The organism is Streptococcus sp. SS-4456, assembly GCF_036680365.1.
Classification (GTDB): domain Bacteria; phylum Bacillota; class Bacilli; order Lactobacillales; family Streptococcaceae; genus Streptococcus.
In genome coordinates, this window is the sequence record NZ_JAVIHI010000004.1 from 1 (window position 1) to 56,961 (window position 56,961).

61 protein-coding genes and 1 riboswitch (1 of these 62 only partly in view) are annotated in these 56,961 nt (G+C 41.5%); of the genes, 22 read left to right on the forward strand and 39 right to left on the reverse strand.

The window, feature by feature from the left end; translation table 11 throughout:
• The 7 genes from RFK25_RS01845 to RFK25_RS01875 form a co-directional block, all read right to left on the reverse strand.
• A partial coding sequence (locus RFK25_RS01845; protein WP_332411036.1) for an SH3 domain-containing protein occupies positions 1-682 on the reverse strand: 682 nt, incomplete at its 3' end.
• A gap of 250 nt (positions 683-932) precedes the next feature.
• A complete protein-coding gene (locus tag RFK25_RS01850) occupies positions 933-1,919 on the reverse strand; it encodes an anti sigma factor C-terminal domain-containing protein (protein WP_332411038.1) in 987 nt (328 codons plus the stop codon).
• The gene (locus RFK25_RS01855) at positions 1,900-2,403 is read right to left on the reverse strand and encodes an RNA polymerase sigma factor (protein ID WP_332411040.1); all 504 of its coding nucleotides are present in this window, start codon (positions 2,401-2,403) and stop codon (positions 1,900-1,902) included. The genes RFK25_RS01850 and RFK25_RS01855 overlap by 20 nt, the downstream gene beginning before the upstream one ends.
• 115 nt (positions 2,404-2,518) lie before the next feature.
• Positions 2,519-5,215, reverse strand: a complete 2,697-nt coding sequence (gene ppc / locus RFK25_RS01860) for a phosphoenolpyruvate carboxylase (RefSeq protein ID WP_332411042.1) — start codon at positions 5,213-5,215, stop codon at positions 2,519-2,521.
• Positions 5,216-5,235: 20 nt separating this feature from the next.
• Positions 5,236-6,450, reverse strand: a complete 1,215-nt coding sequence (ftsW, locus tag RFK25_RS01865) for a cell division peptidoglycan polymerase FtsW (RefSeq protein WP_332411044.1) — start codon at positions 6,448-6,450, stop codon at positions 5,236-5,238.
• 139 nt (positions 6,451-6,589) lie between these two features.
• A complete protein-coding gene (locus tag RFK25_RS01870; protein ID WP_318824346.1) occupies positions 6,590-6,955 on the reverse strand; it encodes a DUF4430 domain-containing protein in 366 nt (121 codons plus the stop codon).
• Positions 6,952-7,455 carry a hypothetical protein gene (locus RFK25_RS01875; RefSeq protein WP_318824345.1) on the reverse strand — a complete coding sequence of 168 codons (504 nt, stop codon included), beginning with the start codon at positions 7,453-7,455 and terminating at the stop codon, positions 6,952-6,954. The genes RFK25_RS01870 and RFK25_RS01875 overlap by 4 nt, the downstream gene beginning before the upstream one ends.
• A gap of 111 nt (positions 7,456-7,566) precedes the next feature.
• Between RFK25_RS01875 and RFK25_RS01880 the strand changes: the two genes are divergently transcribed.
• The 6 genes from RFK25_RS01880 (at position 7,567) to lysS (ending at position 12,738) form a co-directional block, all read left to right on the forward strand.
• Entirely contained in the window at positions 7,567-8,412 is an 846-nt protein-coding gene (locus tag RFK25_RS01880) for a glycoside hydrolase family 25 protein (protein ID WP_105124675.1), read from the forward strand.
• A gap of 26 nt (positions 8,413-8,438) precedes the next feature.
• Positions 8,439-8,534, forward strand: a riboswitch (TPP riboswitch).
• 55 nt (positions 8,535-8,589) lie between these two features.
• Positions 8,590-9,138, forward strand: coding sequence for an energy-coupled thiamine transporter ThiT (gene thiT / locus RFK25_RS01885; RefSeq protein ID WP_332411048.1), 549 nt, complete (start codon positions 8,590-8,592; stop codon positions 9,136-9,138).
• 69 nt (positions 9,139-9,207) lie between these two features.
• Complete coding sequence (locus RFK25_RS01890; protein ID WP_332411049.1) at positions 9,208-10,050, forward strand: DUF368 domain-containing protein; 843 nt, start codon at positions 9,208-9,210, stop codon at positions 10,048-10,050.
• Complete coding sequence (locus RFK25_RS01895) at positions 10,050-10,532, forward strand: aminoacyl-tRNA deacylase (RefSeq protein ID WP_332411051.1); 483 nt, start codon at positions 10,050-10,052, stop codon at positions 10,530-10,532. Before RFK25_RS01890 ends, RFK25_RS01895 begins: the two co-directional genes overlap by 1 nt.
• Before the next feature lie 2 nt (positions 10,533-10,534).
• Entirely contained in the window at positions 10,535-11,158 is a 624-nt protein-coding gene (locus RFK25_RS01900; protein WP_332411052.1) for a histidine phosphatase family protein, read from the forward strand.
• An 89-nt stretch (positions 11,159-11,247) separates the two neighbouring features.
• Positions 11,248-12,738, forward strand: coding sequence for a lysine--tRNA ligase (lysS, locus tag RFK25_RS01905; RefSeq protein ID WP_332411054.1), 1,491 nt, complete (start codon positions 11,248-11,250; stop codon positions 12,736-12,738).
• A 166-nt stretch (positions 12,739-12,904) separates the two neighbouring features.
• Here the strand turns inward: lysS and RFK25_RS01910 are convergent, their stop codons facing one another.
• The 4 genes from RFK25_RS01910 to RFK25_RS01925 all read right to left on the reverse strand — a co-directional run bounded on the left by RFK25_RS01910 (position 12,905) and on the right by RFK25_RS01925 (position 17,184).
• A complete protein-coding gene (locus RFK25_RS01910) occupies positions 12,905-13,969 on the reverse strand; it encodes an LLM class flavin-dependent oxidoreductase (protein WP_332411055.1) in 1,065 nt (354 codons plus the stop codon).
• Between the two features lie 124 nt (positions 13,970-14,093).
• The gene (locus tag RFK25_RS01915) at positions 14,094-15,341 is read right to left on the reverse strand and encodes an ABC transporter permease (RefSeq protein ID WP_332411057.1); all 1,248 of its coding nucleotides are present in this window, start codon (positions 15,339-15,341) and stop codon (positions 14,094-14,096) included.
• Positions 15,342-16,037: an ABC transporter ATP-binding protein gene (locus RFK25_RS01920; RefSeq protein ID WP_256778933.1), complete on the reverse strand. Its 696-nt coding sequence runs from the start codon at positions 16,035-16,037 to the stop codon at positions 15,342-15,344.
• Positions 16,018-17,184, reverse strand: a complete 1,167-nt coding sequence (locus RFK25_RS01925) for an efflux RND transporter periplasmic adaptor subunit (protein WP_332411063.1) — start codon at positions 17,182-17,184, stop codon at positions 16,018-16,020. Before RFK25_RS01925 ends, RFK25_RS01920 begins: the two co-directional genes overlap by 20 nt.
• A 281-nt stretch (positions 17,185-17,465) precedes the next feature.
• Between RFK25_RS01925 and gorA the strand changes: the two genes are divergently transcribed.
• Positions 17,466-18,815: a glutathione-disulfide reductase gene (gene gorA / locus RFK25_RS01930; RefSeq protein WP_332411064.1), complete on the forward strand. Its 1,350-nt coding sequence runs from the start codon at positions 17,466-17,468 to the stop codon at positions 18,813-18,815.
• Between the two features lie 52 nt (positions 18,816-18,867).
• On the opposite strand, the gene RFK25_RS01935 is transcribed toward gorA, so the two are convergent.
• Complete coding sequence (locus tag RFK25_RS01935; protein ID WP_332411066.1) at positions 18,868-19,605, reverse strand: cyclase family protein; 738 nt, start codon at positions 19,603-19,605, stop codon at positions 18,868-18,870.
• A 185-nt stretch (positions 19,606-19,790) separates the two neighbouring features.
• On the opposite strand from RFK25_RS01935, the gene RFK25_RS01940 reads away from it, so the two are divergent.
• Positions 19,791-20,330: a biotin transporter BioY gene (locus tag RFK25_RS01940; protein WP_332411068.1), complete on the forward strand. Its 540-nt coding sequence runs from the start codon at positions 19,791-19,793 to the stop codon at positions 20,328-20,330.
• Between the two features lie 7 nt (positions 20,331-20,337).
• Here RFK25_RS01940 and RFK25_RS01945 read toward each other — a convergent pair whose 3' ends face one another.
• Complete coding sequence (locus RFK25_RS01945) at positions 20,338-20,553, reverse strand: YdbC family protein (RefSeq protein ID WP_004194749.1); 216 nt, start codon at positions 20,551-20,553, stop codon at positions 20,338-20,340.
• 92 nt (positions 20,554-20,645) lie between these two features.
• On the opposite strand from RFK25_RS01945, the gene RFK25_RS01950 reads away from it, so the two are divergent.
• A complete protein-coding gene (locus RFK25_RS01950; protein ID WP_332411070.1) occupies positions 20,646-20,969 on the forward strand; it encodes a hypothetical protein in 324 nt (107 codons plus the stop codon).
• Positions 20,970-20,985: 16 nt separating this feature from the next.
• Here RFK25_RS01950 and RFK25_RS01955 read toward each other — a convergent pair whose 3' ends face one another.
• The gene (locus RFK25_RS01955; protein WP_332411071.1) at positions 20,986-22,272 is read right to left on the reverse strand and encodes a peptidase U32 family protein; all 1,287 of its coding nucleotides are present in this window, start codon (positions 22,270-22,272) and stop codon (positions 20,986-20,988) included.
• 263 nt (positions 22,273-22,535) lie between these two features.
• Positions 22,536-23,465, reverse strand: coding sequence for a peptidase U32 family protein (locus RFK25_RS01960; protein WP_332411074.1), 930 nt, complete (start codon positions 23,463-23,465; stop codon positions 22,536-22,538).
• Positions 23,466-23,623: 158 nt separating this feature from the next.
• Here RFK25_RS01960 and RFK25_RS01965 point away from each other — a divergent pair, with 158 nt between their 5' ends.
• On the forward strand, positions 23,624-23,926 hold the full coding sequence (locus RFK25_RS01965; protein ID WP_332411076.1) for a DUF3270 domain-containing protein: 303 nt from the start codon (positions 23,624-23,626) through the stop codon (positions 23,924-23,926).
• A gap of 53 nt (positions 23,927-23,979) precedes the next feature.
• Here the strand turns inward: RFK25_RS01965 and RFK25_RS01970 are convergent, their stop codons facing one another.
• The 4 genes from RFK25_RS01970 to RFK25_RS01985 all read right to left on the reverse strand — a co-directional run bounded on the left by RFK25_RS01970 (position 23,980) and on the right by RFK25_RS01985 (position 28,042).
• Complete coding sequence (locus tag RFK25_RS01970) at positions 23,980-24,444, reverse strand: phage tail protein (protein ID WP_332411077.1); 465 nt, start codon at positions 24,442-24,444, stop codon at positions 23,980-23,982.
• A 42-nt stretch (positions 24,445-24,486) separates the two neighbouring features.
• On the reverse strand, positions 24,487-25,422 hold the full coding sequence (locus tag RFK25_RS01975; RefSeq protein ID WP_332411078.1) for a manganese-dependent inorganic pyrophosphatase: 936 nt from the start codon (positions 25,420-25,422) through the stop codon (positions 24,487-24,489).
• Positions 25,423-25,677: 255 nt separating this feature from the next.
• Positions 25,678-27,666, reverse strand: a complete 1,989-nt coding sequence (locus tag RFK25_RS01980) for a helicase-related protein (RefSeq protein WP_332411228.1) — start codon at positions 27,664-27,666, stop codon at positions 25,678-25,680.
• Positions 27,626-28,042: a hypothetical protein gene (locus RFK25_RS01985; RefSeq protein ID WP_332411079.1), complete on the reverse strand. Its 417-nt coding sequence runs from the start codon at positions 28,040-28,042 to the stop codon at positions 27,626-27,628. Before RFK25_RS01985 ends, RFK25_RS01980 begins: the two co-directional genes overlap by 41 nt.
• Before the next feature lie 237 nt (positions 28,043-28,279).
• On the opposite strand from RFK25_RS01985, the gene RFK25_RS01990 reads away from it, so the two are divergent.
• Positions 28,280-29,977: a M3 family oligoendopeptidase gene (locus tag RFK25_RS01990; RefSeq protein WP_332411081.1), complete on the forward strand. Its 1,698-nt coding sequence runs from the start codon at positions 28,280-28,282 to the stop codon at positions 29,975-29,977.
• A gap of 28 nt (positions 29,978-30,005) precedes the next feature.
• On the opposite strand, the gene RFK25_RS01995 is transcribed toward RFK25_RS01990, so the two are convergent.
• Positions 30,006-30,353: a winged helix-turn-helix transcriptional regulator gene (locus RFK25_RS01995; protein ID WP_332411084.1), complete on the reverse strand. Its 348-nt coding sequence runs from the start codon at positions 30,351-30,353 to the stop codon at positions 30,006-30,008.
• A 247-nt stretch (positions 30,354-30,600) separates the two neighbouring features.
• Between RFK25_RS01995 and RFK25_RS02000 the strand changes: the two genes are divergently transcribed.
• The 6 genes from RFK25_RS02000 (at position 30,601) to RFK25_RS02025 (ending at position 34,883) form a co-directional block, all read left to right on the forward strand.
• Positions 30,601-31,140: an NADPH-dependent FMN reductase gene (locus RFK25_RS02000; RefSeq protein ID WP_332411086.1), complete on the forward strand. Its 540-nt coding sequence runs from the start codon at positions 30,601-30,603 to the stop codon at positions 31,138-31,140.
• Positions 31,141-31,307: 167 nt separating this feature from the next.
• Complete coding sequence (locus tag RFK25_RS02005; RefSeq protein WP_332411088.1) at positions 31,308-31,928, forward strand: thioredoxin; 621 nt, start codon at positions 31,308-31,310, stop codon at positions 31,926-31,928.
• A 15-nt stretch (positions 31,929-31,943) separates the two neighbouring features.
• Positions 31,944-32,762 (forward strand): cytoplasmic protein, encoded by an 819-nt coding sequence (locus RFK25_RS02010; protein ID WP_105127699.1) that lies wholly within the window; start codon positions 31,944-31,946, stop codon positions 32,760-32,762.
• A 3-nt stretch (positions 32,763-32,765) separates the two neighbouring features.
• Entirely contained in the window at positions 32,766-33,167 is a 402-nt protein-coding gene (locus RFK25_RS02015) for a nuclear transport factor 2 family protein (RefSeq protein WP_332411090.1), read from the forward strand.
• Between the two features lie 100 nt (positions 33,168-33,267).
• A complete protein-coding gene (locus RFK25_RS02020; protein ID WP_332411091.1) occupies positions 33,268-34,110 on the forward strand; it encodes a VOC family protein in 843 nt (280 codons plus the stop codon).
• 26 nt (positions 34,111-34,136) lie between these two features.
• Entirely contained in the window at positions 34,137-34,883 is a 747-nt protein-coding gene (locus tag RFK25_RS02025; RefSeq protein ID WP_332411092.1) for a class A sortase, read from the forward strand.
• A gap of 188 nt (positions 34,884-35,071) precedes the next feature.
• On the opposite strand, the gene RFK25_RS02030 is transcribed toward RFK25_RS02025, so the two are convergent.
• The 3 genes from RFK25_RS02030 to RFK25_RS02040 all read right to left on the reverse strand — a co-directional run bounded on the left by RFK25_RS02030 (position 35,072) and on the right by RFK25_RS02040 (position 38,491).
• Positions 35,072-36,136, reverse strand: coding sequence for a glycoside hydrolase family 3 protein (locus RFK25_RS02030; protein WP_332411094.1), 1,065 nt, complete (start codon positions 36,134-36,136; stop codon positions 35,072-35,074).
• 95 nt (positions 36,137-36,231) lie between these two features.
• Positions 36,232-37,023: a pyruvate formate-lyase-activating protein gene (gene pflA, locus RFK25_RS02035; RefSeq protein ID WP_024380338.1), complete on the reverse strand. Its 792-nt coding sequence runs from the start codon at positions 37,021-37,023 to the stop codon at positions 36,232-36,234.
• A gap of 133 nt (positions 37,024-37,156) precedes the next feature.
• Positions 37,157-38,491: a hemolysin family protein gene (locus RFK25_RS02040; RefSeq protein WP_105118685.1), complete on the reverse strand. Its 1,335-nt coding sequence runs from the start codon at positions 38,489-38,491 to the stop codon at positions 37,157-37,159.
• A gap of 143 nt (positions 38,492-38,634) precedes the next feature.
• On the opposite strand from RFK25_RS02040, the gene RFK25_RS02045 reads away from it, so the two are divergent.
• Positions 38,635-39,414: an ABC transporter ATP-binding protein gene (locus RFK25_RS02045; RefSeq protein ID WP_332411098.1), complete on the forward strand. Its 780-nt coding sequence runs from the start codon at positions 38,635-38,637 to the stop codon at positions 39,412-39,414.
• Positions 39,415-39,522: 108 nt separating this feature from the next.
• Here RFK25_RS02045 and RFK25_RS02050 read toward each other — a convergent pair whose 3' ends face one another.
• From RFK25_RS02050 to RFK25_RS02065, 4 genes are all read right to left on the reverse strand, one after another.
• Positions 39,523-41,778 carry a DEAD/DEAH box helicase gene (locus RFK25_RS02050; RefSeq protein ID WP_332411229.1) on the reverse strand — a complete coding sequence of 752 codons (2,256 nt, stop codon included), beginning with the start codon at positions 41,776-41,778 and terminating at the stop codon, positions 39,523-39,525.
• Positions 41,778-43,529, reverse strand: a complete 1,752-nt coding sequence (locus RFK25_RS02055; RefSeq protein WP_332411100.1) for a site-specific DNA-methyltransferase — start codon at positions 43,527-43,529, stop codon at positions 41,778-41,780. The genes RFK25_RS02050 and RFK25_RS02055 overlap by 1 nt, the downstream gene beginning before the upstream one ends.
• Before the next feature lie 188 nt (positions 43,530-43,717).
• Positions 43,718-44,263 (reverse strand): tRNA (mnm(5)s(2)U34)-methyltransferase, encoded by a 546-nt coding sequence (locus RFK25_RS02060; protein ID WP_332411103.1) that lies wholly within the window; start codon positions 44,261-44,263, stop codon positions 43,718-43,720.
• Positions 44,264-44,272: 9 nt separating this feature from the next.
• Positions 44,273-44,791, reverse strand: a complete 519-nt coding sequence (locus RFK25_RS02065; protein ID WP_172050682.1) for a TetR/AcrR family transcriptional regulator — start codon at positions 44,789-44,791, stop codon at positions 44,273-44,275.
• A 121-nt stretch (positions 44,792-44,912) separates the two neighbouring features.
• Between RFK25_RS02065 and RFK25_RS02070 the strand changes: the two genes are divergently transcribed.
• From RFK25_RS02070 to nadE, 4 genes are read left to right on the forward strand one after another with little or no spacing between them, the layout of a single operon-like run.
• Positions 44,913-45,731, forward strand: a complete 819-nt coding sequence (locus tag RFK25_RS02070; RefSeq protein ID WP_332411108.1) for a cation diffusion facilitator family transporter — start codon at positions 44,913-44,915, stop codon at positions 45,729-45,731.
• Between the two features lie 53 nt (positions 45,732-45,784).
• Entirely contained in the window at positions 45,785-46,429 is a 645-nt protein-coding gene (locus tag RFK25_RS02075; protein WP_332411110.1) for a prepilin peptidase, read from the forward strand.
• Positions 46,430-46,482: 53 nt separating this feature from the next.
• Entirely contained in the window at positions 46,483-47,943 is a 1,461-nt protein-coding gene (locus RFK25_RS02080; RefSeq protein WP_332411111.1) for a nicotinate phosphoribosyltransferase, read from the forward strand.
• Between the two features lie 12 nt (positions 47,944-47,955).
• Complete coding sequence (gene nadE, locus RFK25_RS02085; RefSeq protein WP_332411113.1) at positions 47,956-48,780, forward strand: ammonia-dependent NAD(+) synthetase; 825 nt, start codon at positions 47,956-47,958, stop codon at positions 48,778-48,780.
• A 1,004-nt stretch (positions 48,781-49,784) separates the two neighbouring features.
• Here nadE and RFK25_RS02090 read toward each other — a convergent pair.
• From RFK25_RS02090 to RFK25_RS02145, 12 genes are all read right to left on the reverse strand, one after another.
• Positions 49,785-50,303, reverse strand: coding sequence for a VanZ family protein (locus tag RFK25_RS02090; protein WP_332411114.1), 519 nt, complete (start codon positions 50,301-50,303; stop codon positions 49,785-49,787).
• Complete coding sequence (rlmN, locus tag RFK25_RS02095; protein ID WP_332411116.1) at positions 50,300-51,412, reverse strand: 23S rRNA (adenine(2503)-C(2))-methyltransferase RlmN; 1,113 nt, start codon at positions 51,410-51,412, stop codon at positions 50,300-50,302. The genes RFK25_RS02090 and rlmN overlap by 4 nt, the downstream gene beginning before the upstream one ends.
• 8 nt (positions 51,413-51,420) lie before the next feature.
• Positions 51,421-52,062, reverse strand: coding sequence for a YutD family protein (locus RFK25_RS02100; protein WP_332411118.1), 642 nt, complete (start codon positions 52,060-52,062; stop codon positions 51,421-51,423).
• 142 nt (positions 52,063-52,204) lie between these two features.
• The gene (locus tag RFK25_RS02105) at positions 52,205-53,254 is read right to left on the reverse strand and encodes a SepM family pheromone-processing serine protease (RefSeq protein WP_332411119.1); all 1,050 of its coding nucleotides are present in this window, start codon (positions 53,252-53,254) and stop codon (positions 52,205-52,207) included.
• Positions 53,241-53,729 carry a pantetheine-phosphate adenylyltransferase gene (gene coaD, locus RFK25_RS02110; RefSeq protein WP_332411122.1) on the reverse strand — a complete coding sequence of 163 codons (489 nt, stop codon included), beginning with the start codon at positions 53,727-53,729 and terminating at the stop codon, positions 53,241-53,243. Before coaD ends, RFK25_RS02105 begins: the two co-directional genes overlap by 14 nt.
• The gene (rsmD, locus tag RFK25_RS02115) at positions 53,719-54,258 is read right to left on the reverse strand and encodes a 16S rRNA (guanine(966)-N(2))-methyltransferase RsmD (protein ID WP_332411125.1); all 540 of its coding nucleotides are present in this window, start codon (positions 54,256-54,258) and stop codon (positions 53,719-53,721) included. The genes coaD and rsmD overlap by 11 nt, the downstream gene beginning before the upstream one ends.
• Positions 54,259-54,329: 71 nt before the next feature.
• On the reverse strand, positions 54,330-55,091 hold the full coding sequence (locus tag RFK25_RS02120) for a serine protease (protein WP_332411127.1): 762 nt from the start codon (positions 55,089-55,091) through the stop codon (positions 54,330-54,332).
• Positions 55,092-55,162: 71 nt separating this feature from the next.
• Positions 55,163-55,498, reverse strand: coding sequence for a rhodanese-like domain-containing protein (locus RFK25_RS02125; protein WP_332411231.1), 336 nt, complete (start codon positions 55,496-55,498; stop codon positions 55,163-55,165).
• A gap of 50 nt (positions 55,499-55,548) precedes the next feature.
• The gene (locus tag RFK25_RS02130; RefSeq protein WP_332411129.1) at positions 55,549-55,767 is read right to left on the reverse strand and encodes a YqgQ family protein; all 219 of its coding nucleotides are present in this window, start codon (positions 55,765-55,767) and stop codon (positions 55,549-55,551) included.
• Positions 55,768-55,872: 105 nt separating this feature from the next.
• Positions 55,873-56,475 carry a response regulator transcription factor gene (locus tag RFK25_RS02135; protein ID WP_332411131.1) on the reverse strand — a complete coding sequence of 201 codons (603 nt, stop codon included), beginning with the start codon at positions 56,473-56,475 and terminating at the stop codon, positions 55,873-55,875.
• Positions 56,472-56,729, reverse strand: coding sequence for a hypothetical protein (locus RFK25_RS02140; protein WP_332411133.1), 258 nt, complete (start codon positions 56,727-56,729; stop codon positions 56,472-56,474). The genes RFK25_RS02135 and RFK25_RS02140 overlap by 4 nt, the downstream gene beginning before the upstream one ends.
• Positions 56,707-56,961: the 3' portion of a sensor histidine kinase gene (locus RFK25_RS02145; RefSeq protein WP_332411135.1), read on the reverse strand. Its footprint extends 591 nt past the window's final position; only the last 255 of its 846 coding nucleotides appear in the window; the start codon falls outside the window, past its right edge; the stop codon is at positions 56,707-56,709. The genes RFK25_RS02140 and RFK25_RS02145 overlap by 23 nt, the downstream gene beginning before the upstream one ends.

Genomic DNA, 56,961 nt, shown 5'->3' on the forward strand with positions numbered 1-56,961 from the left:
GACTAGGGGCTGTCGCAGGTGAACTTGCGACCTGACCCAAATCTACATAGCGACGGGTACCACTATAAGATAGATAAGAAATCCACTGATGACCATCTACCTCTAGTTTTTTATCATAATTAACTTTGTCACCCACCTGTGCATAAAAGGCTACTGGAGCAGTTTTACTTGGTTGATTTCTGACAGCTGTTTCTTTTTCGTAGACATATTGTCCTTGAGGTGCTAAATTGACAGCTGGTTCCTCTACAACTACTACTGTAGTTTGCGGAATCTCCATTGCAGGACTTAACTGAACAGCTACTTCCTGTTTAGTAGGAGTTACTACTTGTTCTGTACGCGCTTCTTTTGAAGATGATTGACTGTTCGAAGATTGTTCTTCACCCATCTGACTTGTGAGAACCTCCGGAACCTGCTCGCTCTCCACCTTACTTGTCTGAGCGATCACTTCCTGTGTTTCTACGGCGACTTGATTTGAAAGAGAGTTTATCTTATCAACCAGACTACTCTCTTGGACTTGTACCAATGGTAGGTTACTTGACGCAACCGCCCCTGCCTGTTCATCCGCTTTCACTTCCTGCAAACCGAAGACCAGACTAGTTCCAATCAGTACTGAAGCAGCACCTAGAGAGTACTTACGAATAGAAAAATTTTGTTTTTCCTGACCAAATCTTGTGCGACGCATAAATCATATCCTACCTTTCTGTTATCCTTTTCACTTATATTATATACTTATCCATGTCATAAAACAAGTGAAAATTGTAACATTTGTAATATTTTTGTAACATTTGTATCTAGAAAGAAATATTCATCTCTCCTATCTATACTATTCGCAAAAAATACAAAAAAATGATGAAAAATAAGATATTTTTAAAATTTTTTCAAAATATAAAAACCTTGTCTGAATACACTTCAAACAAGGTACTAGCCATCTGCTATTCGAAATCTAATCGATAGTAGGGTTGATTTGGAGTTGAGGCACCAATACTTGACGCATAAATCCAGTCCTTGCCTTCTAGCTGTGCAAAGTCTTCCGCCCGCCCAGTTAGGATAATCCCAGCGAACTCCAAGGTATCAATCTCTTCTTGTTTAGAAAAGTCCGTGTCACCAAATTTTTCCAAGAAAGTTTTCACATCTGTGACGAGTGCGTACTCTCCTAAATAATGATTATACTGTTCCGCCATTTTTTTCATAGGTGTTAAAGGATTCCATGCAGCTGCCTCTGCTGGTAATTCCGAATCTGGTTCATAAACCTTTAGAGCCTCTCCTTGAAGACCAAATAACTGATCGATACGAAAATCAGCTGTGTTCTTCTTAGAAGCTGTTCCGATCCAGTACCAATTCTTTTTTAAATTTTGAGGAAGCATGGTCCGCAAGTCTCCAAAACTATATTTTTTATCAAAAGTGATGGCTACTTCTACTAGCTGATTAGACATGTCTTTTACTAAAGAAAGTTCTTGACTGGGAACCCTTGCAAAGTCATCTGTGTCAACTTTCTCCGTATTATAGAAGAGAGGGAGTTTTGACCAGGTTTGGCGATCATAGGCAATCTCTCCTTTATAAGAAGGACCATCCTGAGAAAAATTCAAATACGTTCCCAACCAATCATATTGGTATTCATAGTCACCAAAGGCAACTGGAACTCCTGCCAAATCTTTGTGGCGATCTGCATGGACAGCTCCAGCAAATAGAGAGGTCGCTTTATAATAGTAGGTTGAGTATTCAATGTTTGGATAGGCAACTTGTGACAATAATTCATGTTCTTGATAGATTTTTTCACCATTATTAGCAGTCAAGATCTGCAAGGTCTTCAAGGTCGCTCCAGTAATCAATAAGAGCCCTAATGTAGATAGACCGACTGTTTTCAATAATTGTTTTTTCTTGCTTTTCTTTGTTGCAATTTCAAAAGTTTTCATATTCATACCCTCTCTCTTTTAACAATTTCCCTAGAAGTTTTCGACCTCGGTAAAGATTGATTTTCACTAAACTCTGACTATATCCTAAGATATGGGCAATCTCTTTGACACTCATATCCTGAAAATAATACAGGTCAATGACATGCTGATACTTGGCTGGCAGGTCTGCTACTGCCTGATAGAGTTCTTCATAACCTTCTTTGTCATAAACCAAAACCTTTTCGCTGGCAAAAAATTCCCTTTGTAGAATTTCATGATAGTGCTTGTCCCTCCTGTATTTGTCGATGTAGGCTCTAACTGCCGAACGATAAAGCCAGGCTCGTAATTTGTCAAAAGGAAGGACAAGTTCTGCTTCTAAGATTTTCACCAGTACATCCTGGGCTATATCCTGGCTGTCTGCAAATGTGGCGCCTGATTTTTGCAGGTAGTAGGAAATCTCCTCGGCAATGCCGATGACTTCTTTTTCATATTCATCCAATTTGATGCTCATCTCCTCCTTTCACTAATATAACGAATGGAATTCTATTTGGTTACACATTTTTTAAAAATATTATATCCTTTACCGTATTAAAAAAGCAACCTCCGAAGAAGTTGCTTAAATAAGATTAACCAGAATTTCGCAAACCTGTCGCCACACCGTTGATGGTGATGTGGATGAGGTTTTCTTGTTCCTTGCTGAGTTCTCCACGACGAAGGCGGTTAATCAGTTCAATCTGAATATAGTTGAGGACGTTGAAATACGGCATACGATAGTCCAGACTGGCTTTGAGGAAAGGAAGTTCTGCTAGTAAGGCATCATTTTGCTCAATAGATAAGATCACATCTTTAGTCAACTGCCATTCATCTAAGATAATATGGAAGATATTGCGCACCTCTTCACTCTCACACATTTTTGCATACTCAAAGGCAATGTTCATGTTGGATTTGGACAGAACCATGTCCACATTGGATAGAAGTGAACGGAAGAATGGCCAGCTTTCATACATTTTCTGTAATTTTGCTAAGTTGGCTGGATTTTTATCAATAAAGCGTTTGAAACTGGAACCTACACCGTACCAACCTGGAAGCATGACACGGTTTTGCGACCATGAAAATACCCAAGGAATGGCACGAAGTCCACTGATTTCCGTGATAGTCTTACGAGCAGCTGGTCTAGAACCAATATTGAGACTTGATACCTCACGAATTGGGCTTGCTGCAAAGAAATAATCGTAGAAATGAGGATTGTTAAAAACTAAATCACGATAAATAGAATAACTATCTGCTACGATTTCGTCCATGGTCTCACGATACCCATCAATCTCGTTTGCATCTGTAATCATTTGTGTCGTCATTCGGTCTAGCGTAGCCGAAACAAGCATTTCCAAGTTATAGTAGGCAGCATCTTTATTTCCGTATTTATTACCAATTACCTCACCTTGCTCAGTCAAACGAATTCTATCTTTGATGGAGCCAAAAGGCTGTGAGGTAATGGCATCATAAGATGGTCCACCACCACGACCGACTGTGCCGCCACGACCATGGAAGAAGGTGATATTAACACCGAATTCTTGACCAATTTGAGTCAATTCATTCTGAGCCTTATAGAGTGTCCAACCTGATGAAAGATAGCCGCCATCCTTGTTGGAATCAGAATACCCAAGCATGATTTCTTGGTAATATTTGTTGCCAGCAATCCAACGTTTAGCCAAGTCAAGTTGCAAGTATTGACGCATGGTTGCTGAAGCATTATCTAAGTCCTCGATGGTTTCAAAGAGTGGCACAATCTGCACACGCGCCTTGTCCATATCGACCAAACCAACTTCTTTCAAGAGCACGGCGAGTTCTAACAAGTCAGAAACACTTTCAGAATGTGAGATAATGTGTTGTTTGATGATTTCCTCACCCAGCTTATCCTTCAATTCACGAGCAGCAGCAAAGATTGCCAGTTCTTTTTGCAATTGTTCTGATTTTGGAACATGAGTAGCTGAGAGAATGCGTGGATCTGTTTCTAATTGTTTTAAAAGAACGTGACATTTCGCTTCTTCTGACAAGCTAGAGTAATTCTCAACAATACGAGCAGATGCCAAAAGCTCTGCAACACTTGCTTCATGAATAGACGAATCTTGACGCATATCGATGCTGGCTAGGTAGAAACCAAAGGCCTCAACTGCTTCCAGCAATTCTGTAAAATCACCCTTGATCAAGGCGTTTGCCTTATTGTCAATCAAGGACTGTTTAATCGCAAGCAAGTCTTCTTTAAATTCAGTGACATTGGCGTAGCGGACATCAGAAAGCTTATTATCCACCAAGTAAGCGCGCGTATTGGCCAATTTCATCTGAATATAATGAAAGGCACGACGGTAAGGTTCATTTTCTCGATAGACTGAACTATCCTCTGATTTTTCAGCCAATAGTTTGACAGCTGTTGAAACCTTCACGATGGAAGTTGAGAGAGAGAAATTACGGTAGAGTTTATGGAGTTGCTCATCGTAGTAGTTCATGATGACTTGGCACTGGGTTAAGGCTGACAATTTCAGTGTTTCTGCCGTTACAAATGGATTGCCATCTCGGTCACCACCGATCCACATTCCCATGGTAATAGGACGAGGATTGTTAAGCTCAATACCTTTTTCTGCAGCCAAGCGCTTGTACTCACCTTGTAACTTGGTCACAGCCTTGATAAAGGAAGAATTATAGTATTCCATAACATTGGTGATTTCGTTGGTTACCTTCAACTTCTTCTCGCGAATCATATCCGTTTGCATGATGATTTCAATGTAGCAACGAAGTTGGTCTTCCCACTTAGTTTTGTTCAGCAAGCCCATTTTCACATCACGGTAGCGACGAAGCAACTCATGAATATGCTTGGTCAAGTCCAACATAGATTGACGTTGCACCTGGGTTGGATGTGCTGTCAAAACGGGAACAACATTGAGTTTTTCCAAAATTTCTGCCGCATTTTCCTGCTTGGCCACCATGTCAATCGTCGTTGAGATTTTCCCTAGATAATCTTGGTCGATATTATTTTGGTGGTTGATTTCATAGGCCAAATCCACATCTTCTGAAATGTTAATCAGCAAAGGAAGGACAGCGAAGTAACGAGAAATGACTGCTAATTCTTCGTTATTTAATTGACCAATAATCGCAAGCAAGGACTGGTAATCATCCTCACGAGAAAGCTGGGATAATTCAATAATCTTCTTGAAGGTTTCCTGGGGCATCATCTGGGCCGCTACTTCTTCAAGGATAGTCGTTAAAATCGCAATTTCTTCTTGAATGGTTTCTTTGTTGTTATAGTTTTCTAGTTTTTGGATAGACATTTCTACTCTCTTTCCTTTATTTAGCCGATTGTCCGTTCAATCTCTTCTTCAATCAATTTACGCTTCTCGTTGGCATCGATATTGAGGACAAAGGCAATGCCAATCGAAATAATGAGTAGGCTAGACCCTCCTTGCGATAGGAAGGGGAAGGTCACTCCCGTCGCAGGGATAATACCTGCAATTCCACCAATGTTGACAAAGGTCTGAATGAGGAGCATTCCTGCCACACCCAAGGCCATCATGGAATTAAATGGACTGCGGGCACGAACACCTACAATGATAATGCGAATGATGAGGAAGAAAAGCAAGGCCAAAATCAAGCTAGCACCCACAAATCCCAACTCTTCAATCACAATGGAAAACACAAAGTCTGTCTGCGCTTCTGGTAGATATCCCTTTTTCTCAATGGAGTTACCCAAACCGCGACCCAACCAGCCACCATTACTCATGGCATAGAAGGAATGGGTCAACTGCAACCCTGCCCCCGTGGCATTGCCAAAAGGGTCAAAAAAGGCTGCGAAACGACGGGCGATATAGCCAAACAGAGGAATTTTCTCAACTGTTTCAACACCAAGAACAAAGATTGTTCCTAGAACAAAGCCTGACACTGCAACGATACTCAAAACCGCTGTCAAAAACCACCGATAAGCAATACCACTGACACTAATCATAATCACCATAATCAAGACGACAATGGTTGCATTTCCCAGATCAGGTAAGGTTGCCACCATAGCTAACAAGAGAAGGCTGACCACACGCCAATCAGTGAATTCTCTAGGAATCCAGCTTCCCTGTATTAAAGCCTGGTAGTCATAGGTCCGAATATCAGCCTGCTGTTTGGCAAATTCGTGAGCCAAATACCAGATGATAATCAACTTGAGGTATTCGGCAGGCTGCAAATTACCAGCTCCAGGCAAGGGAATCCAACCGTGGGCCCCATTGATAGGCGGGAACAAACGAGAAATGGCTAAGAGAAGCACCTCGAATAAAATAACTGAGTAAATGACTGCCTTCCTTCTCAAAAAGCTTAATTTCATACGGTAAATCGTGTAAATTGCAAAGAGGCTGACACCCCAGAAAAGCGACTGGTTAATGACTGTTCTAAAAGGGTTCCCTCCATTGATAATTTGCGTGGCACTGGTTGTTGAATAGACGATTATCAATCCTATCACAGATAAAATTAGATAGGGAATGAGAATGGAATAGTTCAATAACTGCCGTTTGTCAATCTTCATTTCTAATCCAACCTTCTTTCGAGTACTGGGTTCTATTATAGCATACTTTACTATAAATTACCCAGTAGGGTCTATAAAGTAAAGACATCTTTCGGAAATCTACCTTAGCACAAAAAAGAGGGGACCTCCCCTCCTTCCATTATTCAAATGTTTCAAGATAAAATTCAATCTTATCGCCAGCAGCTAGTTTCAGCTCTTCTGCCCCCTTGTCTGCCATCTGATCATTGATTTTATACATCCAGTAGGTATTGGTACTTGGATTTTGACTAACACCATCAATAGCTGTTACCATGCCATTATCTTTTTCTACTTGATGGTAGTCCTCTAAAACATCCATGACACTATCGCCCTGCTCTGCCTCTACTTCCTGACTAGTAGTTTTACCGTCTTTGGTAATTTGCAAAGTGACTGTCATCTTGGTTTCAGCTTGTTCGACAGGATTTGCTTGACAAGCAGCTAGAACTATTGTCATAAGAAGTGTAACAATAAAAAGTATTCGTTTCATTTATAAAATCTCCTAAAAATGTAGTCAATAATGGGATAGAACAAGAAAGTTGAAATCGCATGAAGGCTATCAAAGAATAAACCATTGAACCAGAAGATAAGAGGTGACAGACCAAATTGCCAAGCAGACAAGATACTAATAAGCATGCCATAAACATAGACCAATAGAGCAGCAAGCAATGACTGTAGCCAAATAGACAATCGCTCCGTGTTCACCAAAGGCCTCACCAAGCACCACCATAGCAGCTGGACTAGACCGAAGCTAAGCACTTGCCACAGGACTACCGGTCCAAAACCAAAGAGAAGACCACTTCCAACCATGGTTAAGGTCATAACCAGCCAAGCATCCATCAATCCCATAAAAGAAAGACTGACAAGGAATATTGCTGTCAAAGGTTTAATATTTGGAAAAGCACCAAAAACAATCCGTAACACGATGGTTAAGGAAGTTAATAGTACTATTCTACTCAAGCGTTTCACTGTATCATGATATTTACCCATATAACTTTAGAATACCCTATTATAGCTCATTTGTCAATAGTATCTACCTCACATCCTCTTTTCAATATTATTTTTTTGATTTTTTTTGCTATTTGAGATAAAATAATAGGGATGAGAAAGAAAATAAATCCAATGGTTGTTATTGGTTTTTTCCTATCTTTTTTTATTCTAATTTCCATAACTGGTGTTCTGGGAAATACTGCCAATAAGAAAGAAACCGTAACAGCCCAATCAAGTACAACTGCTAGCTCCAGCTCGAAAAAATCAGGAACAAAGCCTAGCTATCATATCACCAATGCCCTTGAAATGAAACCAATCATTGACGTTTCAGCCTGGCAAAGACCATCCGAGATTGATTACGACACACTAAGCCAAAATATTTCTGGTGCTATCGTCCGTATTCAGAGTGGCTCACATACCAAGAGTGAAAATACAGCCACTGACAAGAATGGACTAGATAAGTCTTTTGCAACCCATATCAAAGAGTTTCAAGCTCGCAATATCCCAGTTGCAGTCTATGCCTATGTAACAGGTAACAGCATTGAAAATATGAAGGAAGAGGCCCGTAGTTTCTATAAGGCTGCCAACCAATACAATCCTACATTTTACTGGTTAGATGTAGAAGAATACACCATGAATGATATGAATGCTGGGGTAGAAGCCTTCCGCAAGGAGTTGGAAACCCTAGGTGCTAAGAATATCGGTATCTATATCGGGACCTATTTCATGGAGGACCACAGTATTAATGTGGACAAGTTTGATGCCATCTGGATACCAACTTATGGGGACGACTCGGGCTACTACAATGCTGCTCCAAATACTGATCTCGACTACGACTTACATCAATATACATCTCGAGGTTATGTCAATGGCTTTGCCCATCATCTAGACCTCAATCTTATCACAACCCTAAAAGATCCTAATGAAGTTTATCAAAAACTATTTACAACCCCATAATAAAATGATAGACTGTTAGTAATTTCATATACACAAAGGAGTGCTTCGGCTGAGATCGCTTTTGCGAAATCCTCGAACCTGATCTAGTTAGAACTAGCGTAGGGATTGTGTGCTTTATAGACGGTTACTCTGTCCACTATAAACACTCCTTTGTCCACTAAACAAAGGAGTATTTTTATGTTTCCATCCAAAATGCGTGTGTTAGCTGAAGTAGCTATTTTCTCTGCCATTGCTCTGGTCTTTGACAAGTTCCCACTCTTTACCATGCCCCAAGGTGGTTCAGTTTCTCTGGTCATGTTACCCATCCTACTCCTTTCTCTTCGCCACGGTTGGCAAATTGGTTTACTAACTGGTGGAATTGTGGGAACCATCCAACTCTTCTATGGCGGTTACTTTTTGAATATCTTCCAAGTTTTTCTGGACTATGCACTCTCCTATGCTGGAATTGGTTTAGCAGGATTAGTGGCACCACTCCTAACCAAACAAAAAGACCTCAGACAAGCTGCCCTCATCATTAGTCTTTCTGGTTTACTTGGTGGTAGCATTCGCTTACTTGCCACTTTCCTATCTGGAATAATCTTCTATGCAGACTATGCCCCTGCTGGTACACCTGTCTGGTTCTATTCCTTTACCTATAATATCAGCTATATTCTTCCCTCAACTGTCATCGCTTGTATCTTACTCATTCTACTCTATAAAGCAAGACCAAATTTTTACAAGAAATAAGCCCTCCTTTTAAGGGCCTTTTTCATTTTTGTGTTATAATGAAGCGTTAAAAAAATTTTTGGAGGTCTTATGTCATCTTGGATTTCTCGTATCATCAAAGGGATGATTATTGCTCTAGGTTTCATTCTGCCAGGTGTCTCTGGCGGGGTTTTGGCTGCTATTTTGGGAATTTACGAACGACTGATTGGATTTTTGGCAAATGTTCGCAAGGATTTTAAGGAAAACTTTCTTTATTTTGTTCCTGTAGGAATTGGTGGAATTTTGGGAATCGCACTTTTCTCTTTCCCTGTAGAATTTTTATTGCAACATTTCCAAGTCCCAGTTTTGTGGGCATTTGCGGGAGCAATCGTTGGTACCATTCCTAGCTTAGTCAAGGAATCGACACTAAAAAGCCAACGCGATACCATCGACTGGGCTTGGTTGATCGGAACCTTTGTCATCTCAGGACTTTTACTTTATAATCTTAATAGTCTAGTTGGAACATTACCAACAAACTTCGCGAGTTTTGTATTGGCAGGAGCTCTGATTGCATTGGGTATACTCGTCCCTGGACTCAGCCCTTCAAACTTGCTCTTGATTTTAGGTATCTACTCGCCCATGCTTAATGGTTTCAAATCACTTGATTTGTTGGGAACCTTCTTACCAATTGCTATTGGTGGAGCCTTAGCAATGGTCGCATTCTCAAAAGCCATGGATCATGCTTTGAAGGTTTACCATTCGCGCGTTTATCACTTCATCATCGGAATTGTTTTATCATCTACCCTCTTGATTTTAATTCCACAAGTGGGGAATGACGAAGCAATTTCCTATGCTGGCGCTGGCTTTGGTACCTGGATTTCCGCAGTAATTCTCTTTATTTTGGGAATTTGGTTAGGGCTTTGGATGAGTAAACTTGAGGAAAAATATAAATAATGGCAAAAAAGGTTAAAATCAAAAAAACCTTGGTGGACCAAATATTAGACAAGGCTAAGATCGATCATGATAGCCTTGTTTTAAATGCCCTTGACGGCCAGTTGCCACCAGGAATTGAAGAACACGAAATTTACAAAACGCTAGCATTAACAGGTGATAAGACAGGACCTGTCATTGGTATTGTGCCTATTACTGAGCACCTGTCTGAGAAAAAATTAGCTAAAATTTCTGGCAATAAAAAAGTCAGCATGATTCCACAAAAGGACTTGGAAAAGACAACTGGCTATGTTCACGGTGCCAACAATCCAGTCGGAATACGGCAAAAACACAACTTCCCTATCTACATTGACCAGTCTGCACTCGAAAAAGGCCAGATGATTGTGTCTGCTGGAGAAATTGGGCGTTCTATCCGCATTGACAGTCAGGTATTAGCTGATTTTGTAAAAGCTGACTTTGCCGATTTGATTGAGGGGAGGGACTAGACTTGAAAATCTATTTTGTCCGTCATGGAAAAACCGAGTGGAATTTAGAGGGACGCTTTCAGGGCTATTCTGGTGATTCAGCACTTTTGCCTGAATCTTATCAGGATTTAGAAAAACTAGGCAAACACCTTGCTGAAATCCCGTTCGACGCTATCTACTCAAGCGATCTTCAACGTGCTCAAGTAACTGCCCAAGAAATTGCTAAAGTCAATCACCATTGCCAAACTGTCCAGACCACCCCTCAGCTACGGGAATGGAATTTTGGAAAATTGGAAGGAAGCAAGATGGCAATTTTTCGTTCCATCTATCCCAAACAAGCACGCGCTCTCAAACATAATCTAGCCCTTTTTGACAATGACCTATTTGAAGCAGAAAGTGTCCATCAAGTTACTCAACGGATGGTGGATTTTGTCCAATCACTAAAAGGACAGGACATGGATAGGGTCCTAATTGTCAGCCACGGAGCTATCCTAACCGCTTCCATCCACCGGCTGCTCGGATTTACACCTGCCCAGCTCCGTCACCGCGGTGGCTTGGATAATGCTTCCATAAGCATTTTGGAAACAACTGACTTTGAACACTTTACTGAACTAGCTTGGAATGACACCAGCTATAAATCTCACTAAGAAAGCAGTTACCTGCTTTCTTTTTTGCTGATTTTTTCCCTATTCTATGATAAAATAGAAGGAACAGACTTTGGAGGAATGAAAATTTTATGTCAACTGAACATTTTGAAGAATTAAATGACCAACAGATTGTCCGTCGTGAAAAAATGATGGCTCTTGCTGAACAGGGCATTGACCCATTTGGGAAACGCTTTGAGAGTTCTGCTAACTCAGCTGAATTGAAGACCCAGTACGAAGACAAATCGAAAGAAGACTTAGAAGAATTGGGACAAACGGCGATCATCGCTGGCCGCATCATGACCAAGCGTGGTAAAGGTAAGGCTGGATTCGCCCACATTCAAGACCGCGAAGGCCAAATTCAGATTTACGTTCGTAAGGATGATGTTGGCGATGAAAACTATGAAATCTTCAAAAAAGCAGACCTAGGTGACTTTATCGGTGTCGAGGGTGATGTTTTCAAGACCAACGTTGGTGAGCTGTCTATCCATGCTCGCAAGTTAACTCACCTGTCTAAAGCGCTCCGCCCATTGCCAGAAAAATTCCACGGTTTGACAGACATCGAAACCCGCTACCGCAAGCGTTATTTGGACTTGATTACCAACCGTGAAAGCTTTGACCGCTTTGTAACTCGCTCAAAAATCATCTCAGAAATCCGCCGTTACCTTGACGGACTTGGTTTTTTGGAAGTGGAAACACCAGTCCTTCACAACGAAGCTGGTGGTGCGGCAGCCCGTCCATTCATCACCCACCACAATGCCCAAAACATTGACATGGTGCTTCGTATCGCGACAGAACTCCACCTCAAACGCCTCATTGTCGGCGGTATGGAACGCGTTTATGAAATCGGCCGTATCTTCCGTAACGAAGGCATGGATGCGACCCACAACCCTGAGTTCACATCAATCGAGGTCTACCAAGCTTATGCGGATTACTTGGACATCATGGACTTGACAGAAGGCATTATCCAACACACTGCCAAGGCGGTTGTCGGCGACGGCCCTGTGACTTACCAGGATACTGTCATCAATATCCACGAGCCATTCAAGCGTATCCACATGGTCGATGCCATTAAGGAACAAACTGGTGTGGACTTCTGGCAAGATATGAGCTTCGAGGAAGCAAAAGCCCTAGCAGCTGAGCACAAGGTCCCTGTGGAAAAACACCATACAGAAGTTGGCCAAATCATCAACAGCTTCTTTGAAGAGTACGTTGAAGCAACTCTTATCCAACCAACCTTCGTCTATGGTCACCCAGTAGCCGTGTCACCACTGGCTAAGAAAAACGATGAAGACCCACGCTTCACAGACCGCTTTGAGCTCTTCATCATGACCAAGGAATACGGAAATGCCTTTACCGAATTGAACGACCCAATTGATCAATTGGAACGCTTTGAAGCCCAAGCCAAAGCCAAGGAGTTGGGTGATGATGAAGCAACAGGCGTGGACTACGACTACATCGAAGCCCTCGAATACGGTATGCCACCAACAGGTGGACTTGGAATCGGTATCGACCGCCTCTGCATGCTTCTGACAGATACTACTACTATTCGGGATGTGTTGCTATTTCCGACCATGAAGTAAATGTAATTCTTGTAACAACTGATTATCTGTTAAGTAAATATGCTCCTAGAAATTTCTGGGAGCATTTTTGAATGCAAAAAATCCCGACCAAATGGTCAGGATTTTCAGGAGATTATGAAAATATTTAGGATTGACTATAGTATAACTCATCCAATCAACTATCTCATCAGCCTTGGGACTGTTTCTCCTCTTTTTTTGCAAAACAATCTCGGACAATTGGCGCGACTTCTGTTCCGTAGAGTTCGATAGCACGGAGGACATCCTCGTGTGGCATGGAGCCGATTGGGAGATGGAGGAAGAATCGGTCCAAGTCAAGCGTTTCAATGGTCTTAATAATTTTTTCAGCTACACGTTTTGGATCTCCAACGATGGTCGCTCCCTCTTCTGTTAGAGAGTAGAGATACTGCGCCTTGGTCATCTCGCTCCAATGTGGGCGGTCTTTGGCAATGTTATCTGTAATCACCTTGGTCGGATGGTAATATTCTTCCACAGCCTTGTCATGATCGTCTGCAATCCAACCCCAAGAATGGGCTGCAACTTTCGTTTTCTTTGGATCATGACCTGAGTTGCGAGCAACCTTGCGATAGGCATCGACTAAAGGTTTAAAGCGATGGGCACCAGCACCAATAACAGCATAAACGATTGGCAAACCCTTCTTAGCAATCTTAATGGTGGACTCTACATTGCCCCCAGTTGCAACCCAGATGGGAAAATCTTCCTGAACAGGACGTGGATAGACTGGCTTATTATCGACAGACTGGGTAAAATGCCCATCCCACTTGAGGTTGGTTTCCTTGTCGATTTCCAGAAGCATATCCAACTTTTCATCGAAGAGTTCTTCATAGTCATGGAGGTCATAGCCAAACAAGGGGAAAGACTCGGTAAAGGAACCCCGACCAGCCATGATTTCCGCTCTGCCATTTGACAAAGCATCAATGGTGGTATACTGCTGATAGAGCCTTACTGGGTCCATGGAGGAAAGGATTGAAACTGCTGATGTTAGTTTGATATGCTTGGTATTGACGGCACCAGCTGCCAGCACAATCTCAGGTGCAGAAACCGCAAAATCTTCGCGGTGATGCTCCCCAATCCCATAAACATCAAGTCCCACCGCATCAGCTAGTTCGATTTCTTTGACTAGCTGGCGAATCCGCTCGTCGTGGCTGTAAGTTTCGCCTGTCTTTTCAAGAGGGGTTGTTTCTCCAAATGTTGAAATACCTAATTCTACCATGATGTGTTCTCCTTTGAAATCACTATTTCTTAATTGATGCGTTTATTTTATCTCTAATTAGTGATAAAGTCAATCAATTTGCTCACAAAATAAAACGACTAGGAAAACCTAATCGTTTTACATCTTATTCGTAACGTAAGGCCTCAATCGGATCCAACTTAGAAGCCTTGTTGGCTGGTAGGACACCAAAGACAATACCGACCACTGCTGAAAATGCCAGACTTCCCAGAACAACTGGAATTGAAATTTCAGCCGTCATTTCTCCCATTACCTTTGTGGCGTTGAGAGTAAACACAATGGCTTGAGCGATAGCTAAGCCGATTGCTCCACCTAAAGTAGTCAATACCATGGCTTCAATCAAGAACTGCATAAGGATATTTCCACGGGTTGCACCCAAGGCTTTTCGAAGACCGATCTCGCGAGTTCGCTCAGTTACCGATACCAACATGATGTTCATAACACCGATACCACCTACAAGAAGTGAAATCCCTGCAACAGCACCGATAAACGTAGTGACACCTGACATTTGGTTCTTAAAATCATCTAACATAGCTGACATATCATAGATATCATAGCGGGCTTCTTTTAGACCTGTTATGTTGGTCAAGTATGCTGCGGCAGCCTGACCAACCTCGGCAGCTCTACTCACATCTTCTACATGGACATAAAGGCCACTATTTTCCTTGGTACCCATTTCAGCAGCCAGCTGCGTATTGGTCATAATGGCATTTCCACCTGAGTTGAAACCATAGAGGGAAGTACCTGCTTTGGGATCTTTGTAAACACCAACTACAAGATAAGAATTAGCATTGACACTGACGATTTGGTTGAGGGCTGCATCGATTGAACCGAAGAGTTTCTCTGCCAGGGCTACATCCAACATAATGATGCGCGAAAAACGGCTATAGTCATTGACTGTAAAGCGACGACCAGCCAAGATTTCTAATGCCTTTATGTCAAAATAGGATTGACTAACACCAGTAATAAAGACATTATCAGCTTGCGCATTGCCCGCTGCTACAGTAGAGGTACTTGAAGCACTAATGTAGTAGCCACTGAGCCCATCGATTTCCAAAAGCCCCTTTAACATTGTGTCCGTTACATCTGGCTCCTGTTCTTCAGAAGCCTCGCCAGGAACTGTGTACGTAAATGCACCCTGGGTTCGTTCTTCAGTTCCAACAAAAGGCGTAAAATAGACCTGAACATTATTCTGATCACCAGCCAAGGACTTTTCAATACTACGGGACATCCCCGTTCCCATAGCAACGATAATCACAACAGCTGCCACACCGATGATAATACCTAACATAGTCAAAAGAGAACGCATCTTATGGGCTAGGATAGATTTTAGGGCAAATTTCCAGTTTTCCATCTAGACTTCCTCCCTTCTACTATCTTCTGTAATGATACCGTCACGCAAAACGATTTTACGTTTGGCATAGGCAGCAATTTCAGGTTCATGGGTGACCATGATAATGGTCTTTCCTTCATTATTCAACTCTGTCAGAAGTTGCATAATCTGCTCGCCTGTCTTGGTATCCAAGGCACCTGTTGGCTCATCTGCCAAGATAATAGCTGGTGTATTGACCAAGGCACGCGCAATAGCCACCCGTTGTTTCTGACCACCTGACAATTCTGACGGTAGGTGAGTCATCCGTTCTGCCAATTCGACTTTTTCTAAGTATCGCTTGGCTAATTTTTTCCGTTGATTGGCTGGAACCCCTGCATAAATCAAAGGTAACTCGACATTTTGAAGAGCATTGAGTTTAGAGAGTAAGAAGAATTGTTGAAAGACGAAACCAATCTGGTCATTACGAACGGAAGCTAATTTCTTCTCAGACAGTTGACTGACTTCTTCACCTTCCAACCAATAATTGCCTGTTGTAGACCGGTCCAATAGCCCGATAATATTCATCAAGGTTGATTTCCCTGAGCCAGATGGTCCCATAATAGCCAAAAATTCTCCCTCTTCCACCTCTAAATCGATATCTTTGAGGACACGAAGTTCTTGGTCACCGTTTTTATAGGATTTGTTGATATTGGTTAATCTAATTAGCTGGTTCTTCATAGGCTTCAACCTCTTTTCCTTCTTCAAGGTCTGGAGTTGGAATGGTGAGGACCTGATCTCCTACTGCAATACCAGCTGTCACCTCTTGGTTGAGAGCATCAGCATTTCCCAACGTTACTTCCACTTTTTTAGCTTTTCCTTCAACAATGGTCCATACAAAGTTTTTATCGCCTTCTGGCACAACTGCTGTTACTGGAATTAAAATATGGTTGGTAGTATTGACCACTTCAATATTCACAGTAAAACCTTGTTTCAATTCGCCCAATTCACTAGTTAAGGCTGCTTTGAAAGGATACTTGGCACCTGAACCACCACCTGCACCTGCTACCGCACTTGTAGCTTGTTCTGTCGATGGATAGTTGGAAATATAGGTGATTTTACCTGTCCATGACTTATCTGGATATACTTTGCTGGTTAATTTCACTTCTTGATCAACTGCAATGTTAGCCAAATCATACTCCGTTAAATTACCTGTCACCTGTAAGCTACCTTGGTTAACGATATGAACAACGGTCTGGCTAGTTGTCGAGCTTTTGGCAACCGATTTATTGACCTCAACTACTGTACCTGCGACAGTACTGTAAATAGTTGCTTCTGTCAATGCTGTATAGGCCTTATCCACAGCAGCTTGAGCATCCGCATAAGAATCATTTAAGTCAGCTAATTGGGAATCAACTGAACGTTGAGCTGCTGCTGTTGCAGCCTCATCAGTAGCAGTATCCCCAGTATCTTGAACAGTTTGACCATTAGTCTGCAATTCATAAATTTGACGTCCAATCTTATCACGTCCCCGCACAGCTGTATCAAGTGCTGCTTGTAACTCTGTAGCATCATAGCGAATCAAGGGGGTTCCCACCTCAACTTGAGTTCCTTGCTCAACTAATACCTCGCTCAAATCTCCTTTTGAAGGATCGTAGTAAACGTATTGTTCATCAGCAGCAGAAATTGTTCCTGTCAATAAGGTTGATGAAGCAATCGAACCCTCTTTAGCAACTGTATAGGTCAAGCTCGTTGCAACTTGCTCTGTAGAAGTTGGTGAAGATCCACCCAATACCCCACCAAATGCTAAGGCCCCGCCAATCAAGGCAACAGCCGCAACACCAAGACCACTAAACAAAGCAATTTTAGCTTTCTTTGTCTTTAACATACTTTTCTCCTTTATTTTAAAACATACTTATTTTGTGTTGTCTATATAATACACAAATACAAAAATATTTGCAAGTGTTTTCCTAATTATTTTATAAAAAGTTCGTCAATTTTCCTACTTACAGTTTTGTAAGAAACTAGCATTGAATGACTAAATTACTAACCTATATCTGAAAGTTCAAGCTATGACTAGAGGTTCTCAGGGAGCCGTAGCGGATTTTTGATTGAAAAATAAAAAAAGGGTAGAATGGAGATAGTAAATCAATGAAGAGGAGAAAACAAATGAAAGAATTTGATATCATTGCCATTGGTGGAGGTAGCGGAGGTATTGCTACCATGAACCGTGCGGCTATGTATGGGGCAAAAGCTGCTGTTATCGAGGGGAGCAATCTAGGCGGTACCTGTGTCAATCTTGGCTGTGTTCCTAAAAAAATCATGTGGTATGGTTCTCAAGTTTCAGAAGCCATTCATCACTATGGTCCAGAGTATGGATTTACCAGCCAGGAAGTGACTTTTGATTTTGCTACCTTGCGGAAAAACCGTGAAGCCTACATTGAACGGTCCCGTACATCCTATGGGAATACCTTTAAAAATAACGGAGTTGAAGTCATCAAGGGATTTGCCCGCTTTGTTGATTCCCAAACGGTGGAAGTCAATGGCCAACTCATTCGTGCCAAGCACATTGTCATTGCAACTGGAGCCCAGCCTGCTGTTCCAAATATTCCAGGAAGTGAGCTTGGCATCGTATCGGATGATGTCTTTGCTTGGGAAAAATTGCCTACATCTGTAGCAGTCATCGGGGCTGGCTATATCGCTGTCGAAATGGCTGGACTCCTCCATGGACTTGGTGTCCAAACTGATCTCTTTGTCCGTGGCAATCGCCCCCTTCGTAATTTTGATGGCTACATCATCCAAGCATTGATGGAAGAAATGGAGCGTACTAACCTCCCACTCCATACTGGGAAAACACCTGTCAGCCTAGAAAAAACTGAGGATGGCTTCATTCAAATCAACTTTGAGGACGGAAGCAGCCATACTGCTCAACAGGTTCTCTGGGCAATTGGTCGTAAACCAAATGTGGGGCAGCTCAATCTTGAAGCAGCTGGTGTGCAACTAACACCGTCTGGGCATATCGCTGTGGATGAATACCAAGAAACCGGCGTCCCTGGCATCTATGCCCTTGGTGATGTGACAGGTGAAAAAGAGTTGACACCCGTAGCCATCAAGGCTGGTCGCTTATTGGCAGAACGCCTCTTCAACAATAAACCGACTGCTAAAATGGATTATACGAATATCCCGACTGTTGTTTTTTCTCATCCTGCTATCGGAACAGTTGGCTTAACCGAGGAAGAAGCCATCGCCCAATACGGTCAAGAAGAGGTAAAAGTCTATACTTCAGCCTTTACTTCCATGTACACAGCTCTAGCAAACAATCGCCAAATGGCTAAGTTTAAGTTAGTCACAGTTGGCGAAAATGAAAAGGTCGTCGGTTTACACGGCATTGGCTATGGTGTCGATGAAATGATTCAAGGTTTCTCAGTTGCCATTAAGATGGGAGCAACCAAGGAAGAATTTGATGCCGTTGTGGCCATCCACCCAACAGGGGCGGAAGAATTTGTCACCATGCGTTAAAAGAAATAAAAAGGCCAGACAAGTGTAGGTAAGCACGCTGTCTGGCTTTTTCTTATGGTAAAATAGCTATGGCACGCACTGGCGAACCCGAAGCCTTTTCCCAATGTGGAAAGGCAATGGAAATCAGGGCTCCTGTTGCTGGCACCTGATCCAAATTATTCAACACTTCCAACTGATAAATGTCTTTGGACAAGAGATAGTATTCTTCTGGCAAGCTGCCACCATGCTTGGCAGCCGATACTCCTGAATCCGTATCCAGAGTTTCATGTCCAACCGCTTTTACCTTACGCTCTTCAATCAAGTATTGCAAGGCCTCGTGGCTCCAACCTGGTGTATGTTGTACCCCTTGGTCATCCAAGTTTCGCACAGCATCCTGACTTGGCCAACGTTTTGACCAATCCGAGCGAAAAGCAACAAAAGATTCAGGTGCAATTGGACCATGCTCAACCTCAAAATCCAGAATATCTTGCTTGCTAATCTCGTAGTCATTATTGGCTACAACTGCCTCCGACTTATCAATCACATAGAGAGGTAAGAGCAAGTCTTTCAAGTCAATTTCATCTAGATAGCGAGCCCCTTCTACAAAGTGGATAGGCGGATCGATATGGGTACCGTATTGGCCGACAACCGTAAATTGTTCAACAAAAAATCCGTCCTTGTGAGTAAACAAGGCCTTTTTCTCCAAGGCTGGGAGAGCTGGAAAATGCGGGCTATTCTCATTGATTTGATGGGTCAAGTCCACCCAGGTTTTAGATTTAAGGGTCTGGTAAATTTCAAGTAGTTCTGACATGGCAATTCTCGCTTTCTTTTTTTTATTATTCTAACATGAAAGAAGTAAGTCTACTAATATATATTTTCTATCTACTCCCATAAATAAAAACTATAACCCTGTTACATCCGATGGCAGAAGCATTGACTTTCACGACTAGAATGTCTATAATTTTGTTAACCTAGAAAAATAAAAAGGATAACAAAATGACAAACCATTCTACGAAATCTCTTGTTTACATCGCTATCGGAACAGCTATCATTGCTGCCCTGTCACAAGTCAGCCTTTCTATTGGCCCTGTTCCCTTTACTCTACAAACCTTGGCTATCGGCTTAGTAGCTTGTTTATACAAGCCGAAAGAAGCCATTGCAAGTTTAGCCCTTTATCTAACTCTAGGCGCTATCGGCCTTCCCGTCTTTGCTGGATTCTCAGGTGGATTTGCTGCTCTCGTGGGACCAACTGCAGGCTTTTTATGGGGCTTCCTAGTCTATGCTGCTATTACTTCTGTCCTCACCAAGTCAACTTCCTCACCTGTGACTGTTTTCTCAGCCTGCCTTCTCGGAACAGCAAGTTGCTTCCTCTTAGGCTGTTTGGTCTTTAAGTTTGTTTCAGGAGCGAGCTGGTCAGATACATTGGCATGGACGGTTCTACCCTTTATCCTTCCAGACTTGGTCAAAATTAGCTTAGTCACCCTTTGCCACCGCCTATTGCAACCTATCACCAAAAAAGAAGCCTTTTTCGCTTAGGCTTCTTTTATTTATTAGCAAAGGCATCCAAGAGAACTTGGAATTCTTCATTGCTGAGCGTGATCCCCTTGCCCATCTTAGTGTGGTCAGGGCTCCAGGTACGGATATCATACTTGGCTGGTGCGCCATTAAATGATACACGATTGAGTTCCTTGGTCCAGCCCTTATCATTTTCAGATAGGACCAAGAGTTTTTCTTCGATTTCAAATGTAAATTCTGCCATTTGTTACCTCCTTCACTTATTTGTTCGAAAAAACTTGTCATTTTTGCGAAAATTGGATACTATAATTATAACAAGTTTGAAAGGATAATGCCATGAAGAGATTTTTTGAAGTTATTTTAGAGCAGGTCAATATCTTTTTGGGCAATAGCAAAGCTCCTAAGACCATTGAGCCTGACAGCAAGGAAGATATTAAAAATAATCTGGAGTTAGCCCTTTACAAGAAAGCTGCTATTCATGTTATCTACAACGACCGCAGTTTTACAGGCGATATTGTCAAATACGATAAGGAACGCCAACGGATCATCATGAAAAATTTCAAACGTCGGGTAACCAGTATTATCAATATCCAAGATATTAAGAAAATCACCCTAGTTCCAGAAAGTGTAAAAAACTCCCAAAAACAAACAAAAGGCTGAACTTCAGCCTTTTATTTTATGCTCTAATAGTCAATGATTGACCATCTTCTTGGTAGAGATTGATAAGACCTGACTTGCAGGCACGAATCATATCACCAGGATAGATTTCACGGTCTAGTTTGATGGTCAGGAGTTCCATCGGCTTGTTTGCACGTTCAATCTTTTCTCCATTTGAATCGCGAAGTTCCTGAATAGTGGTTTCAAAGTGGCGGAAGCCTGGTCCGTAAAACTCTACTTGGTCACCTTCGTTGATAACATTGCGTTGGCGGATAGTGGCAGTCATAGTATCCTTGTCAAAGGCCACTACTTCGGCGATGAATTTGTATTCTGGAATTTTACGGCGGGCACCGAAAAGCTGTTCGTTTTCGCTCGGTGGGCTGTAGTAGAAACCTGTCGCCAATTCCCGTTGAGCAACCTTCCACATTTCGTCAATCAGGTCTTGTTTGATCGCTTCAAACTTTTCTGGACTTTCTAGATAGGCATCGACCGCCGCCTTATAGCAGTTGGTCACGGTTGATACGTAGTGGACAGATTTCATTCGGCCTTCGATTTTCAGGCTATCGACCCCGTTTTCAATCATATCTGGGATATGGTCAATCATACACATATCCACCGCAGACATGGAGAACTCCTCTGGGATTTCCCCTTTAATGGAACGACGTTCTTCGCCGAAAGGTAGGTCGTAGAGGTTGTACTTCCAACGGCAAGACTGGGAGCAACCGCCGCGGTTGGCATCGCGCTTGCTCATGTGGTTGGAGAGGACGCAGCGGCCTGAGTAGGAGATACACATGGCACCGTGGACAAAGGCTTCGATTTCAACATCTGTTCGTTTGCGGATTTCAGCCACCTCTTCCATGGTCACTTCACGGGCCAAGACGACACGGGTCAGGCCCAATTCCTTCCAGAACTCAAAGGTTTCATAGTTGGTCGATGAAACCTGGGTAGACAGGTGAATTTCAAGTCCCGGCGCCTCTGTCGCACAGATGACGATGAGGGCTGGGTCAGACACGATAACGGCATCCAAGCCCATATCCCTCAATTCACGGAACCAGGCTCCTGCCCCTTCTTCATTTCCTTCATGGGTGACCATGTTGGCCGCTACATAGACCTTGGCACCACGGGCATGGGCATATTCAATCCCTTCCCGCATCTCGTCCATGGTAAAGTTCCCAGCCCGGCTACGCAGACCGTAGGCCTGACCGCCGACAAAGACAGCATCAGCACCATAGTCAATGGCAACCTTTAATTTTTCCAAAGTCCCGGCAGGTGACAATACCTCGGGACGCTTTAATGTTTTTGACATAATATACTTCTTTCTATTTGCAGGATAGAATACTGTAAACGATGTTGTTTCACTCGGAAACCTAGTGCAGAGTTTAGAAAATCGCCCAAAGGCGTTTTCGTGCTCTGACCTTACATAGTAAGTGACAGAGCTAACTCTGCCAGGATAGAATGTAGATTAACTATAATTAAGACATGTTCCGAGTGAAAACGACAATTTTTCATTCGGCAACCTAGGACAGGGCTAACTCTGTCAGGTTAAAATAAATTCTGCTATAAATATTGTTATTTAACCTTATTACGGTCAAATTCGTAGAAGCCTGTATCCAAGCCACGTTCAGCTGGATGGAGCTTGCGAACCTGTTCATCCAAAAGGAAGGCCTGATCATAAGTGAAGTCGCCTTTTTCAATCAAATCTCTTGCTTGAACAAAAAGCTTAGCAATTGCTACAAAGTTTTGACCTGGGCAATAGATACCATCTAACTTCCAGTTACGATAGCCATGCTCATCTAATTCTGACAGCTTGGTCATCATATCAATGTCATTGTTGATAAAGATATGGGTACCATGCTTGTCTTCAAAGATAGAATAGTGGCTATCTGGGTCGCTCGGCTCAGCTAAGAAAAGTCCGCGTCCACGTGACAAGTCTGTTTCATCCGCCTTGGTAAAATTGTAGTAATTCCGTAACAGGGTTCTCTTGGAATGGTGAATAACCGAAGCACCGTAAACCAGGATTTCCGCTGGAATTTCCAAATTTTTGGCAATGTCAAATAGTTCTTCCGACGGAATTTCCCGTGCCAATACGGCTTCGACAGCCCCATGGTCTTTCCAGAAGTTAATTTGGCGACTTGAAGTCACAAAGACAGAGGTATCGTAAATCAGCTTAAAATTGTAACCATCTCGCTTGTTGACATAAAAAATACCTGTATCGCCTACAACCAGATAATCTACCTTGATTTCCTTCATCAAGTCCATAAATGGCTTGATATTGTCCATCATGTCTTGGTGCATAAGGGCGTTTGCGGCAACCGTCAATTCCTTACCTGCATCATGGACCAGCACTGCTATTTCCCGAAGCTCATCATAAGTAAAGTTTGTCGGAATGCGGAGGGCATGGTCGGCTTCTCCAACATAGATGCGATCAACCCCTGCCGCAAGCAGTTCCTTGACCTGTTCAATACTTTCAGCTGTTGCTGTAATGATAATTTTTCCCATAAAGTTAATTATATCACAAAGTTTTTAGCGAAATATAGAATACCATAAAATTTAATGTTCAGACTTTTCTCATTTTCTCTTGTAACCATATTGTAATATTGCTGACATAAAATTTCATAAATGTTATGTTATTCTTAAAAGGCAGAAAAGGAGACGATATGGCATCAAGACACTATCAGTCCCAAGAATACCAGTACGAAGAGTATATCCCGAAAGAGAAAAGCACAACTGTTCAAGCCTATCAGGTAAAAAATGCAAAAAAAGAACGCATCAATGAACTCTTATTCTTTGTGAATATTGTTCTATTTAGCCTAATCACAGTTATCTCTAGCTACATCTACCTAGCTTTAGATATCCCTGTTTTTCTTGCCCTCGCATTAGCAAGTGCTACAGGCCTCATCGGTTTTCGTTTGGTTCAAGTTGGACTTAAAAAAAGAATATTGTACAAAGTAAAAAAATAGGCAGAGAAGTCATTCTCAGCCTTTTTTATTTTCCTAAACTTTCTATGACCACCTTATAGATAGTTACCCTTGACCACAAAGAAGGTTCCACGGATTTCGCCTGCCAGTTTGGAGCGTTGGCGGGCAAACTTGAATTTTCCTTCAAATTCTTTGGGAATGTCAATCCCGTCTGACAATTTGAATCCGACAGCTCGTTTGCCCCCTTCTTCTAGCGTATAGAGGACATTGACAGCCAAGCCATTGTCATAAAAGACAAATGACCAGAGAATGCCATCTACTTCAAGCTGGGCTACGTTAAGCGGGGTATATGGAAAGTTCATGTCCCGCTCTGCCAAGACCTTCTCGATGAAGGGCAAGATTTCAGGCTTCTCCTCTGGGCTATAGACCACGAACTCCTGCTTGTACTTGTTCCAGAAATAGCGGGCTTCATTGGCACGTAGACCTGCCAAGACAGCTGCGACAGGGCTGGTTTCCAAGCCTGTCGTTTCGACTTCTTTGAAATTAACTGTATAGGACATTGTTTCTCCTTTAGTAAAAAAGCACCCGAAGGTGCTAGGTATTTACGCGTTAAATGCTTCTGTTAATTGTGGCACCACTTGTTTCTTACGGGAAACGGCACCAGCAAGGAAGGCATGGTTGTTTTCCAACTTGAAGTTGAAGGCTGCTTCCACCTTGTCCATGTTGCTTCCAAGGGCGAGGATTTCAGAGTTTGAGTTGACGATGTCCGTAATCATGAGGACAAAGTCAGAGTAGCCGTTTGCTGCAGAAGCTGCTGTCATTGCTGCTTCAATCTCTGCTTGGCGTTCCAAAACTTCCGCAATATCAACAGTGTTGACTTGAGCTACACGGACGTCATTACCATTCAAGCCAAATGTTTTGGCATCGATGTCAATCAATTCTTCTGCTGACTTGCTAGCAAGGTTGGTACCAGCTTTCAAAAGTGCCAAGCCGTATTCTTCCAAGTTTACTCCTGCCAATTCTGCCAATTCAGCTGCGACCTGTGGGTCAGATACGTGAGTGGTTGGCGATTTGAGCAAGAGGGTATCTGAAATCAAGCCAGACAAGAGCAGGCCTGCTACCTCTTTAGGAAGGCTAACACCATTTTCCTTGGCAGCACGGTAAACGATAGAAGATGCTGACCCAACTGGCTCCAAACGCATATAAAGCGGGTTAGCTGTTTCAAAGTTGGCAATGCGGTGGTGGTCGATAACCGCTGCGACTTCAACCTCCTTGATGTCTGCGATAGACTGTTGGAATTCGTTGTGGTCGGTCAAAATCACTTGGCTGACACCTTCTGCCTTGGCAGATTCAACCACACGCGGTGCTGTTACACCAAAGTAGTCCAGAGCAAAGGCAGTTTCTTCATTTGGAGTGCCGAGGGCAACTGCTTCCGCATCGCGACCGAAAGCCTCACGCTCCAAGTAAGCCCAACCATATGAAGATGCGATCGCATCCGTGTCAGGATTTTGGTGACCAAAAACTAAAAATTTTGACATAATTCAAACCTCATTTTTCTAATAATCTTCTACATTTTACCATAAATAAAAGGACTTGTGAACATGGACGGGTCGGCATTTGCCAAACGATGTAGTTACTAGGAATAAAGTAATTTATTGTTTGTGAGGCAGACTTTGCTAAACAATTGAAGAATTAAATATTTTTGAAAAGCACAAACAACTGAACTTTTTACCCAAAATTTGAATATTTGAATGATTATTTATTCCCATTGCATGAATTCATTTGAGATAATTTTATTTTTTATATTTATCCAGATCTTTAATACTAAATTGACCTAAAAAGTAACGTTCTATTAAGTCCCAGCGCTCCTCTTTGGTCGAAAGTTGAGTAAAGAAATATTCCATGATTTCCACCGAATCTCTGTGTTTTTTTTGTACTAATTCCACAGTTTTGCTTTGATAATACGGATTCCGTAATATTTTTTCGATTGCATTTGAGTTATTAACACGAATAAAAAATTCCGGATTATCTCCTGATCGGATATTAACAGTGGCAAGTTCAAGTATTTCAATCACTTGAGCTAACAATATATGTATATTCCTATTGCTGTTTCTTCCCTTGACAGATATATATCGAATTGACTCACGAGATGATATATCGAAATTTGAGTACGCTTGTTTTATTAATTTTTTTATCCTGATTTCATATGTCGAGTTTTGGATATTCCATTTATCAGTTTGTGTATTGTAGGTTGCAAAATTTCTTTGATCAAAACTGCCTATTTCAACATTATTTAATATATATATTATGGATTGAGCTAACAAATCTGCCGTATAAGTGTTATTAAAAGAAATTCTATTTTTCAATTCTTCTGCTAATTTTTTTAATGTAAAGTGTTTTCCTAATTGTTTGATATCATCGAATATATCTTTTAAGCTATTCAATACGTCTGATAATTCAGTTATCACATTATCGAAAGTCATCTTTTCTGCTCTAACTTCAACAATAGTCCTCTGAATTAACTTTTCTCCAACCTTAAAATCAAAATCGGTTAGTTCATTCCCAAAAAACAATCGCTTAAAATTTGCAAATGAAACCTCCTTATATTCTTCTTCCCAAAGTCTTTTAAAATCAATGACATACGTTTCACCAAGAGATTCAACTTGTACTGGAGTATTTTGAGTCATATTCCACTGAGATTTCGGCAAATCTATTTTTCTAAAATATTTAATTTTTCCATTTAACTTTAATGTTCCTAAAAAATCATTATGAATCATAAAATATCCATTTGTAAACATACTACGTGGCTTAAATATTAATGGGATATAGTTTGACTCATTATATTCAAAATCTTTTTTAATGATTAGTAAAGCTGTTTTTAGTTGAGCATCAATTTTAGTTGAATCCAATTCATTTGCAAAGATATAAGAAAACTCCATTGGTGAAACTAAAAAATTACGCTTCCTATACTTCCTATACAAATCAAAAATTTTATTTAAAACCGCAATAATCTGCCAATTTTTGATACTAGACATTCCAAATAGTTGATTTATGTATCGGAAATCTTCCTTGAAAAAATCAGTGGTAGCTATTCCAATCATTCCTTTATCTCTAGCTGCACGTCCAATTTCTTGTACATAGTCAGGTATACTACCAGTAGGCGCAAAATGATAGACATATTTTATGTCATTTATGTCAATTCCCATGCCGAAAGCCTTAGTAGCTAAAACAACATTTTTTTCTCCGCTAACTATTTGTTCTAGTGTCTCATTTTTTTCTCCAGCAAACATTCCTCCATAATATTTTCCCACTTTATTTGGATTATCTAATCTTCTATATAATTCTTCAATATGACTGGTATAAGGGACATAAACTAGAGTCTTTTCACCTGTTTTTTGTAATTCATTTATTTTTGCAACTGCAGTAGCAATTTTTTCGTCTTGATAATTGATATTTTTAACTTTATTATTAATATCAAATTCAAGGTCATCTCTTTTTACCCTACCTAAGAATCTTTCAGGGGTCATTCTGAGCGACTCAATAATATCCAGATACATATTGTCATCCCCACCAAAAGTCGAAGTAGCTGTAAAGGTAGCAATTGGAAAATTTTGATCTGATTTTTCATTTTTTCTAAGTTTAGAAATAAAATCCCCTAAATACCAATAATCTGGCCTAAATGATTTTCCCCAAGTTGCTACGATGTGAGCTTCATCAACAACTAATAATCCAATTTTTCGATCACCGATAAGACCCGTGATATCTGTATTTGATATCTTCATCACTAAAAAAATCTTCCCACTGATTTTTAATATTATTTTGAAAACCTGGATAGTAACCCTCGAAAAAGTTATTTTCAATTATTATTATTTTATACCCTGTAAATAATTCAATTGCAGCAAGAAGTTTTTCTTCTTGAAGATAGAGCAAATTCTCAAATAATATTAGTTTTGTATCGCTTGCTTGCGCTAATTGTTGAACTTCTAATTTAATTCCTTCAAAATCAGTATAACCTTTTTGAAATAGTTCTGTATCTCCAAAAAATAAATTTGAATCAATTCCATCTAACCAATAATTAAACCCTTTCAGAGCATAAATCGTTTTCTCCTCTTTTAATGTTCCGAAATAATTTTGAATTGAAGTTTTAAATTTTTTCATAGAAATCCTCCATTTATATTTTTATTATATAATAATTTAATAGTATATTCTAGTCAAGAATAATTATCTTCTGAGGAGGTGTTTCTCTTAACCTTTGAATTGTAATAAATTTTTTGTTGAAAACTAAAATTATTCTTTTTAGATATTGAGATAAACAACATTAGTCTTTGATTCTAGATTTGCCAAACCCGCACAAAAAGAGTAAGATAGTAGCATACAAAACAAAAGGAGAAACATATGAAATTTTCAGACTATACCTATGTCCGTCCAGATTATGAAGCCATCAAGGCTCAATTTACTGACTTAACCGACCAGTTGGCTCAGGCAAATGACTTGGAAACAACTCGCACACTTGTGGCAGCCGTTACCAAATTGCTCAACCTGATCGATACCCAGTACAACCTCTGGATGATCCGTCATACTATCGACATGAACGATGAGTTCTACAATGAAGAAACCAAGTTTTGGAATGAATATTCGCCACTTTTTGAAGAATTGACCACCAACTACTACCGTGTCATTGTCCAGACGCCTTATAAGGAAGAGTTGTCAGATATCTTGCCTCAAACCTTCTTCATGCAGGCAGAAAACAAGCTCAAGACCTTCTCGTCAGACGTCATTCCATTACTGCAAAAAGAAAATGAATTATCTGATGAATACAGCAAACTGATTGCGGGTGCAGAGATTGATTTCCAAGGTCAGACCTACAACTTGTCACAAATGGGGCCATTCGGTCAATCAACCGACCGTGAAGTACGCAAGGCTGCTTCTGCTGCCACAACTGCCTTCTTTGAAAGCAAGGAAGCTGACTTTGACCGTGTTTACGATGAATTAGTCAAGGTCCGCACGGCAATCGCCCACAAACTTGGCTTCAAGGACTATGTGGAATACGGCTACCTCAAGATGAACCGTTTCGATTACAATCGTGACATGGTCAAGGTTTACCGTGAAGAAATCCTCAAGCATATCGTGCCGATTGTGCAAAATCTTCGTGAACGCCAAGCCAAACGCTTGCAGGTGCCAAGCCTGAAACACTACGACCTCAATCTTGAGTTCTTAGACGGAAATGCAGTCCCACAAGGTGACCCCGACTTTATCGTCAGCCAAGCCCAAGACATGTACCGTGAATTGTCCACAGAAACAGGCGAGTTCTTCGACTTCATGATTGAGCATGAACTCTTGGACTTGGTCGCAAAACCAGGCAAAAACAGCGGTGGCTACTGTACCTATATCCCTGATTTCAAGAGCCCATTCATCTTCTCTAACTTCAACGGAACCAGCGGCGATATTGATGTTTTAACCCACGAAGCAGGTCACGCCTTCCAAGTCTATCGTTCCCGTTGGATTCAAAGTCCAGAAGTTGTTTGGCCAACCTACGAAACCTGTGAAATCCACTCCATGTCTATGGAATTTATGACTTGGCCTTGGATGGACCGTTTCTTCAAGGAGCAGGTGGATAAGTATAAATTCAGCCACTTGGCTGGCACCCTCCTCTTCTTGCCTTACGGTGTCTTGGTGGATCACTTCCAGCACGAAGTCTATGAACATCCAGAGATGACACCAGCTGAACGCAAGGCGACTTGGAAAAAACTCCAAGACCTCTACTTGCCAGACCGTGACTATTCCGAGTCAGAAGCCCTCAACCGCGGTATCTTCTGGTATCGTCAAGGTCATATCTTTGCTAGCCCATTCTACTACATTGACTACACCTTGGCCCAAGTTTGTGCCCTTCAATTCTGGAAACGTACGCAGGTAGATCACGATGAAAATGCTTGGGAAGACTACATCCGCATCTGTGATTTGGGCGGAACCAAGTCCTTCTTGCAAGTGGTTGAAGCCGCAAACCTCCAATCACCGTTCAAAGAAGGTGCCCTCGAAAGCACAGCCAAGGCTGCTGCCGATTGGTTAAATGCAGTTAATGATAGCGACTTATAAAACACAAAAATCTGAATGATATACGAACTCATTCAGATTTTTGTGCTTTGACAAATTCGATGTACTTATCCCCAAAAACTTCAATTTGTTGAAGAACCATCTTGAATTCCTGACCAATCTCGCTCAGTTCATATTCTACTTTTGGCGGAACCTGTGCATAAACCTTGCGGACAATCAGGCCGTCCTCTTCCAACTGGCGCAGCTGCTTGGTCAAGGTTGCCTGTGAAATGCCTATCAATCGACGGTGCAATTCATTGAAACGAATAGGACCTTCTTCGATATGATGTAGTAATAAGATACTCCATTTCCCTGATAAGACACTCTGAGTGGTCACATAAGGACACTCCGGAACCGTATGTTGTGTGAAAGTTGCCATAATTTCTCCTTTATTTTTCCTTGATACTACACATTACTTCACAAAAAGATAGTGACTATTCAAAAAAATCGTACTTGTATTATTTTTAGTACCTGTTACAATAATACCATAAACTGCGAAAGCAGGAAAGTATTTTCTCAAAAGGAGCGATACAATGAATATCAATTGCACTGTATAATACAAAGGAGTACCTATGTCACTAATCTCAGTTTTCAAAAATATATTTACAAAAAAGGAAGAAAAAAACATGAAAAACATTTTATTTATCGTCGGTTCACTACGTGAAGGTTCATTCAACCACCAAATGGCTAAACAGGCTGAAAGCATCTTAGAAGGTCAAGCAACTGTATCTTATCTTAACTATAAAGAAATCCCGCTTATGAACCAAGATCTTGAAACACCAGTCTTGCCAGCTGTCCAAGCTGCACGCGATGCGATTATGGCTGCAGATGCTATCTGGATTTTCTCACCAGTTTACAACTTTGCTATTCCAGGCACAGTGAAAAACTTGATTGACTGGCTGAGCCGTGCCCTTGACTTGTCAGAAACACGTGGCCCATCTGCACTACAAGATAAGATTGTAACTGTGTCATCTGTAGCAAATGCTGGACACGAGCCAATGCTTGCTAGCTACCAGGCACTCCTACCATTTGTTCGCATGCAAGTCGTTGGTGAGTTTACAGGGACTACCGTCAACCCAGAAGCATGGGGAACTGGACAGTTGGTATTGTCAGAGGAAGCCATCGCTGGTTTGCAAGCGCAAGCTCAAGCTTTGTTAGAAGCTTAGACTCTACAGGTCAATATACATCCTTCTATGATCTTTATCGAGTTGAAGATGATAGAATTGCAGAACTCTGGGATGTTGTTGTACCAATCGAGGAAGATTCCAAAGCTGCCAATAGCAATGGTAAATTCTAATCAAAAACCAAGAAAATAAGATGAAAGAAAAATAAAATGAAACTATATTACATCATCGATGCTTATTGTGGTTGGACCTACGGCTTTAACCACATTTTCACAAAATTCATGCAAGACCATCCTGACATAGAAATAGAGGTCATTAACGGAGGCTTGTTTGTCGGAGATAACAAAAAGAAAATGGTTGATTTCCAGCAGGCACAGACCATCAATAAACAAATCGAAAGCTATTACCAAATGTCTTTTGGCGATAACTACAATCAATTGTTTAAGGATAAGGACTTTACCATGGACTCCCTTGGTCCTGCTAGAGCCTACTCAGTCTTGAAAAACTATGTTGAGACACCTAACCATGCTCAGCTATCATTAGACATTCAAGCCTTATTTTTTGAAGATGGGTTAGACCTCAGTCAGGCAGACAGTTACACCAGCCTAATCGGTACCTATCAGTTACCTACAAAGGCTATGGAAGAACTATCAAGCATCTTGAATCAACCAGAAAATCTACACCCAGACTTTATCAAGGCTTATGAAATGGGGGTAACCTCTTTCCCAACCTTGTTACTTGAAAAAGACGGAAACTTCTTTAATCTTATCAATAAAGTTCGCACAGTAGACGATTTGGAAAAAAATTTCCAAGCAGCTATTACGCAATAGAAAGGGTAACTATTTATGGAAAAACATTATAAGCTACAAAATGGAACAGAATTACACATCTTTACAAATGACGAATCAAGTTTTATGGTTACGGCGACCTTAATCATTAAAAATGGCAAGGCTCTCCTTGTAGGTTCAGGGTTTAAACAATCAGAAGGAGAGCGAATTGTTCGCTATTTACAAGACGCTCAACTGACATTAGAAAAAATCTTTATCATTCAAGGGGATCCAGACTATTATTTTGCTCTTGAGCCTATCAAAAAATCATTCCCAGAAGCCATTGTCTATGCAACGTCTTATGTTATCGACCATATTTTAAAAACAGTATCGAAAAAATTACAGGTATGGGGAGGCTCTTTAGGTGACCAAGCTCCTAAAAATATTATTTTACCAGCGCTCATTCAAGAGTCTACATTAGAATTTGAAGGTGATAAATGGGAATTTTTCGGTAGTGAACCAAGTCAAATCAATCTTTGGAATGCAGAAACCAAAACCATTATTGGCGGTATCAATACCTTTAATCAAATTCACCTCTTCTTAGCAGATTCACAAACTACCGAGAAATTGAAAGCCTGGCAAGATCGATTAAAAGATATGAAGGCACTGGATGCCTCTCTCATTATTCCAGGTCATGCAGATAGTGAAGGTTCATTTGATTCTCAAGCTCTTGATTTTTCAATCGCCTATATTGAAGTAGCAATCAAATTAAAAAAAGAAGTCAAGGACTCAGCTACTTTTGTCGCTAAAATGAAAGAAAAATTCCCTAATCTTCGTAACGAGGCAGTCTTAGAATTGAGTGCTAAAGTCTTAACAGGTGAAATACCATGGGGGTAATGTATGTCAAAAAATCAATTATATAAAAATATTTTAGAAGAAACATATCTAGCTACTGCACAAGGTCGAATAGAAGATTTCAAGAGCCATTTGGCTGCTGATGTCTCTTGGACAGAAGCTGCAGGCTTTCCCTATGCTGGTACCTATATCGGTCCAGATGCAGTGATTGAAAACGTCCATGCAAGACTAGGTTCTGAATGGACCAATTATAGTGCCACACCAGTTGATTACGCCTTTTCAGGAAACCGTGTCATGGTTTATGGCTACTACAAGGGGACCTACAAGCTTACTGAGAAATCCTTCCAAGCAGACTTTGTCCATATTTACGATTTTAATGCTGAAAATAGAATTACACACTTTATCCAAATCGTAGATAGCGCACTTGTTGAGAAAGCTATGAGATAAAATCAATTTTCAAAAGTCTATTCGTCACACGTTACTTCACCAAAAGATACTAAGTAACTCGAAAATTCCTATAAATTGTATCAGAAAGTTAGGTACCTCTATGTACAATTCCCAATTTGAACTGGGTTATGTCGCCCTCAATGTCCGCGATTTAGAACTCCAAAGCCTGTTTTACCAACAAGTCTTGGGGCTCCAAATTCTAACTGAAAACTCTAAACAGATTGACCTAGGCGTTGGAAAAAACATCCTTATTCGCCTGATTCAAACAGAGCAGAAAGGCGAAGTTAGCCACAGCTACGGACTCTATCACTTGGCCATTGTCCTACCTAGCCGTGAAGATCTCGGCAACATTTTCCGCCACTTTATCGATAACAAAGTTCCCCTCCAAGGCGCCAGCGACCACGGTTACAGCGAAGCCATTTACCTAGCCGACACCGAAGGCAACGGCATCGAAATTTACCGCGACCTGCCTCAAGACACTTGGGATGTCCGCCCAGACGGCCGTATCGTCGGCATTACTGAACCTATGGATGCTGAAACGATCTATGCTTTAGGAAAAAAAGCTGACACAGCCTATCAGATGCCAGCTGGCAGTCGGATGGGGCATATTCACCTATCTGTCCGAGAAAGCGCTGCTTCTAGCCGTTTTTACCAAGAAGTCCTAGCTGTCGAGGATAAATTCTCGGTCCCATCTGCAGCCTGGCTAGCCTCAGGTAACTACCATCACCACCTAGCTGTCAACGAATGGGGCGGAAAACATCTCCAAACACGAACAGAAGGCATGCCAGGACTTGCCTATTATACTGTTATCTACTCTAGCCCCGTAGCTTTTGAAGCAACCATAGAACGCGCCACAGCTGCAAACTTAAAGGTAGGAAGAACGAATACTACTGCAGCCTTTGTCGATGTGGATGGTATCAAAACCCAATTCAAATTAGAATAACTAAAATAGAAAGAAAAATCCTCCACATGTCAAAAGGAAATAAAAAGAAAAGAAAAAGTTCACTAATATGGAACTTACTAACCGTGCTACTGGTTATGGTATCGCTAGCCTTAATTTTCAACACATTCATCAGGAATTACATCATCGGCTGGAATACAAATAAGTACCAAATTACTAAAGTTTCAGCGGAAGATATTGAAAAAAATAAGCAAGCAGAAACGACATTTGATTTTGCACAAGTACAGTCTATTTCAACTGAAGAAGTTTTGTCAGCACAGTGGGATGACCAACAATTACCTGTAATCGGTGGTGTCTCAATTCCAGAACTCGGTATTAATTTACCAATTTTTAAGGGATTATCCAACGTTTCCCTAATGTATGGTGCTGGGACTATGAAAGAGAACCAAGAAATGGGAAAAGGAAATTATTCCTTAGCCAGCCATCATATCTTCGGTGTTGCCGGTGCAGCAGATGTCCTATTCTCACCATTGGATCGAGCGCAAAATGGAATGAAAATCTATGTAACGGATAAAAATAATGTCTATACCTATGTCATTGACAGTATAGAAATTGTTTCACCCGAAAGTGTCTATGTAATTGATGACGTAGAGGGCAGAACAGAAGTCACATTGGTAACATGTACAGATATTAATGCAACTGAACGTATCATTGTAAAAGGCGTACTCGAATCAACGATACCATATAATGATACGCCCGAAGATGTTTTAGATTCATTTTCAAAAAGTTATAATCAATATGATTACGGACAATAAGAACAAAAGTGAGTATTAAAGTCCCTTAGTTCCATTTTTGTACTAGTAAAACTACATATCAGTTCCAAATCTGACCTACTATAGCATAACCGAACTTCAGTAATAAAAAATACAGACAGTTTCAGGCTGAGCTAAAAATCAGCATAAATCTGTCTGTATTTTTTTGTAAAAATCTATTGTTCCGTATTTTATTGAATCAAACCAAGATCGTATTTCATTCCCAAAATACGTTTGACGGATTGGTCAAGCCGCTCCTCTGTAATAGTTCCAGCCTTCACTTGTTCCACAATATAAGGAATTTGACTAGCATAGCTCGAAGATAAGATCATATCTGTCCCAGCTTGAATAGTCTGCAAGGCACCCGAATTTTGATCAACGAATTGCGATAGACCCAGCATATCAAAGTCATCGGTCATAATGACACCCTCAAAACCTAGCTCGGACCGTAATATTTTATTGATCTCAGGTGAAATGGAGGACGGGACATCATCAATGGCAGGGACGATATTGTGACTGACCATTATGGAGTCTGCCCCCGCTTCAATTCCAGCCTTAAAGGGAAGAAAATCATTTGCTCGTAATTCTTCTAAACTACGATTGTCATATACCAAATCTGTATGTGAATCAGCATTGTTCCCATAGCCTGGGAAATGTTTCAAAGTCGAAGCAAATTGCTCTTGTTTCAGTAGCTGGACCTCTTGGCTGATATAAGTGGATGTTGTAGCAGCATCTTGGCCAATAGTCCGATCATAGATAAATGACCATGGATCTGTAGATAAGTCCGCAACTGGAAAGAAACCGGCATGAATACCTATCCCTTTCAAAAGACTGGTTTTATGCTTAGTATCTTCTAAAACAGCCTCCAGCCCCCCTGACTGATACAATTCCAAGGGGGAGGCAAAGGGAGTTTCTAATAACTGACTAACCCGCGTTACCGTTCCACCTTCTTCATCAGAAGCCATTAAAAGTGGTAGTTTGGAATTAGCTTGATAAGCCGCAACTTCTTCCTTGACTTGTTCTAAGGTCCTTCCTTCAAAGTCCCGTGAAAATAAGATATAACCACCAAAGTGATAGGAAGCAAGGTCCTCTAATTGATTTTCATCAGGTATACGTGCAAAAATCATCTGACCAACTTTTTCTTCCAGGGTCATTTGCTGTAGGTAATCAGAGATTAGTTTCTCTTTGACAGAAATCTCTTGAACAGGCACAAAAGAAGGACTGTTGCTGGACTGTCCTTCTCTTTTATTAAACACATAATATGCTAGGGATGCACAGACCGCAATCAACAAACATGCCAAAAGCGGTCCGACTACACCTAGACTTTTATTTACTCTAGCTCTACGCACTACTATCCCTTTATTCGATTCATATAGTCTTGATAGGATTCGGTTTCCATCAAGGTCTTAGCGTTTAAAACACGTTCCTTACTTGGTGGCTTGGTCCCTTCAAGTGGATAAGGTCTACCTAGCTCACGCCACTTAAATTCTCCAAGATTATGGTAAGGCAAGACTTCAAAACGCTCGACATTATTCAAGGTCTTGACAAACTTTCCTAACTCAATCAGGTCATCATCACGGTCTGTCAGTCCTGGTACCAAGACATGGCGGATCCAAACAGGTTTGCCAATATCCGAAAGATAACGGGCACATTCTAAAATAGTCTTATTGCTATGCCCCGTTACAATGCGGTGCTGGTCTGGATTGATTTCCTTAATATCCAAGAGCACCAAATCTGTCACTTCCATCAGACGATTGTATTTTTCCAGATAACGCTCGGTCGAACGGAAGGTCAGAGCACAGGTGTCCAAGGTCGTGTGGATGCCTTTTTCTTTTGCCAAGGTAAAAAGGGCAATCAAAAAGTCAATCTGAATAGTAGCTTCACCACCAGATACCGTTATCCCACCTTCTTTCCCCCAGAACATACGAAAACGCAAGGCTTCATTGAGAACATCCTCTGCAGTTCGTTCTTTGGCCGCAGGATTGACCAGTTCCCAAGTATCAGGGTTATGGCAATACTGGCAACGCATATGACAACCTTGCATAAAGACCACAAAACGTACACCTGGTCCATCCACAGAGCCAAAACTCTCAGTCGAATGAACAAGCCCTGTTACTTTTCGGTAATCTACTTCTTCCATCATCTCATCCTCATTTTCTTAATATAGTTATTATATCATAAAAATGAAAACGCTTCTATACTTGTATTTGATTGTTTTTAACTAACTATTTGAATTGCTATGAAAAACCAGCTACCTTAAAGCAACTGGTTTCCTCTTATTCTTTTTCAACTTCCTCTTCCAGAGTAGTCATCATCATTTTAAGCTTGGTCACTCGACCATTTTTTACCTTATCATTGATAAAGACTAAGTGATGGTCCTTACTGTCCACTTCAAAGGTCACCTTTTCTTCCTGGCTTGGAATAGTGCCGACTCCGGTCAAATAATAACCTGCAATGGTATCAACATCATCACTTTCTAGCTCCGTATCAAAATGCTCATTGAAGTCATTCAGAGTCATATTCCCTTGGACAATATAGGTATTCTCTGCAATTTCACGGACAAAAATCTCTGTCTTGTCGGTTTCATCATCGATTTCCCCGACAATTTCTTCCAACAAATCTTCCAAAGTAACCAGCCCAGCAACTCCGCCATATTCGTCCAGCAAGATAGCCATTTGGTTTTGGGTATTGCGTAAGGATTTTAACAAATCATCCACGAAAATGGTTTCTGGAACAAAGAGAGGTTCCTGCATAATACGACGGATATTGAGATTGTCGAAACCATTGCTAAAAGCTGCAGATAAAATTTTCTTGGTATGAATAAGGCCGATGATATTGTCCTTGTCCCCATCATAGACGGGAACGCGAGAAAAATTCTGTTTGAGAATGGCCGCCATAATGGTTTCCGTATCGTCTTCAATATCAACCATGAAGGCATCCGTACGGGGAACCATAACTTCACGCGCCATCAGCTCATCCAAGGAAAATACACCTTGCAACATCTCGATTTCTTCCGCATCCAAAGTTTGCTCGCTCTTGGTCAAGATATATTCAATCTCATCCCGGGTCATCTGCTCGTCCGCATCGTCAAAGTTCATAGGTGTAATGCGACTGATGAGATTGGTCGCGGCTGATAAGAGCCAAACGAAAGGACTGACAATCTTTCCTAGGAAAATAATCACTGGCGCCGTAACCACTGCCAGATTTTCCTTCATATTCATGGCAATCCGCTTAGGATACAATTCTCCAAGCACAATGGATACAAAGGTCAACATCGCTAAAGCCAACCAATAACCAGCAGTTTGAGCTGTTGTTGAATTACCCATCCACTTGGCAAAAACAGCACCCAAATCATTGGCCAAGCTGGCACCCGAAAGGATTGATATAAAGGTAATTCCAACCTGAATAGTAGAAAGGAAATTATTGGGATTTTCTAAAACTTGCAGTAAGCGAATATACTTCTTCTCACCCTCAGCTGCCTTTTGCTCCACCCGTGAACGATTGAGGGAAACAAGGGCCATTTCTGAAGCTGAAAAGAAGGCATTGAGCAAGGTCAACAATAAAAGTAATAATAATTGTAAATGAATGGTCTGACTACCAGGGTCTTCCATGATATTCTCCTATAATAAAATCTATAACATTCCCATTATACCATATTCTTTTCATTTTGGTATAATCGAGGTGACATTCGGCAAAAATATCTGTAAATCTACACTTCTGTGATAAAATAGTCAAAAAGAAAAGTGAGGTCCATATGATTTTATCCATGAAAGAACTGTCCTACAAAAGACAGGGGAAGTATCTATTAAAAGACATCAACTGGGAATTTAAAAAAGGGGAGCGTTGGGCTATTTTAGGCCTTAACGGTGCTGGAAAATCAACACTGCTGCGCATATTGATGGCAGAGTTTTGGAAGACATCTGACGAGTTGACTGTTCTGGGAGTGGAATTTGGTAAGGGTGATATTCCTAGCCTACGCACCAAGATTGGGGTCGTTGGTTCTTTCCTTGCAGAACGCTTTCCCATTGATTTGACAGCTGAGCAGATTGTCTTAACAGGAAAATATAAGTCATCTATCTTATACAGGGAATATGGTCAGGCAGAATTGGACCAGGCTATTGAAATGCTGAAAACAATTAAGGCTGACCACTTGATTGGCAGGACCTATGCTAGTTTGTCACAAGGCGAACGCCAACTCCTGCTGATTGCCCGCAGTTTGATGGAAGAACCTGCTATTTTGATTTTAGACGAAGCTACTGTGGGCTTAGACCTTTTGGCTCGCGAACGCCTGCTCCATCACATCGACCACATCTGCCAACTCCCAACAGCTCCTGCCATTATCTACGTCACCCATCACGCCGAAGAAATCACTGATAATTTCACCCATGTCCTCCTGCTAAAAAATGGAAAGGTCTTGGCACAGGGACCAAAACAAGACATCCTGACACCAGACCTCCTCAGCGATTTTTATGGCAATCAGGTGGAATTGATTGACTTGGGTGAGGGAAGATTGTTCATTAAGCCGATATTATAAATGAAGTTGAAAAAATACCTCTAACCAGAAAAATTGGTAGGAGGTATTTTTGTCAGGTGTCATAAGTCACAAATAATTTCAATAAGTCAAGCAGACATAGTAGAATTGCTAAAACAAATCACCTTTAAAGAAATCGCTAATGGGTTTCCAATGATTGCGATCCGACATATCTTCTTTCCAACTTGTATTGTTGAACAGCATTCCTATTACTTCTCCAATGCTATTCTTAATAGGACGAACAAAAGCAAATTTAGCTCCATGGGGATTCGTTTTGGAATTTTCAGACCATTCTTTCAAAGCATTAAATTTTGCTTCTGAGTATCTATCAATATTTTGTTTATTGCCACCTTTTGTTTCTACAATATATGTAATCCCATCTCTCCCTTGGAAAATGTAATCAGGAAAAAATCCTTCTGCTTTGTGACCGTATGCAACTGAAAAATACTTTTCTCCTCTATCCTTACTGCGATACCACCAAGAAACTTCCGACGATTCTTCGAGCCATTTCTCGAATGCAATTTCAGGAGCTTTACTATTAGTCCAGTTGTTTTCGCCATAACCTATATAGACATTTTTCTTGAAAACTCTCCCAGATTGCCCTTTTATTACTTGGTACATTTCATATTTGGGTAGAATGAATGGAACCAAATCGACTTCGTCATGACTGATACCATACTCCAAGGATAGTTGTTTATCAAACAACCCCTGTGCATCTGCATTCTTTACTGTATTCCTGATTAAATGATAATTGTTAATGACAAATGCCATAAATTCTGAAGGTTTGAGACTTAAAAATCTTTTCTGAGGATGCTCACTTCGGTTAGAAAAAAGCTCAACTAGAATCACGTTGACATCACTAGCTGTATCTCGATATAAATGAGACTGAAGTTTTTGTTGTGCATTGAGTAAATCAAGCCTATTATCTTTGAGATTAACTGTAACGCCTACTTGATAACTTCGAAGTTTGTCAGATAGAATATCTCTTTCTAACTTATCCGATTGAATGAGTTTTTGCCTAATATTTGTTCCAAATCGATAACCAAAACTCTCTAGTTTTTCCTGATTCTGATGACCGTTTTGCTCCACCAAACCGTAGTCTTTCTTAAATTGACTTCTAAGGGCTGCAACAATCTCAGCATTCGTCAATCCTGTCCTAGCGTTAGGCTTAACTGACATCAATTGAAAATCTGGAGTACCCATTTGTAATTCATAAGTCGCAATAAAACTCCCCTCCCCTTGTCTCAAAACATCTGCAATGTAGGATTGATCGTTGGAGTAGATAAAGGCATTATCTAAGATAGGATTGTCGTAATGCTTCTGCTGGGGCATACGACGAATGCGACCAATGGTCTGCAATGTAAAATTAGGTTCGGTATTTAATCTCAGTTTAACTAAGATCTTTGCCCTTGGAGCATCCCAACCAGTTGAAACTGCCTGCTTCATCAATAAGTAGTTAACTGGACTATTTGCTTTTTCTATTGAAGTAACATTGATTTTTTCATTTGCCAGCCACGTAGCTATCTGACTGTCATCTTGACCAATTTCTGCTAAATATTCTCGTACTTGCGAAATTAGATTATTACGCTCCTCTTTATTTGCTTTCTTCTCATCAGGAAATTGAATCAAAACCAGGGGATTGATATCTAGTCCTAGCTCTTTATAAGCATGTTTGATTTTCCTACGTTTATCATCTGCTGAATCTAAAAAATACTGAACCATATTGTCAACAACATCCCCATCGACACCGTCAGGATTGAGTTCAACATTTCGGACAATTAGCCCCTGTGCAATCACATCCTCGTCATTGACTTGTACATTATCGTATTCACTGGAAGATGATTTCGGTGTTGCAGAAGCTCGTATGATTTTGTCCGCATCAAACATGTCAATTATCGGTTGTGCCTTCTCCGTTTGATTTCTGTGCTCCTCATCAATAATCAGAACGAAATGCAAATTTTGTAATCTTGCATTCTTGATAAGGGCTGTAAGATTTTTTGTCTCTCCATCCCGCAAGGCAAGCGCTTGACTATTCTTAACTCTCTCCCAATTTAAAAACGTTGCTGTATTTTTTTTAAACCCTGAAATCAGTGTATCATCTAATGTTTGTGCTTTTACAAAAGTAGCATAGTCTTTAGCCTTGGACCAAGATTGCTCCTCCAACTCTCCATTACCAGGTGTCAACCATACGAAAACATAATCATAAGGATAGGGGTTGTTCTCTATAATTCGATCCATGAGCTTAATGAGCATTACTGTTTTTCCTGCTCCAGTCGGTGCATAGAAAACTGTAGTTTGTTTTTGGGAATAGAAAAATTTATCTTGCAGGGTCTGGACTGCCTGCTCTTGAAAAGGAAATAAATCTATCATAAACCTGCCTCTCTCATTTCTTTAGCAAAATAATATTCTGGTACATCAATCAATTCGATGCCTTCGAAACGAACTAAATCTGACTTTTCCATCATGGCATGGGATTGCTGACGAACGTAGACCGTCTTTATACCACTCAAATCAAGTTTCCTCAAGTCTGAAAGTGAAAATGCTGTTGCTTTATCACTCTCTTTCAAATCAATACCATGTTCCAACTCAATAAGGGTATGGACATGATGTAGAAGACTGAATTCTAGCTCCTCGTCATCTTTGGAAAGGAATTTCGTTTTGAAATATTTTAGATTATGAGGCAAGTCATCTTGAATATTTGTCAATCGTTTGTAAGTCACCTCCTCACAAATATTATTCTCATTATTGGTACAAAGAATATATTTGCGATTACCGCCATCTTCCTTATTCAATTGAGCAACTGCATGACCCGTAGTACCCGAACCAGCGAAGAAGTCGAGGATGAGTGCATTAGTATGAGTTGAAATATAAATGAAATCTTTAATCAATTCCAGCGGTTTAGGATTATTAAAAACCTTTTTACCAAAAATTTCTTTTAGCTGTTTGGTCCCATTTCCACTGCTATACTCTGGCTTGTAAAAAATTGTTTTTGGTTTTTTGGTCGGTAAATCCCCAAGTTGCGGACGCTGTTTTTTATACAATGTACTTCCTAAACGACCACTCACAACTATTATTTCATCCGATTCTTCTTTTACTTTGGAATATTGCCAACGCCAAGAAGTTTTCTCTCCATTTGCCTCGGGTAGAAGTACTTCAAATCCGTCTTTTCCATATTGTTCAATAAGAGCACTTACAAAATCATCATCAAATCTTTTTGAAAATCTATCATAAATTCTAGCATGCTCATCAGGTTGAATTGAATAAACTGCATTATCCTTCACCAAAATCGGATAATAACTTGTTGGTCGACTCTCTCTCGGTGCATCTGCCCCTGTTCTTTTTAAGGTTGCCCCTTTTTTATAAAAACCAATTTCATCTTCCATCCATCTGTCAAGTTCACTTTCTGATGTAATAAACTCTCTAATATTAGCCAAAGACTTATTTTTTGAATAACATACCGTATATTCGTGAGTTCCAGCGAACCCAAATTCATCTTGATTGCCTTTTAAGTTCATAATAGTTGGAAGTTCAGCTATAAAGTTCCTATTCCCAAAAACCTCATCACACAGTAACTTCAGCTGTGCCTGTTCATTATCATCAATAGAAATAAATATAACTCCCGAATCTGATAATAGCTTTCGAGCGATTTCCAACCGTTTACTCATGAAGCTTAACCATTTTGAATGGGCGTAACCATCTGTTTTATCTACAAACCTATCATTATACTTAAAATCCTTATTCCCTGTATTATACGGCGGGTCGATATAAATGACATCTATTCTACCCGCATGAGTTTTCTCTAATAGATGCAAACTGTGTAAATTATCCCCCTCTAAGAGAAAATTATAATCCTTATCCTCTGGATTTGCTCTTATTTTTCGGGTCTCGTCTTCAATGAAAACAGGAATCCTTGTTTTCATTTCTTCCTCGACCAATTCAGCGTGTTCTTCCCAAACTAATCCATATTTCTTACGATTAAGAAGTTTTATAATTTTATCGAGCTGAACCACATCTTCATTTCGACCGTCAATTCTTGCTTGGTCAATAAGATCCCTCACATAATCCAAAGCTTCATTTTTCTCGTTTTGATGTGGGAGCTCATTAAAGTCTTTAGGCATTAGAAAACACCCCCAATCTCTATGATTGCAGGTGTTTTAGAGTATTCTGAAAAAAAGTAGTTGTTAGCTACTTGCTTGCTTGCTTGCTTGCTTGCTTGCTTGCTTGCTTGCTTGCTTGCTTGCTAATGGATTGTACCATTTCGTTCTCCTATGTCAAGTAATATTTCAACAATTATATAATTTTTTTCCTACTTTTTCAATCGTTCCACCATGACCAAAAATGGTGGGGTATTGACTTGGTTGAGCGGTTTGTAAAGCATGGCTGTATAGACGGTCTGGTCTAGCTGGCTGATAAAGTCTAAGACTGCATCCTTCTCAAGAGCTCCACCCTCGTGACCATAGTAAATCATGATAGCCAAGCGACCGCCAACAACAAGACGGTCAAGGACTTTTTCGATGGCCTGAAGAGTAGTTGCAGGCAAGGTAATGACTGATTTATCCGCCGAAGGTAGATAGCCCAGATTGAAAATCGCTGCCTTGCACTCCTCCACATACTGGTCTAGATTTTCGTGTCCTGTCAAAACCAATTGAGCATTAGTCAGCCCAGCTTTTTCTAGTTTTTCAGCCGTTGTGGTCAGGGCTTGTTCCTGAATATCAAAGGCCACAACTTTTCCTGCTCGCTGGGCTAAAAATAGCGTGTCATGGCCATTTCCCATGGTCGCATCGACCGCTAGGTCCTGGTCGGTTAAAATTTCATCTAAAAAGGCATGAGCCATGTGTAAAGGTCTAAGCATTTTCACTCCTTAAGCTAATAATCTTACATAATATTCGGTCAAGGTGGCTTCGTCCACCTTTTTGCGTTGCTGCAACCACCAGCTGACCGTCTCCACAAAAGTGGTCACAACAAAATGTACCAGCAAATCCTCTGGAAGATTCCCCTTGTCCTGCATGTAGTCTTCAACCACTTTTGGAAAAATGTCGTGTTTCAGCTCCGCTTCCAGTTCTCTTAGAAAATAGGCATTGCGGGACAATAAAAGGCTGGCAACTCGGTCTTGATTGGTCCGAAAGTGTTTGAAAATATGGGCCAACAAGGTCTTCACATCCGTATCTTCACGACCTGTAAATAAGTGGTGAAAGAGGTCATGACAAAGTTCTTCTAATAAAGCTTCCTTACTGGCATAGTGGGCATAGAAAGTGGAACGCCCCACATCTGCCAGGTCAATAACATCCTGCACGCGCATCTCGTCATAGCCCTTATCATTTAATAAGGTCAAAAAAGCCTGAAAAATAGCTCTTTTTGTTTTTGCAATTCGTCTATCCATTTTTCGTACATTTCAAACAATTTGTTCAGAAAAAGACAAACCGTTTCTCTTGTTTCTAGTTTTTCGGCCCATTACAGTGCATAATAAACCTATAAACAGTATAACACAGAAAGGGAATCTCATGTCATCTTCTAAAAATACATTTATCGCTTTTCTCCTCAATCTCAGCTTTTCTATCATCGAGTTTATCTTTGGCTGGCTCTTTGGTTCCAGCGCTATCTTAGCAGATGCTGTTCATGATTTGGGTGACGCCCTCGCCATCGGAAGCTCTGCCATCATGCAAACCTATGCCAACAAGCCTGCTGACAAGGTCTATCCCTTTGGCTACAAGAGATGGAATATTTTGGCCGCTCTCTTGACTTCTAGTATTCTGATTATCGGCTCCAGCTTGATCCTTGTGGAAAACATTCCCAATCTCTTCCATCCCCAGCCTGTCAATCAAGATGGGATGCTGGTGCTTGGGATTTTCGCTGTCATCATCAATTTCCTTGCTTCCCGTATTGTAAAAAATGGCCATAGCCATAATGAATCCATTCTCAGCTTGCACTTTTTAGAGGATATTTTGGGATGGCTGGCGGTCATCCTTGTTTCCATCATTCTTCAATTTACTGATTGGTACTTTCTAGACCCATTACTCTCACTGGGTATTGCTATCTTCATCCTCGCCAAAGCCCTGCCAAAAGCCTGGAACAATGTCAAGATTCTACTTGAAACAAGTCCGCAAGGAGTAAATCTTGAAGAAGTGAAAGGAGTCCTCCTGGCTCTTGAAAACGTTCACGAAATCACTCAGCTAAATGTCTGGACCATGGATGGATATGAACATTGCGCGACGGTGACGGTCAAACTGACAAATCCTGCTGTAGCAGACAAGACCAAAGCAAAAATACGAAATTCTCTCATTACCTTTGGTATTGTCCAGAGTACCATCGAAATTTTGTAAAAAAAAAAATAAAAAATATCACATTTTCCTCACCCATTTGCGAATAAATAGGTATGAAGACAATTATCCTATTTTTCCTTGGAGCTTCTATCGGCTCCTTCTTGGGATTGGTCATCGACCGTTTCCCTGAACAGTCCATTATCGCACCCTCTAGTCACTGCAATTCCTGCAAGCGACGGCTCAAGGCCTGGGACCTAATACCCATCCTATCCCAGCTTTCCACAAAATCCAAATGCCGTTACTGCAAGGCGAAGATACCCTACTGGTATCTGGGACTGGAATTCTTAGCTGGTCTATTGGTCCTGCTCTGCCATTTTCAAGTCCTAAACCTAACCGAAACCATTCTTATCTTGGCAGGGCTTGTTTTGACCATTTATGACATCAAGCATCAGGAATACCCTTTTGCTGTCTGGCTCGTTTTTACTTTTATAGCTCTGCTACTCTCCCAGCTCAACTGGCTCTTCTGTGGCCTTTTGGTCCTGGCCTATCTGACTGAAAAATGGCAACTCAATATTGGATCTGGTGATTTTCTCTATCTGGCAAGTCTCTCTCTTTTGTTTGACTTTACTGAAATTCTCTGGATTATTCAGCTTAGTTCCATCCTAGGTCTGGCCATCTTTTTCATCTTCAAACCAAAATCCCTTCCCTATGTACCTTTTCTATTTTTGGCCAGTCTCATTATCAATATCACTCTCTAAATCGAGCCTAGCTCGATTTTTTTGGTATAATAGGAAGAATAAAGGAGAAAGCTATGACAGTTTTTACAGATGACAGTTTAACCCTGCATACCGATCTTTATCAAATCAACATGATGCAGGTCTATTTTAATCAAAACATCCACAATAAACATGCTGTGTTTGAAGTCTATTTCCGTTCACAACCTTTTAAAAATGGCTATGCCGTCTTTGCCGGCTTGGAGCGTGTCGTAGACTACCTAAACAATCTTTCCTTCAGCCAGACGGATATTGACTATCTGACTGACTTAGGTTATCCGCAGGATTTCCTCGATTATTTGGCAAATCTAGAAATGAACTTGACCGTTCGTTCTGCCAAGGAAGGCGACCTGGTCTATGCCAACGAACCTATTATGCAGATTGAAGGTCCTCTTGCTCAGTGCCAGTTGATTGAAACAGCTATTCTCAATATCGTCAACTACCAAACCCTGATTGCTACCAAGGCCCGTCGTATCAAGGCAGTCATTGAAGAAGAGGCGCTTATGGAATTTGGTACCCGTCGTGCCCAAGAAATGGATGCTGCCATTTGGGGCACCCGCGCAGCCTTTATCGGCGGCGCTTCTGCCACTTCCAATGTTCGAGCAGGTAAAATCTTCGGCATTCCTGTTGCTGGTACCCATGCCCATGCCCTAGTCCAAACCTACGGCGATGATTACAAGGCTTTCAAGGCCTACGCTGAAACCCACCACGATTGTGTTTTCTTGGTAGATACCTATGATACCCTTCGAATCGGTGTTCCTGCCGCCATAAAAGTTGCCAAGGAAATGGGCGATAAGATTAACTTCAAAGGAGTGCGGATTGATTCTGGTGATATGGCCTATATTTCCAAGAAAGTCCGTCAACAATTGGATGAGGCTGGTTTCACGGAGGCGAAAGTCTACGCTTCCAACGACCTGGATGAAAATACCATCCTCAACCTCAAAATGCAAAAGGCAAAAATTGATGTCTGGGGAGTGGGCACTAAGTTGATTACAGCCTATGATCAACCGGCCTTAGGCGCTGTCTACAAGATTGTATCCATCGAAGATGAAGACGGAAGCATGCGCGATACCATCAAACTGTCTTCAAACGTGGAAAAGGTATCGACACCTGGCAAAAAACAAGTCTGGCGCATCACCTCAAAAGAAAAAGGCAAGTCAGAAGGTGACTATATCACCTTTGCGGATACAGATGTCAGCCAAATGGACAGCATTTATATGTTCCATCCGACCTATACCTACATCAACAAGACCGTTGAAAACTTCGATGCCCGTCCTCTCCTAATTCCAATTTTTGAAGAGGGCAAGCAAGTCTATGAATTACCAAGTCTAGCGGAAATTCAAGCCTATGCCAACCAAGAATTTGACAAGCTCTGGGACGAATACAAACGTGTGCTCAACCCACAACTCTATCCAGTTGACCTGGCCCAAGACGTCTGGGATAACAAAATGAACATCATCAACCGCATTCGCAAGCAAAGCCAGGCCAAATCCATCTAAGAAAGGTAGTCAATGACCCTACAAGAAACCATTATCAAGGAACTAGGTGTCAAGCCAAGCATTGACCCAAATGAAGAAATCCGTCGCTCCATCGACTTTCTCAAAGAATACCTTAAAAAACATCCCTTTTTAAAAACCTATGTCTTAGGCATTTCTGGTGGACAGGATTCAACCTTGGCTGGTCGTTTGGCCCAGCTGACCATGGAAGAAATGCGGGCGGAAACAGGTGACGATTCTTATCAATTTATCGCAATCCGCCTCCCTTACGGTGTGCAGGCTGACGAATCTGATGCCCAAGCCGCCCTAGCCTTTATTCAACCAGATGTCAGCCTAACCATCAACATCAAAGAATCAACAGATGCCATGGTGGCTGCAGTCAATGCAAATGGGCTTGCTATGTCTGATTTTAATAAGGGAAATGCTAAAGCCCGCATGCGTATGATTGCCCAATATGCAGTTGCCGGCGAACGCAAGGGAGCTGTGATTGGAACCGACCATGCCGCCGAGAATATTACCGGCTTCTTCACCAAGCACGGTGATGGTGGTGCAGATATCCTGCCCCTCTTCCGCCTTAACAAGCGTCAAGGTAAGCAACTTCTAGCTGAACTGGGGGCAGATGAAAAACTCTACCTCAAAGTTCCTACTGCAGACTTAGAAGAAAACAAACCTGGCCTTGCTGACGAAGTCGCACTTGGTGTTACCTATAACCAAATTGACGACTATCTCGAAGGTAAAACCATCGACCCTCAAGCTCACACCATTATCGAAGGATGGTGGAAGAAAACAGCACATAAACGCCACCTGCCAATCACTATTTTTGATGACTTTTGGAAATAATACTCTTCGAAAATCAAAATCAGACCTTGTTGACTTGATTTGATGACTGAAAAGCTTCTGTGGAGGTTTTCAGCCTGTTCCCTTGAAATATAAAAGGAACAGCGTTCTATCTACATCATATCGATACGAACTATGTTCGCTCTAGCTCCAACCTACTAAGATTCCCCGAACCTTGTTGTAGCGAACAGGTTCGCTCTAGCTCCAACCTACAAAGGTTCCCCGAACCTTGTTGTAGCGAACAGGTTCGCTCTAGCTCCAACCTCCAAAGGTTCCCCGAACCTTGTTGTAGCGAACAGGTTCGCTCTAGCTCCAACCTACAAAGGTTCCCCGAACCTTGTTGTAGCGAACAGGTTCGCTCTATCTCCAACCTACAAAGGTTCCCCGAACCTTGTTGTAGCGAACAGATTCGCTCTATTTCCAACCTCCAAAGGTGCCCCAAACCTTGTTGTAGCGAACAGATTCGCTCTATTTCCAACCTCCAAAGGTGCCCCAAACCTTGTTGTAGCGAACAGGTTCGCTCTATCTCCAACCTCCAAAGGTTCCCCGAACCTTTGGAGCTAGTCTGATTTTGATTTTCATTGAGTATAAAAATTGACCCCTGACCATATTCAATCGTCAGGGGTTTTTGTTGTGGCTTTATCAGGTAGAAAATCCTCTCGAAGACAATACGACGAGAGGATACATGCGAATACGGATAGAAAAATCCTAAGTTTAGGAATTGCACGATATAAGGGGATCCGTATTCTATTCTGCCTAGCTTGAACAAAATTTTCTTTATTCAAAAGGACTTCTTAAAAAAGTGAACAATTTGAAACCAACTACTGCTAAGTAGGCATAAATAAATTGAACTCTTCTTAAACTACATATGATTATAAGTCATAACCTACATAATGTCAAGTATTTTCAAATATTTTTCACTATTCTTTCAAAATAAAATCGACCCTACCAGTTAAACACAAACAACTATCGGAAATATAGGATTTTTTTAAAGTAAAAAACGAGCATTATTTGGAACAAGCAACTAATTTCTTCGTTAATTTATAAACGAGATAAGCCAAAACACCTCCAAGTGTATTTGTCCAGAGGTCATCCACTTCAAATACCCGCTGGGCATCAATGAGTAGGTCTAGTAATAACTGGGTAGACTCAATAAACAGACTCATGCAAAAGGTATAATGAATAACAGCTCCAAGGCTCCGCCATTTTTCAAAAAGGAAAAGGAGAAGAAAAACCAGAGGGAAGAGTAGAAAAATGTTGGTGAAATTCTGCAAGAATATCCAGCCTAAATCTGCCAGGCTATCTACCTTATCACCATTGACAATACTATTAAAGGGAGTGGGGAGTAGATAGAGTCGTCCAATCTGAATGATGCCTGGAGTTGAGAAGTCTTTGTATTGAGGGTACCAGGACTGAGGAAGAAAACAGAGTAAAACAATAGCCAGAGCGTAGGCCCCAGCTAAGGTTTTACAAATTTGTCTTCCTAGCTTGGTCAAATCCCCATCTGCTTGGAAGATTTTTCTCATGCCTGAATACCTGCCTTGGCTTTTGCTGCGGCGATGCGAGCACGCGCCTTTTCGCGATCTTTTTTGAGCGTATTGGAACGCAACTGTCCACATGCCGCATCAATATCCGTACCATGTTCCTGACGAACAACACAGTTAACCCCATTTTTCTTCAATACATCAAAGAAAGCCAGGGTCCGCTCTCTAGTTGAACGACTGTACTGGTCATGCTCACTAACCGGGTTGTATGGAATCAAGTTGATATAAGACAATTTGCGGATATTCTTGGTCAAATCAGCCAATTCTTGCGCCTGTTCAACCCCATCGTTGACCTCATTAAGCATGATGTACTCAAAGGTCACACGACGATTAGTCACCTTGATATAGTCCTCGATTGCCTCGAACAATACTTCGATTGGATAACGGCGGTTGATGCGCATGATGCTGGAACGAAGGTCGTTATTTGGCGCATGGAGAGAAACAGCCAGGTTAACCTGAACACCCTCACGGGCAAAATCACGGATTTTTGGTGCCAAACCAGAAGTAGAAACCGTAATGTGACGGGCACCGATTGCCAAGCCCTTGTCGTCATTAACCACTCGCAAGAAGGTCATAACATTATCGTAGTTATCAAGTGGCTCACCGATACCCATAACCACAATATGGCTGACGCGCTCATTCTGATTGCGCTCATCTAGGTATTTCTGTACCAACATAATCTGAGCCACAATCTCACCACTGGTCAAGTCCCGTTGCTTAGGAATCAAACCTGAGGCACAGAAGGTACAGCCGATATTGCAACCTACCTGAGTGGTTACACAGACTGACAGACCATAATGCTGGTGCATCAGAACTGTTTCAATCAACATACCATCTGGCAATTCAAATAGGTATTTGATCGTACCGTCCTTAGACTCCTGTACAATCCGTTGTTTGAGTGGGTTGACCACAAAGTTTTCTTCCAATTTTTCAATCAAAGACTTAGGCAAGTTGGTCATTTCCGCAAAGGACTGGACACGGGAACGATAGAGCCATTCCCAAATCTGTGTCGCACGGAATCTCTTTTCCCCATTTTCTAAAATCCAATCCACTAGATTGGCTTGACTAAAGGCATAAATTGATGGTTTCATGATTCTCCCTACTTCTGACGGATGACAAAGCTACGCTTAGCCTCATTCATCTCTCGATTATTCTGTTTGCGGTCACGCTTCTGACTACGCTCCGTCTGGCTGGACTTGGCACCCGCATTTTTCATAGTAAAATGACGTTGCTCTGACTGCTTGTTCTGCTGCTTCCCTTTTTTCTGACGGACACTACGATTTTCATTCATTTCTTTTGGCGCAATAGGCTCCGTCCGCTGCTGATTTCTGTTACGATTGCGTGAACGACTCCGCTTGCGACGAGGTCTGTCTTCCTCCTCAGCAGGCAAGTCCTGAGGATTTGGATTGGCTAAGACGAAATAAGCACAGCCAAAATTACAGAATTCCGTCAAATAATCATCCAAACGACTGATTTTAGAGTCAGACTTAACTATCTTATCATCCTTATAAAAGCCCTTCAAACGCAGTTGCTCATTGCCCCAATCGCCGACAATATAGTCAAACTTGAGCATCAACTGTGAAAAACGCTGACCGAAAATAGTCTGGTCAAAAGCCTCTTTATAGTCTTCCACAAGGTCTAGTTCAATATTTTCAGATACAACCTTATCCCCCACACGAGCAAAACTTGGTCCAGGATACTTGTTGTAGTTATACATTTCTGGTGAAATATCTTTTTTCATGAATCCTCCAATCTAATAATTTCTTCATACAGTTTATTTCTATCTAACCCTACTATTATACCACGATTTGACTTGAAATTCTTCTAGTTTAAGTTTTCAAAGAAATTTCAGACAATTTTAATGAAATAGCAAAAAGGACGAATTACTCGCCCTTTGTTTTCTTCAAATAGTCAATAGCATCCTGAGCTGTCTTGACAGGTACAACTTCAATGTCCAGCCCTGCCTTCTCAGCTGCCTCTTTAGCCTCTTCATAGTTGGTTTTAGCTGTTGGATCCTCTTTCAAAATCTCTTCATCAACTGGATTATTGGGAACAAAGAAGATACTTGCTCCAGCCTTGGCTGCAGATAATACCTTCTTATCTGCTCCACCAATATCACCAACGCTACCATCCTGCTCAATGGTTCCAGTTCCTGCAATCACACGCCCATCACGCAAGGTTGGATCAGACAGTTGGGTATAAATAGCAAGGGTAAACATGAGACCAGCACTTGGGCCACCGATATTGCCTGTTTGGAATTCAATCGGCACTGAACTCTTCACTTCCGTATGGTCTACAAGAGTAATCCCAATCCCGTTTTTACCATTTGAGAGTTTGATAATTTGACCATCAGCTGATTTTTCCTGGCCACCGCTTACATAACCAACGGTCACATCACTGCCCAATTCCAAACTGCTGACATATTTAATCAGGTCTGGTGAGGATTCAAAGGTTTTTCCATTGATGCTGACAACAGTGTCCGCAATATTGAGAATTTCCTTAAAAGTTGAATCTTCGGCCAAAGCTAGAACGTAAACCCCGAAGAAATCCATGCTGACCTCTTTGCCAGCCAAGGTCAAACCTTGGTACTTGGCCATATTTTGTGAAGTTTCCATGTAGAACTGGGCAATGCGGAAGTATTCCTCGCTGTCTGCCCCACCTGTCATCTCCTCAGCTGAACTGACACTTGTGTATGGGTCAAACTGGGCTGCCAAGAGTTGCAGTGCCGTAGCCTGCTGAACTGACACATAGGTAAAATTGTAAGAACCGTCCTCTTCATCAACCTTATCGTTGACTGTCAATACCTGACGAACATCCATAGCACCACCCGGCTTTTCCAGATAGTATGGTAGGGGTACAAAGACCGTAAACCAGATCAATAGAGTACCTAAAACAATAGAGCTAATCAGAAGTATTTTTTTATTTTTCTTCATTCTTTTTTATCTCCTCACTGACAACTTGGGGAACATAGGGGCTAATATCTTGCTGATAATGAATCAATTCTCTGATTTGACTAGAAGATATATTCCGATACTCTGGTTTAGACATGAGATAAACCGTTTCAAGTTCCGGAGCTAGTTGGCGATTAAAATAGTCAAAATTAGCTTCATATTCAAGGTCAATTCCATTACGCAGACCACGAACGATATGACTAACCCGTCGCTCACGGGCCACATCAACCACCAATTCCTGACCAGCTAAAAAGACCTCAATCTTCTCATTTCCCTCAAAAACTTTTTGTAGAAGGGCTAGACGCTCCTGCCCTGTAAATAAACCTATTTTATTGGGATTGAAAAAAATACCCACATAAAGCTTATCAAACAGGCCACTTGCTCGCTCAATAATATCAAAATGCCCATTGGTAATGGGGTCAAAGGATCCTGTGAACATTCCAATCTTATCTGACATAAACGGTTACCTTACTAATTCCATAGATTTTTTCCTTCCAAATGCCCAGCTCTGCTATTTCCTCCGGAAGAGAAACGGCCTTATCCGTTTCGCAAACCACCATGACCTCTTGGGACAAAAGCTGGCGCTGACACAGCTCAGTGATATCTGCTACGATGTCCTCGGCTGCATAGGGAGGGTCCAGAAAGACCAGATCGAAGGATCCGCTCAAGTGAGCCAAAGCCTGCTTGGCTTCCATGGATAAAAGCTGAAACCTGCTATCTTCCTTGGTCATGCGGATATTGTCGCGGATAATGGCTTGCGCTCTCCGATCACGCTCGACCAGAACTGCAGCCTCCATGCCGCGAGAAACAGCCTCGATAGACAAACCGCCACTTCCTGCATAGAGGTCCAAGACTCGACCACCATCAAAATAAGGACCAATCATATTGAACATGGCTCCACGGACCTTGTCCGATGTGGGTCTAGTCGTCCTACCTCCTAAAGTTTTTAGCGGACGTCCGCCATAAATTCCTGATACAATTCTCATAAAGAATATTATAACAAAAAAACGACTGGACGGCTCAATCAAACTAAAAAAGGAGATTGCTCTCCTTTAATCTATGGATTATCTGTAGATGATGTTGCTGGCGTTTCACTTGCAACTGGACTTTCTGCGCTAGTTTCAGTAGCAGTTGATGCTTCCGTCACTGGTGTTTCCGTAACGGGCGCTTCACTGACCTCGGACACAGGAGGTGTGCTTGTGTCTGCTTGGCTAGCAGGTGGAGTATAAGTCGTCGTAGCATTTGGGCTACTATAGGTATTTTGCGCCGGAGCTATATAGGTATTGGTTTCTGCCTGATAAGTCGTTTCTTCTTGATAGGTTGCCTCCTCTTGATAAACTTCCTCTTCAGATACCGTGCTTGTTGCTGTTTCAACCTCTTCTGTCACTTCACTGCTAGTCGAACTTGCAGAGGAACCATTCCTTTCAGCTTCTAATTTCTTAGCTGCCTCAGCCCTAATCAATTCAGCCTGTAATCTAGCTTTAGTCTGGGCATCCGTCAAATTATCTGCTGCAACCTTTACCTTATCAATTCTGGTCTGTAGCTCTTGCTTTTTAATAGCCGATTTCAATTTATCAACTGCAGCTTGAGCTACTTCTAATTTCTCCTTGCTAGGATTTCCTTCAAGCGCAATCACAGCATTTTCTGCCGCCTTATAGGTAGGATCTTCGCTAACAAGTTCTTGTCTAGCTACCGAAGTTTCCGTTTTTGTCTGAGTTCCTTTATACCAGCTTGCAACTAAACTAATCAGCAAGACAAGTACCATAAAGGCAACAATGCCCACTTCTGCTGGTGACAATTTTTCAAATTTTCTATTCATCATTCGTTCCTTATGCTATCTGATTGGTCAGAAAAATTAACCTCTTCTACCACTAAATGTGCTGTACTGACCTATTTGGCAGTCTTTACTTTTCCATTCCAGCCATTTAAACCGTAGCTTAAAATATAGATCTCCTTAAAACCTTGTTTCTTTAAGTAAAGAGCTGCTGGCGTAACCAACTGACCACGATCATTTTCATACATCAAAACAGGCTTGTCCTTGCGTAAAGCTGCTGTTGATTGGCGTAATTGTTGGTAGGGAATATTTCTGGCACCCAGAATATGCTTGCGACCGAACTCACTTGGATCACGCAAGTCAATCAACTGTCCACCATGAATTTTCTCTGCAAATTCTGCATTATCAATCACAGTCGCTGCACGACGCAATCTCCAGTAATTAAAGCCCATCCATGAACCTAAAATAATAACAAATACGAGAAATACCCACAAGGCTTCCACTATCTACTCTCCTTCAACTTCTGATACTCTAATTCCAAACGATGTTCCCGTCTCAAAACCAGCTCGGCTTCCATGTAGTCCAACCTATCCAGAAGACCTGCCTGATAGACACGATTTAGCTCTATCTGCATCATCTCAATGTCATACAAGCGATTGCCCATATAGATGATTATACCAAAACGTTTTAGCAACTGTTGCACATCGTATAGTCGTTTCATATATAAAATTTTAGCAGAATATCCGAAGATTTTCAATACAAAAACGCAATCGGTCTTGTCATTTTTTAAGCCAAAAAAGATTGGGTTCTTGCCCAATCTCATTCGTTATGCTATCCAGCCCTTTTCCTGTGCCACCTTAACAGCAGCGGTGCGGTTTTCAGCACCCAGCTTGGACAGGATAGAGGTCATGTAGTTGCGGACCGTTCCGTCAGATAGGTAGAGATGGCTGGCGATTTCCTTATTGGACAAACCATCTGCCACCAGCTTAAGTAGCTGACTTTCTTGGGCTGTCAAGGGACTGCGTTGGGTTAGGAGAATGTCCATCAACTCTGGCGAATATTCCTTCCGCCCCGCCAAGACCGTTTCAATGGTCCGCATGAGGTCTGCGATGGAGCGTTCCTTGAGCACATAGGCATCCACATCTGCCTTGACCGCCCGCTCGAAATAACCCGGTCGCTTGAAGGTGGTCATGATGACAACCTTGACAGGCAAGGCTTGCCCCCGCACCCATTCCAAGACATCCAGGCCCGTCTTTTCAGGCATTTCTATATCTAAGAGCACCACATCTACTGGCTCTTTTTCCAAAAGAGCAATGGCCTGACTGCCGTTTTCTGCCTGTAAAACAGCCTCAACCGCATCTTGAAAGCCCAAGAGCTGACAGAGGGCGTCCCGCAGCATTGCTTGGTCTTCTGCGACTAAGATTCTCATTCTACCACCTCCTCAATCGGAATTCGGATGGACAGGCGGGTGGGCTTGGCTAGAGAGGTAAATTCCAAACTTCCTTTCACCGTTACCAACCTGTCCTTTATGGTATACAATTCCTGACCAGTCAACTGGGCAAAGCCCACACCATTGTCTTCGTAGTATACAACCAATTCTTGCTGGTCCTCTTCAAATATCAAACGGCACTTGCTTGCCTGGCTGTGCTTGAGCAGGTTATTAGCCAACTCTCTCAGCACCATAGCCAGCTTGTTCTGGACAGGCAAGCTGAGCTGCTCTGCTATTTCCCCGCCCAAGACGACCAAATCCACTCCTGCCAAGTACAACATCTGCTGTAAAATCTGGAGTTCCTCTGCCACGGTGTGCTGCTTGAGGGACTGGACACTGCATGGAGTCCTTGGCCAAGGTCTGAAGGTCTGCCACCTCCTTCTTGGCCTGGTCAATCTGGTCGTGGTCTAAAAGTGTCTGGACCAG

Excerpts from the sequence above, each read along its gene's own strand:
- RFK25_RS01850 (WP_332411038.1), bottom strand. The coding sequence starts at position 1,919 with ATGAATATGAAAACTTTTGAAATTGCAACAAAGAAAAGCAAGAAAAAA.
- RFK25_RS01855 (WP_332411040.1), bottom strand. The coding sequence starts at position 2,403 with ATGAGCATCAAATTGGATGAATATGAAAAAGAAGTCATCGGCATTGCC.
- ppc (WP_332411042.1), bottom strand. The coding sequence starts at position 5,215 with ATGTCTATCCAAAAACTAGAAAACTATAACAACAAAGAAACCATTCAA.
- ftsW (WP_332411044.1), bottom strand. The coding sequence starts at position 6,450 with ATGAAGATTGACAAACGGCAGTTATTGAACTATTCCATTCTCATTCCC.
- RFK25_RS01870 (WP_318824346.1), bottom strand. The coding sequence starts at position 6,955 with ATGAAACGAATACTTTTTATTGTTACACTTCTTATGACAATAGTTCTA.
- RFK25_RS01875 (WP_318824345.1), bottom strand. The coding sequence starts at position 7,455 with ATGGGTAAATATCATGATACAGTGAAACGCTTGAGTAGAATAGTACTA.
- RFK25_RS01880 (WP_105124675.1), top strand. The coding sequence starts at position 7,567 with ATGAGAAAGAAAATAAATCCAATGGTTGTTATTGGTTTTTTCCTATCT.
- thiT (WP_332411048.1), top strand. The coding sequence starts at position 8,590 with ATGTTTCCATCCAAAATGCGTGTGTTAGCTGAAGTAGCTATTTTCTCT.
- RFK25_RS01890 (WP_332411049.1), top strand. The coding sequence starts at position 9,208 with ATGTCATCTTGGATTTCTCGTATCATCAAAGGGATGATTATTGCTCTA.
- RFK25_RS01895 (WP_332411051.1), top strand. The coding sequence starts at position 10,050 with ATGGCAAAAAAGGTTAAAATCAAAAAAACCTTGGTGGACCAAATATTA.
- lysS (WP_332411054.1), top strand. The coding sequence starts at position 11,248 with ATGTCAACTGAACATTTTGAAGAATTAAATGACCAACAGATTGTCCGT.
- RFK25_RS01910 (WP_332411055.1), bottom strand. The coding sequence starts at position 13,969 with ATGGTAGAATTAGGTATTTCAACATTTGGAGAAACAACCCCTCTTGAA.
- RFK25_RS01915 (WP_332411057.1), bottom strand. The coding sequence starts at position 15,341 with ATGGAAAACTGGAAATTTGCCCTAAAATCTATCCTAGCCCATAAGATG.
- RFK25_RS01920 (WP_256778933.1), bottom strand. The coding sequence starts at position 16,037 with ATGAAGAACCAGCTAATTAGATTAACCAATATCAACAAATCCTATAAA.
- RFK25_RS01925 (WP_332411063.1), bottom strand. The coding sequence starts at position 17,184 with ATGTTAAAGACAAAGAAAGCTAAAATTGCTTTGTTTAGTGGTCTTGGT.
- gorA (WP_332411064.1), top strand. The coding sequence starts at position 17,466 with ATGAAAGAATTTGATATCATTGCCATTGGTGGAGGTAGCGGAGGTATT.
- RFK25_RS01935 (WP_332411066.1), bottom strand. The coding sequence starts at position 19,605 with ATGTCAGAACTACTTGAAATTTACCAGACCCTTAAATCTAAAACCTGG.
- RFK25_RS01940 (WP_332411068.1), top strand. The coding sequence starts at position 19,791 with ATGACAAACCATTCTACGAAATCTCTTGTTTACATCGCTATCGGAACA.
- RFK25_RS01945 (WP_004194749.1), bottom strand. The coding sequence starts at position 20,553 with ATGGCAGAATTTACATTTGAAATCGAAGAAAAACTCTTGGTCCTATCT.
- RFK25_RS01950 (WP_332411070.1), top strand. The coding sequence starts at position 20,646 with ATGAAGAGATTTTTTGAAGTTATTTTAGAGCAGGTCAATATCTTTTTG.
- RFK25_RS01955 (WP_332411071.1), bottom strand. The coding sequence starts at position 22,272 with ATGTCAAAAACATTAAAGCGTCCCGAGGTATTGTCACCTGCCGGGACT.
- RFK25_RS01960 (WP_332411074.1), bottom strand. The coding sequence starts at position 23,465 with ATGGGAAAAATTATCATTACAGCAACAGCTGAAAGTATTGAACAGGTC.
- RFK25_RS01965 (WP_332411076.1), top strand. The coding sequence starts at position 23,624 with ATGGCATCAAGACACTATCAGTCCCAAGAATACCAGTACGAAGAGTAT.
- RFK25_RS01970 (WP_332411077.1), bottom strand. The coding sequence starts at position 24,444 with ATGTCCTATACAGTTAATTTCAAAGAAGTCGAAACGACAGGCTTGGAA.
- RFK25_RS01975 (WP_332411078.1), bottom strand. The coding sequence starts at position 25,422 with ATGTCAAAATTTTTAGTTTTTGGTCACCAAAATCCTGACACGGATGCG.
- RFK25_RS01980 (WP_332411228.1), bottom strand. The coding sequence starts at position 27,666 with ATGAAGATATCAAATACAGATATCACGGGTCTTATCGGTGATCGAAAA.
- RFK25_RS01985 (WP_332411079.1), bottom strand. The coding sequence starts at position 28,042 with ATGAAAAAATTTAAAACTTCAATTCAAAATTATTTCGGAACATTAAAA.
- RFK25_RS01990 (WP_332411081.1), top strand. The coding sequence starts at position 28,280 with ATGAAATTTTCAGACTATACCTATGTCCGTCCAGATTATGAAGCCATC.
- RFK25_RS01995 (WP_332411084.1), bottom strand. The coding sequence starts at position 30,353 with ATGGCAACTTTCACACAACATACGGTTCCGGAGTGTCCTTATGTGACC.
- RFK25_RS02000 (WP_332411086.1), top strand. The coding sequence starts at position 30,601 with ATGAAAAACATTTTATTTATCGTCGGTTCACTACGTGAAGGTTCATTC.
- RFK25_RS02005 (WP_332411088.1), top strand. The coding sequence starts at position 31,308 with ATGAAACTATATTACATCATCGATGCTTATTGTGGTTGGACCTACGGC.
- RFK25_RS02010 (WP_105127699.1), top strand. The coding sequence starts at position 31,944 with ATGGAAAAACATTATAAGCTACAAAATGGAACAGAATTACACATCTTT.
- RFK25_RS02015 (WP_332411090.1), top strand. The coding sequence starts at position 32,766 with ATGTCAAAAAATCAATTATATAAAAATATTTTAGAAGAAACATATCTA.
- RFK25_RS02020 (WP_332411091.1), top strand. The coding sequence starts at position 33,268 with ATGTACAATTCCCAATTTGAACTGGGTTATGTCGCCCTCAATGTCCGC.
- RFK25_RS02025 (WP_332411092.1), top strand. The coding sequence starts at position 34,137 with ATGTCAAAAGGAAATAAAAAGAAAAGAAAAAGTTCACTAATATGGAAC.
- pflA (WP_024380338.1), bottom strand. The coding sequence starts at position 37,023 with ATGATGGAAGAAGTAGATTACCGAAAAGTAACAGGGCTTGTTCATTCG.
- RFK25_RS02040 (WP_105118685.1), bottom strand. The coding sequence starts at position 38,491 with ATGGAAGACCCTGGTAGTCAGACCATTCATTTACAATTATTATTACTT.
- RFK25_RS02045 (WP_332411098.1), top strand. The coding sequence starts at position 38,635 with ATGATTTTATCCATGAAAGAACTGTCCTACAAAAGACAGGGGAAGTAT.
- RFK25_RS02055 (WP_332411100.1), bottom strand. The coding sequence starts at position 43,529 with ATGCCTAAAGACTTTAATGAGCTCCCACATCAAAACGAGAAAAATGAA.
- RFK25_RS02060 (WP_332411103.1), bottom strand. The coding sequence starts at position 44,263 with ATGCTTAGACCTTTACACATGGCTCATGCCTTTTTAGATGAAATTTTA.
- RFK25_RS02065 (WP_172050682.1), bottom strand. The coding sequence starts at position 44,791 with ATGGATAGACGAATTGCAAAAACAAAAAGAGCTATTTTTCAGGCTTTT.
- RFK25_RS02070 (WP_332411108.1), top strand. The coding sequence starts at position 44,913 with ATGTCATCTTCTAAAAATACATTTATCGCTTTTCTCCTCAATCTCAGC.
- RFK25_RS02075 (WP_332411110.1), top strand. The coding sequence starts at position 45,785 with ATGAAGACAATTATCCTATTTTTCCTTGGAGCTTCTATCGGCTCCTTC.
- RFK25_RS02080 (WP_332411111.1), top strand. The coding sequence starts at position 46,483 with ATGACAGTTTTTACAGATGACAGTTTAACCCTGCATACCGATCTTTAT.
- nadE (WP_332411113.1), top strand. The coding sequence starts at position 47,956 with ATGACCCTACAAGAAACCATTATCAAGGAACTAGGTGTCAAGCCAAGC.
- RFK25_RS02090 (WP_332411114.1), bottom strand. The coding sequence starts at position 50,303 with ATGAGAAAAATCTTCCAAGCAGATGGGGATTTGACCAAGCTAGGAAGA.
- rlmN (WP_332411116.1), bottom strand. The coding sequence starts at position 51,412 with ATGAAACCATCAATTTATGCCTTTAGTCAAGCCAATCTAGTGGATTGG.
- RFK25_RS02100 (WP_332411118.1), bottom strand. The coding sequence starts at position 52,062 with ATGAAAAAAGATATTTCACCAGAAATGTATAACTACAACAAGTATCCT.
- RFK25_RS02105 (WP_332411119.1), bottom strand. The coding sequence starts at position 53,254 with ATGAAGAAAAATAAAAAAATACTTCTGATTAGCTCTATTGTTTTAGGT.
- coaD (WP_332411122.1), bottom strand. The coding sequence starts at position 53,729 with ATGTCAGATAAGATTGGAATGTTCACAGGATCCTTTGACCCCATTACC.
- rsmD (WP_332411125.1), bottom strand. The coding sequence starts at position 54,258 with ATGAGAATTGTATCAGGAATTTATGGCGGACGTCCGCTAAAAACTTTA.
- RFK25_RS02120 (WP_332411127.1), bottom strand. The coding sequence starts at position 55,091 with ATGAATAGAAAATTTGAAAAATTGTCACCAGCAGAAGTGGGCATTGTT.
- RFK25_RS02125 (WP_332411231.1), bottom strand. The coding sequence starts at position 55,498 with ATGGGCTTTAATTACTGGAGATTGCGTCGTGCAGCGACTGTGATTGAT.
- RFK25_RS02130 (WP_332411129.1), bottom strand. The coding sequence starts at position 55,767 with ATGAAACGACTATACGATGTGCAACAGTTGCTAAAACGTTTTGGTATA.
- RFK25_RS02135 (WP_332411131.1), bottom strand. The coding sequence starts at position 56,475 with ATGAGAATCTTAGTCGCAGAAGACCAAGCAATGCTGCGGGACGCCCTC.
- RFK25_RS02140 (WP_332411133.1), bottom strand. The coding sequence starts at position 56,729 with ATGGTGCTGAGAGAGTTGGCTAATAACCTGCTCAAGCACAGCCAGGCA.